61 protein-coding genes and 1 tRNA gene (1 of these 62 running past the window's edge) are annotated in these 54,479 nt (G+C 63.5%); 21 read left to right on the top strand and 41 right to left on the bottom strand.

From position 1 onward, the window contains the following. Positions 1-748, bottom strand: the start of a protein-coding gene (gene htpG, locus KDW55_RS26835; RefSeq protein WP_040144761.1) for a molecular chaperone HtpG. 1,151 nt of this gene lie to the left of the window's left edge; 748 of the gene's 1,899 nt are visible here — the first part of the coding sequence; the start codon lies at positions 746-748; its stop codon lies off the left edge, out of view. A 157-nt stretch (positions 749-905) separates the two neighbouring features. Next, positions 906-2,366, bottom strand: a complete 1,461-nt coding sequence (locus tag KDW55_RS26830) for a PLP-dependent aminotransferase family protein (protein ID WP_209821742.1) — start codon at positions 2,364-2,366, stop codon at positions 906-908. A gap of 239 nt (positions 2,367-2,605) precedes the next feature. Between KDW55_RS26830 and KDW55_RS26825 the strand changes: the two genes are divergently transcribed. The 7 genes from KDW55_RS26825 to KDW55_RS26795 all read left to right on the top strand — a co-directional run bounded on the left by KDW55_RS26825 (position 2,606) and on the right by KDW55_RS26795 (position 10,945). Continuing rightward, on the top strand, positions 2,606-3,298 hold the full coding sequence (locus KDW55_RS26825) for a VOC family protein (protein WP_069241610.1): 693 nt from the start codon (positions 2,606-2,608) through the stop codon (positions 3,296-3,298). A 53-nt stretch (positions 3,299-3,351) separates the two neighbouring features. Beyond that, entirely contained in the window at positions 3,352-4,260 is a 909-nt protein-coding gene (locus KDW55_RS26820; protein WP_059546344.1) for a DMT family transporter, read from the top strand. Positions 4,261-4,412: 152 nt separating this feature from the next. Then, positions 4,413-5,594: a PLP-dependent aminotransferase family protein gene (locus tag KDW55_RS26815; RefSeq protein ID WP_212161763.1), complete on the top strand. Its 1,182-nt coding sequence runs from the start codon at positions 4,413-4,415 to the stop codon at positions 5,592-5,594. Positions 5,595-5,636: 42 nt separating this feature from the next. Continuing rightward, positions 5,637-6,095 carry a RidA family protein gene (locus KDW55_RS26810; RefSeq protein WP_039319604.1) on the top strand — a complete coding sequence of 153 codons (459 nt, stop codon included), beginning with the start codon at positions 5,637-5,639 and terminating at the stop codon, positions 6,093-6,095. A gap of 8 nt (positions 6,096-6,103) precedes the next feature. Then, positions 6,104-6,985: a PhzF family phenazine biosynthesis protein gene (locus tag KDW55_RS26805; RefSeq protein WP_040141317.1), complete on the top strand. Its 882-nt coding sequence runs from the start codon at positions 6,104-6,106 to the stop codon at positions 6,983-6,985. A 214-nt stretch (positions 6,986-7,199) separates the two neighbouring features. Next, positions 7,200-9,539: an EAL domain-containing protein gene (locus KDW55_RS26800; protein WP_040141318.1), complete on the top strand. Its 2,340-nt coding sequence runs from the start codon at positions 7,200-7,202 to the stop codon at positions 9,537-9,539. Between the two features lie 197 nt (positions 9,540-9,736). Further along, positions 9,737-10,945 (top strand): chromate transporter, encoded by a 1,209-nt coding sequence (locus tag KDW55_RS26795; protein WP_040141320.1) that lies wholly within the window; start codon positions 9,737-9,739, stop codon positions 10,943-10,945. Between the two features lie 76 nt (positions 10,946-11,021). Here the strand turns inward: KDW55_RS26795 and KDW55_RS26790 are convergent, their stop codons facing one another. After that, positions 11,022-11,468 carry a multidrug/biocide efflux PACE transporter gene (locus KDW55_RS26790; RefSeq protein WP_040141322.1) on the bottom strand — a complete coding sequence of 149 codons (447 nt, stop codon included), beginning with the start codon at positions 11,466-11,468 and terminating at the stop codon, positions 11,022-11,024. A 126-nt stretch (positions 11,469-11,594) separates the two neighbouring features. On the opposite strand from KDW55_RS26790, the gene KDW55_RS26785 reads away from it, so the two are divergent. Further along, positions 11,595-12,479, top strand: a complete 885-nt coding sequence (locus KDW55_RS26785) for a LysR family transcriptional regulator (protein WP_069241613.1) — start codon at positions 11,595-11,597, stop codon at positions 12,477-12,479. Positions 12,480-12,543: 64 nt separating this feature from the next. Here the strand turns inward: KDW55_RS26785 and KDW55_RS26780 are convergent, their stop codons facing one another. The 5 genes from KDW55_RS26780 to KDW55_RS26760 all read right to left on the bottom strand — a co-directional run bounded on the left by KDW55_RS26780 (position 12,544) and on the right by KDW55_RS26760 (position 20,498). After that, positions 12,544-13,002 carry a CopD family protein gene (locus KDW55_RS26780; RefSeq protein ID WP_069241614.1) on the bottom strand — a complete coding sequence of 153 codons (459 nt, stop codon included), beginning with the start codon at positions 13,000-13,002 and terminating at the stop codon, positions 12,544-12,546. Positions 13,003-13,244: 242 nt separating this feature from the next. Then, positions 13,245-15,566, bottom strand: a complete 2,322-nt coding sequence (gene parC / locus KDW55_RS26775; protein ID WP_069241615.1) for a DNA topoisomerase IV subunit A — start codon at positions 15,564-15,566, stop codon at positions 13,245-13,247. Between the two features lie 69 nt (positions 15,567-15,635). Next, entirely contained in the window at positions 15,636-17,618 is a 1,983-nt protein-coding gene (parE, locus tag KDW55_RS26770; RefSeq protein ID WP_209820833.1) for a DNA topoisomerase IV subunit B, read from the bottom strand. 285 nt (positions 17,619-17,903) lie between these two features. Continuing rightward, complete coding sequence (locus KDW55_RS26765) at positions 17,904-19,889, bottom strand: ATP-binding cassette domain-containing protein (RefSeq protein WP_200884720.1); 1,986 nt, start codon at positions 19,887-19,889, stop codon at positions 17,904-17,906. A gap of 204 nt (positions 19,890-20,093) precedes the next feature. Continuing rightward, positions 20,094-20,498, bottom strand: a complete 405-nt coding sequence (locus KDW55_RS26760; protein ID WP_212161762.1) for a DUF4399 domain-containing protein — start codon at positions 20,496-20,498, stop codon at positions 20,094-20,096. Positions 20,499-20,697: 199 nt separating this feature from the next. Between KDW55_RS26760 and KDW55_RS26755 the strand changes: the two genes are divergently transcribed. From KDW55_RS26755 to KDW55_RS26745, 3 genes are all read left to right on the top strand, one after another. After that, positions 20,698-20,880, top strand: coding sequence for a rubredoxin (locus KDW55_RS26755; protein ID WP_006478164.1), 183 nt, complete (start codon positions 20,698-20,700; stop codon positions 20,878-20,880). Positions 20,881-21,027: 147 nt separating this feature from the next. Then, positions 21,028-21,102, top strand: a tRNA-Arg gene (locus KDW55_RS26750). Positions 21,103-21,269: 167 nt separating this feature from the next. Continuing rightward, positions 21,270-22,499 (top strand): integrase arm-type DNA-binding domain-containing protein, encoded by a 1,230-nt coding sequence (locus KDW55_RS26745; RefSeq protein ID WP_212198107.1) that lies wholly within the window; start codon positions 21,270-21,272, stop codon positions 22,497-22,499. A 156-nt stretch (positions 22,500-22,655) separates the two neighbouring features. Here KDW55_RS26745 and KDW55_RS26740 read toward each other — a convergent pair whose 3' ends face one another. From KDW55_RS26740 to KDW55_RS26725, 4 genes are all read right to left on the bottom strand, one after another. After that, positions 22,656-23,009 carry a HEPN domain-containing protein gene (locus KDW55_RS26740; RefSeq protein ID WP_212198106.1) on the bottom strand — a complete coding sequence of 118 codons (354 nt, stop codon included), beginning with the start codon at positions 23,007-23,009 and terminating at the stop codon, positions 22,656-22,658. Between the two features lies 1 nt (position 23,010). Then, a complete protein-coding gene (locus KDW55_RS26735; protein ID WP_212198105.1) occupies positions 23,011-23,313 on the bottom strand; it encodes a hypothetical protein in 303 nt (100 codons plus the stop codon). Between the two features lie 197 nt (positions 23,314-23,510). After that, complete coding sequence (locus KDW55_RS26730; protein WP_212198104.1) at positions 23,511-24,356, bottom strand: TIGR04255 family protein; 846 nt, start codon at positions 24,354-24,356, stop codon at positions 23,511-23,513. A gap of 324 nt (positions 24,357-24,680) precedes the next feature. Beyond that, a complete protein-coding gene (locus KDW55_RS26725; protein WP_212198103.1) occupies positions 24,681-25,595 on the bottom strand; it encodes an integrase domain-containing protein in 915 nt (304 codons plus the stop codon). A gap of 1,003 nt (positions 25,596-26,598) precedes the next feature. Here KDW55_RS26725 and KDW55_RS26720 point away from each other — a divergent pair. Continuing rightward, positions 26,599-26,946, top strand: a complete 348-nt coding sequence (locus tag KDW55_RS26720; RefSeq protein ID WP_212198102.1) for a hypothetical protein — start codon at positions 26,599-26,601, stop codon at positions 26,944-26,946. A gap of 331 nt (positions 26,947-27,277) precedes the next feature. Here the strand turns inward: KDW55_RS26720 and KDW55_RS26715 are convergent, their stop codons facing one another. The 17 genes from KDW55_RS26715 to KDW55_RS26635 form a co-directional block, all read right to left on the bottom strand. Continuing rightward, positions 27,278-29,818 carry a transglycosylase SLT domain-containing protein gene (locus tag KDW55_RS26715; protein ID WP_212198101.1) on the bottom strand — a complete coding sequence of 847 codons (2,541 nt, stop codon included), beginning with the start codon at positions 29,816-29,818 and terminating at the stop codon, positions 27,278-27,280. Beyond that, positions 29,788-31,500 carry a hypothetical protein gene (locus KDW55_RS26710; RefSeq protein WP_212198100.1) on the bottom strand — a complete coding sequence of 571 codons (1,713 nt, stop codon included), beginning with the start codon at positions 31,498-31,500 and terminating at the stop codon, positions 29,788-29,790. The genes KDW55_RS26715 and KDW55_RS26710 overlap by 31 nt, the downstream gene beginning before the upstream one ends. Positions 31,501-31,513: 13 nt before the next feature. After that, complete coding sequence (locus tag KDW55_RS26705) at positions 31,514-31,813, bottom strand: hypothetical protein (protein WP_212149492.1); 300 nt, start codon at positions 31,811-31,813, stop codon at positions 31,514-31,516. Between the two features lie 575 nt (positions 31,814-32,388). Continuing rightward, the gene (locus KDW55_RS26700) at positions 32,389-33,219 is read right to left on the bottom strand and encodes a phosphoadenosine phosphosulfate reductase family protein (RefSeq protein ID WP_212198099.1); all 831 of its coding nucleotides are present in this window, start codon (positions 33,217-33,219) and stop codon (positions 32,389-32,391) included. 32 nt (positions 33,220-33,251) lie between these two features. Further along, positions 33,252-34,277, bottom strand: coding sequence for a tail fiber domain-containing protein (locus KDW55_RS26695; RefSeq protein ID WP_212198098.1), 1,026 nt, complete (start codon positions 34,275-34,277; stop codon positions 33,252-33,254). 16 nt (positions 34,278-34,293) lie between these two features. Then, positions 34,294-34,608, bottom strand: a complete 315-nt coding sequence (locus KDW55_RS26690; RefSeq protein WP_212198097.1) for a hypothetical protein — start codon at positions 34,606-34,608, stop codon at positions 34,294-34,296. Then, a complete protein-coding gene (locus KDW55_RS26685) occupies positions 34,608-34,862 on the bottom strand; it encodes a hypothetical protein (protein WP_212198096.1) in 255 nt (84 codons plus the stop codon). Before KDW55_RS26685 ends, KDW55_RS26690 begins: the two co-directional genes overlap by 1 nt. 5 nt (positions 34,863-34,867) lie before the next feature. Further along, the gene (locus tag KDW55_RS26680) at positions 34,868-35,185 is read right to left on the bottom strand and encodes a hypothetical protein (protein WP_212198095.1); all 318 of its coding nucleotides are present in this window, start codon (positions 35,183-35,185) and stop codon (positions 34,868-34,870) included. Beyond that, the gene (locus KDW55_RS26675) at positions 35,154-35,585 is read right to left on the bottom strand and encodes a DUF5681 domain-containing protein (RefSeq protein ID WP_059576526.1); all 432 of its coding nucleotides are present in this window, start codon (positions 35,583-35,585) and stop codon (positions 35,154-35,156) included. Before KDW55_RS26675 ends, KDW55_RS26680 begins: the two co-directional genes overlap by 32 nt. A 24-nt stretch (positions 35,586-35,609) precedes the next feature. Next, entirely contained in the window at positions 35,610-35,861 is a 252-nt protein-coding gene (locus tag KDW55_RS26670; protein WP_212198094.1) for a hypothetical protein, read from the bottom strand. Beyond that, positions 35,858-36,823, bottom strand: a complete 966-nt coding sequence (locus tag KDW55_RS26665; protein WP_212198093.1) for a DnaB-like helicase C-terminal domain-containing protein — start codon at positions 36,821-36,823, stop codon at positions 35,858-35,860. Before KDW55_RS26665 ends, KDW55_RS26670 begins: the two co-directional genes overlap by 4 nt. Further along, the gene (locus KDW55_RS26660; protein WP_249181348.1) at positions 36,823-37,332 is read right to left on the bottom strand and encodes a histidine ammonia-lyase; all 510 of its coding nucleotides are present in this window, start codon (positions 37,330-37,332) and stop codon (positions 36,823-36,825) included. Before KDW55_RS26660 ends, KDW55_RS26665 begins: the two co-directional genes overlap by 1 nt. A gap of 5 nt (positions 37,333-37,337) precedes the next feature. Then, complete coding sequence (locus KDW55_RS26655) at positions 37,338-38,144, bottom strand: hypothetical protein (protein WP_212198112.1); 807 nt, start codon at positions 38,142-38,144, stop codon at positions 37,338-37,340. A gap of 261 nt (positions 38,145-38,405) precedes the next feature. Further along, positions 38,406-38,648, bottom strand: coding sequence for a transcriptional regulator (locus KDW55_RS26650; RefSeq protein ID WP_212198091.1), 243 nt, complete (start codon positions 38,646-38,648; stop codon positions 38,406-38,408). A gap of 83 nt (positions 38,649-38,731) precedes the next feature. Continuing rightward, the gene (locus KDW55_RS26645) at positions 38,732-39,433 is read right to left on the bottom strand and encodes a hypothetical protein (protein ID WP_212198090.1); all 702 of its coding nucleotides are present in this window, start codon (positions 39,431-39,433) and stop codon (positions 38,732-38,734) included. Between the two features lie 234 nt (positions 39,434-39,667). Further along, a complete protein-coding gene (locus KDW55_RS26640; RefSeq protein WP_212198089.1) occupies positions 39,668-39,985 on the bottom strand; it encodes a hypothetical protein in 318 nt (105 codons plus the stop codon). 10 nt (positions 39,986-39,995) lie between these two features. Further along, complete coding sequence (locus tag KDW55_RS26635; protein WP_212198088.1) at positions 39,996-40,463, bottom strand: hypothetical protein; 468 nt, start codon at positions 40,461-40,463, stop codon at positions 39,996-39,998. Positions 40,464-40,564: 101 nt separating this feature from the next. Between KDW55_RS26635 and KDW55_RS26630 the strand changes: the two genes are divergently transcribed. Beyond that, complete coding sequence (locus tag KDW55_RS26630; protein ID WP_204496483.1) at positions 40,565-40,831, top strand: Arc family DNA-binding protein; 267 nt, start codon at positions 40,565-40,567, stop codon at positions 40,829-40,831. 64 nt (positions 40,832-40,895) lie between these two features. Here the strand turns inward: KDW55_RS26630 and KDW55_RS26625 are convergent, their stop codons facing one another. After that, a complete protein-coding gene (locus KDW55_RS26625; RefSeq protein WP_212198087.1) occupies positions 40,896-41,321 on the bottom strand; it encodes a Rap1a/Tai family immunity protein in 426 nt (141 codons plus the stop codon). A gap of 123 nt (positions 41,322-41,444) precedes the next feature. Next, a complete protein-coding gene (locus KDW55_RS26620) occupies positions 41,445-41,702 on the bottom strand; it encodes a hypothetical protein (RefSeq protein WP_212198086.1) in 258 nt (85 codons plus the stop codon). A 277-nt stretch (positions 41,703-41,979) separates the two neighbouring features. Between KDW55_RS26620 and KDW55_RS26615 the strand changes: the two genes are divergently transcribed. Together KDW55_RS26615 and KDW55_RS26610 are read left to right on the top strand one after the other, a co-directional pair. Next, a complete protein-coding gene (locus tag KDW55_RS26615) occupies positions 41,980-42,282 on the top strand; it encodes a hypothetical protein (RefSeq protein WP_249181347.1) in 303 nt (100 codons plus the stop codon). A 72-nt stretch (positions 42,283-42,354) separates the two neighbouring features. Continuing rightward, positions 42,355-42,552, top strand: a complete 198-nt coding sequence (locus KDW55_RS26610) for a hypothetical protein (RefSeq protein WP_059696412.1) — start codon at positions 42,355-42,357, stop codon at positions 42,550-42,552. Positions 42,553-42,613: 61 nt separating this feature from the next. Here the strand turns inward: KDW55_RS26610 and KDW55_RS26605 are convergent, their stop codons facing one another. The 3 genes from KDW55_RS26605 to KDW55_RS26595 all read right to left on the bottom strand — a co-directional run bounded on the left by KDW55_RS26605 (position 42,614) and on the right by KDW55_RS26595 (position 44,473). Next, positions 42,614-42,829, bottom strand: a complete 216-nt coding sequence (locus KDW55_RS26605; protein ID WP_212198085.1) for a hypothetical protein — start codon at positions 42,827-42,829, stop codon at positions 42,614-42,616. An 82-nt stretch (positions 42,830-42,911) separates the two neighbouring features. Further along, positions 42,912-43,751 (bottom strand): hypothetical protein, encoded by an 840-nt coding sequence (locus KDW55_RS26600; protein WP_150123369.1) that lies wholly within the window; start codon positions 43,749-43,751, stop codon positions 42,912-42,914. Beyond that, complete coding sequence (locus KDW55_RS26595) at positions 43,748-44,473, bottom strand: hypothetical protein (protein ID WP_212198084.1); 726 nt, start codon at positions 44,471-44,473, stop codon at positions 43,748-43,750. Before KDW55_RS26595 ends, KDW55_RS26600 begins: the two co-directional genes overlap by 4 nt. Before the next feature lie 621 nt (positions 44,474-45,094). On the opposite strand from KDW55_RS26595, the gene KDW55_RS26590 reads away from it, so the two are divergent. After that, a complete protein-coding gene (locus tag KDW55_RS26590) occupies positions 45,095-45,334 on the top strand; it encodes a hypothetical protein (protein ID WP_040141342.1) in 240 nt (79 codons plus the stop codon). A gap of 30 nt (positions 45,335-45,364) precedes the next feature. On the opposite strand, the gene KDW55_RS26585 is transcribed toward KDW55_RS26590, so the two are convergent. Both KDW55_RS26585 and eco read right to left on the bottom strand, forming a co-directional pair. Beyond that, complete coding sequence (locus KDW55_RS26585; RefSeq protein WP_209820795.1) at positions 45,365-46,135, bottom strand: SDR family oxidoreductase; 771 nt, start codon at positions 46,133-46,135, stop codon at positions 45,365-45,367. Positions 46,136-46,496: 361 nt separating this feature from the next. After that, entirely contained in the window at positions 46,497-46,997 is a 501-nt protein-coding gene (eco, locus tag KDW55_RS26580; protein WP_040141347.1) for a serine protease inhibitor ecotin, read from the bottom strand. Between the two features lie 144 nt (positions 46,998-47,141). On the opposite strand from eco, the gene KDW55_RS26575 reads away from it, so the two are divergent. After that, positions 47,142-47,510, top strand: coding sequence for a hypothetical protein (locus tag KDW55_RS26575; protein WP_059546314.1), 369 nt, complete (start codon positions 47,142-47,144; stop codon positions 47,508-47,510). 177 nt (positions 47,511-47,687) lie between these two features. On the opposite strand, the gene KDW55_RS26570 is transcribed toward KDW55_RS26575, so the two are convergent. After that, positions 47,688-48,053, bottom strand: coding sequence for a hypothetical protein (locus KDW55_RS26570; protein ID WP_040144766.1), 366 nt, complete (start codon positions 48,051-48,053; stop codon positions 47,688-47,690). A 156-nt stretch (positions 48,054-48,209) separates the two neighbouring features. On the opposite strand from KDW55_RS26570, the gene KDW55_RS26565 reads away from it, so the two are divergent. Continuing rightward, on the top strand, positions 48,210-48,590 hold the full coding sequence (locus tag KDW55_RS26565; protein WP_040144767.1) for a DUF5594 family protein: 381 nt from the start codon (positions 48,210-48,212) through the stop codon (positions 48,588-48,590). 185 nt (positions 48,591-48,775) lie between these two features. Then, positions 48,776-50,143 (top strand): MFS transporter, encoded by a 1,368-nt coding sequence (locus KDW55_RS26560; RefSeq protein WP_059546313.1) that lies wholly within the window; start codon positions 48,776-48,778, stop codon positions 50,141-50,143. A 62-nt stretch (positions 50,144-50,205) separates the two neighbouring features. Here KDW55_RS26560 and KDW55_RS26555 read toward each other — a convergent pair whose 3' ends face one another. The 3 genes from KDW55_RS26555 to KDW55_RS26545 all read right to left on the bottom strand — a co-directional run bounded on the left by KDW55_RS26555 (position 50,206) and on the right by KDW55_RS26545 (position 52,548). Next, positions 50,206-50,787 (bottom strand): AAA family ATPase, encoded by a 582-nt coding sequence (locus KDW55_RS26555; RefSeq protein WP_059546312.1) that lies wholly within the window; start codon positions 50,785-50,787, stop codon positions 50,206-50,208. Beyond that, positions 50,780-52,201 carry an alpha,alpha-trehalose-phosphate synthase (UDP-forming) gene (gene otsA / locus KDW55_RS26550; protein ID WP_069241623.1) on the bottom strand — a complete coding sequence of 474 codons (1,422 nt, stop codon included), beginning with the start codon at positions 52,199-52,201 and terminating at the stop codon, positions 50,780-50,782. Before otsA ends, KDW55_RS26555 begins: the two co-directional genes overlap by 8 nt. Before the next feature lie 149 nt (positions 52,202-52,350). Then, positions 52,351-52,548 (bottom strand): hypothetical protein, encoded by a 198-nt coding sequence (locus KDW55_RS26545; RefSeq protein WP_040141355.1) that lies wholly within the window; start codon positions 52,546-52,548, stop codon positions 52,351-52,353. A gap of 288 nt (positions 52,549-52,836) precedes the next feature. On the opposite strand from KDW55_RS26545, the gene KDW55_RS26540 reads away from it, so the two are divergent. After that, the gene (locus KDW55_RS26540; protein ID WP_040141356.1) at positions 52,837-53,388 is read left to right on the top strand and encodes a hypothetical protein; all 552 of its coding nucleotides are present in this window, start codon (positions 52,837-52,839) and stop codon (positions 53,386-53,388) included. Beyond that, complete coding sequence (locus tag KDW55_RS26535) at positions 53,385-53,879, top strand: hypothetical protein (protein ID WP_069241624.1); 495 nt, start codon at positions 53,385-53,387, stop codon at positions 53,877-53,879. The genes KDW55_RS26540 and KDW55_RS26535 overlap by 4 nt, the downstream gene beginning before the upstream one ends. An 88-nt stretch (positions 53,880-53,967) precedes the next feature. Here the strand turns inward: KDW55_RS26535 and KDW55_RS26530 are convergent. Continuing rightward, on the bottom strand, positions 53,968-54,479 hold a 512-nt coding region (locus tag KDW55_RS26530), incomplete at its 5' end, for an AAA-associated domain-containing protein (protein ID WP_185722960.1).

Raw genomic sequence — 54,479 nt, 5'->3', positions numbered from 1 at the left:
TGTACTGCTCGTCGGTGATGTCGCTCTTCGCACGCGTCCACAGCGCGCTCGCCTGGTTGACGGTCTCGTCCTCGTCCTTCAGGACCATCTCGCCCTTTTCCTGATCCCATTCTTCCTTGCGCATCAGGATCGGCAGAGCGATGTGATCGGAGTACTTCTGGATGATCGACTTCAGGCGATGCGACGACAGCAGTTCATCCTCGCCGTCGCGCAGGTGCAGCGTGATCGTCGTGCCGCGCTGCGCGCGCTCGATCGCATCGATCGTGAAGTCGCCCTCGCCCGCGCTTTCCCAGCGCACGGCCTCGTTCGCCGGCAGGCCGGCGCGGCGCGTCTCGACGGTGATCTTGTCGGCGACGATGAAGCCCGAGTAGAAGCCGACGCCGAACTGGCCGATCAGCGCCGCGTCCTTCTGCTGGTCGCCGGACAGCTTCGTGAAGAATTCCTTGGTACCCGAACGCGCAATCGTGCCGAGGTTCGCGATCGCTTCGTCGCGGCTCATGCCGATGCCGTTGTCCTCGATCGTGATCGTGCGCGCGGCCTTGTCGAAGCCGATGCGGATGCGCAGGTTCGGATCGTTCTCGTACAGCGCGTTGTCCGCGAGCGCTTCGAAACGCAGCTTGTCGGCCGCGTCGGACGCGTTCGACACCAGTTCGCGCAGGAAGATTTCCTTGTTGCTGTAGAGCGAATGAATCATCAGGTGGAGGAGCTGCTTGACCTCTGCCTGAAAGCTCATCGTTTCGTGTGCCATGGATGCTGTTTCCTCTTACTTGAACTTGAATGGTGTGGCGCAGGCGGCCGGCGCGCGATGCCGGCGCCCGTCAAGGACAACCGCCTGGCGCAAGCGGTTTGCGCCGGCATATGGGGACGGGCGACGCGATTTCAAGTGGCGGCCGTGCCGCCCGCCGTCACGACGCGCGCCGCGCCGCCGACTCGATATAGCGCGCGAGAAATGGCGCCAGCGCCGGATCGCCGCAGTTCGCGACGTTGAAGCGCGTCCACGTCGACGGCGACTGCTGCGGCGAAAACAGGCTCCCCGGCGTGAGCAAGAATCCCTCCTCGTGCGCGGCGGCCGCGAGCGCGTCCGAATCGACGCCGGTGTCGGCCCACAGGAACATCCCGGCCGCCGGCATCGTGAAAAGCCGCAGCCCGGTGCGCTCGAGCATCCGCGCAGTCTTGTCGCGCACGCCGTCGAGCCGCGCACGCAGCCGCTCGACGTGGCGCCGGTAGTGCCCTTCGGTCAGGATCTTGTAAAGCACGCGCTCGTTGAGCTCCGGCGTGGTCATTCCGACCAGCATCTTCTGGTCGGTGATCGCCTTCGCGATCTCCGGCGCGCACGCGACATAGCCGACCCGCAGGTTCGCCGCGAGCGTCTTCGAATAGCTGCCGAGGTAGATCACGCGCTTCAACTGGTCGAGGCTTGCGAGGCGTGTGGCCGGATAGCTCGGCGGGCACAGGTCGCCGTACACGTCGTCCTCGACGACGAGGAAGTCGTACGCCTCCGCGAGCTTCAGGATCCGGAACGCCTGCGCGGCCGACAGCGACGTGCCGGTCGGGTTCTGCAGCACGGAATTGATCACCAGCATCTTCGGCCGCCACATCTGCACGAGTGTTTCCAGCGCGTCGAGATCGGGGCCGTCCGGCGTATAAGGCATGCCGACGAGCTGCGCGCCCTGCGCGGCGAAGCGGCCGAACATCTGGAACCACGCGGGATCGCCGACGATCACCGCGTCGCCCGGCCGCACGTAGATCCGCGAGATCAGGTCGATCGCCTGCGTGATCCCCGACACCAGCACGAGCTGCTCCGGCTTTGCGCCGATCTCGACTTCCGCGAGCCGCGTCTGCAGTTGCTGACGCAGCGGCAGGAAGCCCTGCGCGGTGCCGAAACCGAGCATCTGCGCGCCCGCCTGGCGCCCGAGCGCCCGCAGCGCGCCGGTGATCAGTTCGCCGTCGAGCCAGCGGCCCGGCAGGTAGCCGAGACCCGGCCCTTTTTCGGGGCTGACGGTGTGCAGCATGTTGCGCAGCAGCCACACGACGTCGATCGTGTTGTGTACCGGCGCAGCCTCGCCCACGCGCGCCACGCTGTCGGCCGGCTGCGGGCCCGCGGCCGTACGCTCGCGCACGTAGAAGCCCGAGCCGCGCCGCGAATCCAGATACCCCAGCGCGACGAGCCGCTCGTACGCCTCGACGACGGTGAAGCGCGATACGCTCTTGTCGAGCGCGAGCTTGCGGATCGACGGCATCCGCATGCCGGGGCGGAACACGCGTTCGTCGATCCGGCGCCGCGCCCACTGAACGAGCTGGTCGACGAGCGTGAGCGTGGCCGTATCGTGCGGCACGGGGATCTGCGCGAGAGGAACGGTGGACATGGTCGACATGGGCGGCGGCTCCAACTGTACCGAAGGCTATCGCGGCGATTGTACCGTTACTGTGCCGGTAACGACGATTACAGTTGACCGCAATGGCGATCGTGCGGCCGCCGGTCCGGCCTTGCCGCATGAGGCGCGGGCCCTTTCGGCACAGGTCCGCGGCCGAGGTCCCGGCCGGCCGGGCAGCCGCCGCGCGTATCGCACGCCACCATGACACTTTCGCTTCCCGACCGACGTTCATGCCATCCCGCTTCCTGACCCTCGACCATCTCGTGATCGCAGCCCGCACGCTCGACGAAGGCGTGCGCCATGTCGCCGACGCGCTCGGCATCGAACCGGCCGGCGGCGGCAGTCATCCGTTGATGCGCACGCACAACGCGCTGTTCGGCGCGTGGGGCGGGCTATACCTCGAAGTGATTGCGGTCGATCCCGACGCACCGGCCGCGAACGATGACGCGCCCGCGCCCCGCGCGCGGCTGTTCGGCCTCGACGACCCGGCAATTCACGCGCGGCTCGCCGACGGGCCGTTCCTCGCGCACTGGGTCGCCCGCGTCGACCGCCCGCGCCAGCTCGCGCGGTGGCAGCGCCAGTACCCGGCCCGCATCGCGCCGGTCGTCGCGATGCGGCGCGGCGATCTGAGCTGGGGGCTGACCGTGCCCGACGACGGCGCGTTTCCCGCGTGGCAAGGCGCCGGCGACGGCCTCTTGCCGTCGCTGATCCAGTGGGACAGCGCACGCCATCCGGCCGATTCGCTGCCGGACAACGGCGTCGCGCTAAAGTCGTTCAAGGGCAGCCATCCGCGCGCAGACGTGATCCGCGAGCAGCTCGACTGGCTCGGCGCCGGCCATCTGCTCGACGTCGAGACCGGCGACGCCGCACCGGCGCTCGTCGCCGAATTCGACACGCCGCAAGGCGCGCGTACGCTGCGCTGAACGCGCGGCCGCCTCTCGATTACCCGAACCCGGCAACACGGAGACACCCATACATGAACTCGCGCGAAACCCGGGGCATGCTGCTCGGCCTCATCGGCGTGATGATTTTCAGCCTGACGCTGCCGATGACGCGCATCGTCGTCTCCGAACTCAATCCGCTGCTCAACGGCCTCGGCCGTGCGCTCGCCGCGGCCGTGCCGGCCGGCCTGCTGCTGTGGTGGCGCCGTGAACGCCTGCCCACCCGCGCGCAGCTGAAAAGTCTCGCCGTCGTGTCGGCGGGCGTGATCGTCGCGTACCCGGTGTTTTCGGCGTGGGCGATGAAGACGGTGCCGGCGTCGCACGGTGCGGTCGTCAACGGGCTGCAGCCGCTGTTCGTCGCGCTGTACGCGGCGTGGCTGTCGCACGAGCGGCCGTCGAGAGCATTCTGGGCGAGCGCGCTCGCTGGCAGCGCGCTCGTGATCGCGTTCGCGCTGCGCGACGGCGGCGGCACCGTGCAGGCCGGCGACGCGCTGATGCTCATCGCGGTCGGCATCGGCGCACTCGGCTATGCGGAAGGTGCGCGCCTCGCACGCCAGATCGGGGGCTGGCAGGTGATCTGCTGGGCGCTCGTCGTGTCCGCGCCGTTTCTCGTGCTGCCGGTCGGCTGGCTCGCATGGATGCAGCACGCCGCGCATCCTGCGCCGCTCGCGCTGCGCACGTGGCTCGCGTTCGGCTACGTGACCCTTTTTTCGCAATTCATCGGCTTTTTCGCGTGGTATGCGGGGCTCGCGATGGGCGGCACAGCACGCGTCGGCCAGGTGCAATTGCTGCAGATCTTCTTCACGATCGCGTTTTCGGCGCTGCTGTTCGGCGAGACGGTCACGCCGTCCACATGGCTGTTCGCGGCTGCCGTGATCGCGACCGTGATGCTGGGCCGACGCTCGGCGGTGGCCGCCGGCCCGCATCCCGCTCGCGCCGGCTGATGAGGTGCGCCATAATGTCCGTTTTGCCTGAACGGTTTTGCCCACCCGGCCGCGATGGCCCGATCGCACTCCCGTACGCCCACCCGGCCGCGGCGACGCAATCGGCCTGATCGACCTTTCTTGACTCACCACGATATCCGAACGAGGAGACTATGAATCCGAGCGACCTGCATCCGCCGCACTGGCAGCTTTCCGAACGCGCCCGCAAGCTGACGAGCTCTGCGATCCGCGAGATCCTGAAGGTCACGGAACGCCCCGAGGTCATCTCGTTCGCAGGCGGCCTGCCCGCACCGGCGACCTTCCCGGCCGAACGCATGCGCGACGCTGCCGACCGCGTGCTGCGCGATGCGCCCGCCGCCGCCCTTCAGTACAGCGCGACCGAAGGCTACCTGCCGCTGCGCGAATGGATCGCCGAGCGCTACCGCGTGCGCGTGTCGCAGGTGCTGATCACGACCGGCTCGCAGCAGGCGCTCGACCTGCTCGGCAAGGCGCTGATCGATCCGACGAGCCCGATCCTCGTCGAAACGCCGACCTATCTCGGCGCGCTGCAATCGTTCTCGCTGTACGAGCCGCGCTACGTGCAGGTGCCGACCGACGAACAGGGCCTGCTGCCCGAAGGCCTCACGCCCGAGCTCACGCAAGGCGCGCGGCTGCTGTACGCACAGCCGAACTTCCAGAACCCGACCGGCCGCCGCCTCCCCGTCGAGCGCCGCCGCGCGCTCGCCGCGTTCGCGCAGTCGAGCCCGTTCCCGGTGCTGGAAGACGATCCGTACGGCGCGCTGAACTACCAGGGCGAGCCGCTGCCGACGATGCTGTCGATGGCGCCCGACCACGTCGTGCACCTCGGCACGTTCTCGAAGGTGCTCGCGCCGGGCCTGCGGATCGGCTACATCATCGCGCCCGAGGAACTGCACTTCAAGCTGGTGCAGGCCAAGCAGGCTACCGACCTGCACACGCCGACGCTCACGCAGCGTATCGCGCACGAGGTGATCAAGGACGGTTTCCTCGACGAACACATTCCGACGATCCGCCAGCTGTACGGCGCGCAATGCGACGCGATGCTCGCGTCGCTCGCACGCCACATGCCGGAAGGCGTCACGTGGAATCGTCCCGAGGGCGGCATGTTCATCTGGGTGAAGCTGCCCGCGCAGATCGACAGCATGAAGCTGCTCGAAGCCGCGGTCGCGAATCATGTCGCCTTCGTGCCGGGCGCGCCGTTCTTCGCAAACGACCCGCAACAGAACACGCTGCGCCTGTCGTTCGTGACGGTGCCGCCGGAGAAGATCGAGGAAGGCGTCGCGCGCCTCGGCAAGCTGCTGCGCGAACGTCTGTGAGCCCCTTTTTCCTGTCACGACTCTCAACGAGGAATCGAACGCATGGCTAACGTCTACGACAAACTCAAGTCGCTCGGCATCGAGCTCCCGACCGCCGGCGCACCGGCCGCCGCCTACGTCATGAGCGCGCAGAGCGGCAACACGGTGTACCTGTCGGGCCACATCGCGAAGAAGGACGGCAAGGTCTGGGCCGGCAAACTCGGCGCCGACCTGCAGACGGAAGACGGCAAGGCCGCCGCGCGCGCGATCGCGATCGACCTGCTCGCGACGCTGCACGCGCACACCGGCGACCTGAACAAGGTCACGCGCATCGTGAAGCTGATGAGCCTCGTGAACTCGACGCTCGACTTCACCGAACAGCACATCGTCACGAACGGCGCATCGGAACTGATCGCGGAAGTGTTCGGCGACGCGGGCAAGCACGCGCGTTCGGCGTTCGGCGTCGCGCAGATTCCGCTCGGCGCGTGCGTCGAGATCGAACTGATCGCCGAAGTCGCGTAACGCGCCCGATGACCGGCCGCCGCGTCCGTTTCAAGCAGGTCGACGTGTTCACGTCGGTCCCGTTCAAGGGCAACCCGCTTGCCGTGGTATTCGACGCCGACGCGCTCGGCGACGACGACATGCTCGCAATCGCCCGCTGGACGAACCTGTCGGAAACCACGTTCCTGTGCACACCGAGCGATCCGGACGCCGACTACCGCGTCCGGATCTTCACGCCGGGCGGCGAACTCCCGTTCGCCGGCCACCCGACGCTCGGCACCGCGCATGCGTTCGTCGAAAGCGGCGCGCGGCCGCGCACGCCGGGCCGGTTGATCCAGCAGTGCGGGGTCGGCCGGGTCGAACTGCGCGAACAAGCCGAAGGCTGGGCGTTCGCCGCGCCGCCGGCCCGGTTCACCCCGCTCGACCGTTCGGACTACCCGGCACTCGCAGCCGCGTTGCGTAGCGACGCATTCGATCCGGATGCCGAACCGTGCGCGGTCGACAACGGCGCACCGTGGCTCGTCGTGCGGCTCACCTCGGCCGACGCCTGCGTCGGGCTCGCGCCCGATCCGGCCGCGCTCGACGCGCTCACGCACCGCTACGGCACGCATGGCCTTGCGGTGTACGCGCCCCACCCCGACGGCGGCCCCGCGACGTTCGAAATCCGCTGCCTGATGACGGGCGGCGGCTTCGGCACGGGCGAGGACCCCGTGACCGGCAGCGCGAACGCCGCGCTGGCCGGACTGCTGAGCCGCCAGCAGCGGCGTCCCGGCCCGTCGTACACCGTCCGCCAGGGCACGGCGATCGGCCGCGACGGCCGCATTGCCGTCCGCTATGACGACGACGGCACGATCTGGATCGGCGGCCACGTCGTGACGGTCGTCGACGGCACGTTCCAGGCGCCCGCCTGACGTCGGGGCGGCGTACGCGCCGGCCCGGCCGGCGCCCTACGATTCCCCCGGCTATCGCAAAAACGTTCCAGCCAGTAATATCGGGCCTAATCCGTCGCTTCGGCGGGTCTGTCCTTGGTTGCGCATCCCGCGAACGAACAGACGCCGGTGCGACCCCAACCACAGCCGATCCCCGACAGGGGAAGGCGCACGCGAGCAGGACCCGCCCTCTTCGATGAGTTCCGCCCGGTCAAACCACACGCCGCCGACCCGGCCGCTGCGCGCGCCACGCAAGTCGCGCCGGCGCGCGCTGTTCGCGATCCCGCTGCTCGGGATGCTGGCGCTTGCGCTGCTGTGGGCGGTGATCATCGCGCGGCTGTCGGTCGAAAAGGACAGCGCGTACAAGGAAGCGGCGGCGTCTGCGGCAATCCTGTCGTCGGCGCTCGAGCAGCACACGGTCAAGGCGATCCATCAGGTCGATCAGATCACGCGCTTCGTCAAGTTCGAATTCGAGAAGTCGCCCGCGCACTTCAACCTCGCCAGCGCGGTCGAGAAAGGCGTCGTGCCGAGCGACACGCTGATTCAGGTTTCGCTCGTCAACGCGAAAGGCATCCTGTTCGCGAACACGGCCGAGCTCCATCCGCAGCCGATCAACCTGTCCGACCGCGAGCACTTCAAAGTCCACCTCGCGCACAACGACGACCGCCTGTACATCAGCAAGCCCGTGCTCGGCCGCGTATCGAGCCACTGGACGTTGCAGATGACGCGCCGGCTGAACAACCCCGACGGCAGCTTCGCAGGCGTCGTCGTCGTGTCCGAAGACCCGAGTTACTTCACGAACGACTTCTACAACAACGCGGCGATCGGCAAGGAAGGCGTGATCGCCGTGGTGTCCGACACGGGCGCCGTGCTCGCGCGGCGCACCGGATCGGTCAGCAACGCGCCGGGCGCGTTCTCCGCGTCGGGCGTCTACCCGATCGCCGAGCGTGTGACGGGCACGATCACCGATCCGATCGACGGCGTCACGCGCATCGTGTCGTACCGCCACCTCGACGGCTACCCGCTCGCGGTGATGGTCGGCCTGTCGCAGTCCGAGGAATTCGCGGACTACTACCACACGCGCAACGTCTACCTGCTGATGACGAGCTTCATCACGCTCGCGATGCTCGCGTTCTTCGGCGTCGCGACGGGGCTGATCGGCAAGCTGCTCGGCCGCGAGCGCGAAATGACGCAGCTCGCCGAATACGACCTGCTGACCGGCCTCGCAAACCGCTACGCGACGCTGCGCGGGTTGCGCAACGACGTGTCGATGCCGACGAGCCTGTCGCGGCTCGGCCTGTTGTTCATCGACCTCGACAACTTCAAGACCGTCAACGACACGCTCGGCCACAACGCCGGCGACATCGTGCTGCAGATGACCGCGTCGCGCCTGTCGGATGCCGTCGGCGACGAAGGTTCGCTCGCGCGGATCGGCGGCGACGAATTCGTGGTCGTGATGAAGGGCGACGACGTCGAACGGCGCGCGGTGCGGCTCGCGGAAGCGATCATCCGGATGTTCGGCGAACCGTTCGACGTGCGCGGCAGTTCGTTCGTGCTGCATGCGAGCATCGGCATTGCGCTGCATACCGTCGCAAACGAAAGCGAAATCGACCTGCTGAAGAAGGCCGACCTGGCGATGTACAGCGCGAAGGATGCGGGCAAGAACTGCTATCAGTTCTACGCGCCGCACCTGTCGCACCGAGCGGATCACCTGATGCGCTGGGAACAGCAATTGCGCGTCGCGCTCGCCGAAGGGCAGCTGTTCCTCGCATACCAGCCGAAAATCGATCTCGCGCACCGCACGATTACCGGCTTCGAGGCGCTGGCGCGCTGGGACCACCCGGAGCACGGCATCATCTCCGCGAACGAATTCATTTCGATCGCCGAATCGACGGGCCTGATCGTGCCGATCGGCGACTTCGTGATCCGCACCGCGTGCGAGCAGATCGCGCGCTGGCGCGACGAAGGTCACGACACGCTGACGCTCGCGGTCAACATCTCGCCGGTGCAGTTCTGGCGCGGCGACCTGATCGAGACGATTTCGCAGGCATTGCTGGACACCGGCATCGACGCGAACCGACTCGAGATCGAGATCACCGAGACCGCGATGATGGAGTATCCGGAGCTCGTGTCCGAAAAGATCGTCGCGCTGAAGAAACTCGGCATCCGGATCGCACTCGACGATTTCGGGACCGGCTACTCGTCGCTGTCGTACCTGCACCGGTTCTCCGTCGATACGCTGAAGGTCGACCGCTCGTTCGTGCAGGCGATCCCGAACGATCGCAGCGTGTGCGTAATGGTGTCGTCGATCGTGCATCTCGCCCGCTCGCTCGGGCTGACCGTCGTCGTCGAAGGCACCGAAACCGAGGAGCAGATTGCGTGGCTGTCCGCGCTCGGCGAGATCGAGGCGCAAGGCTTCCTGTTCTCGCGCCCCGTGCCGGCCGACGCGATCCCCGCGCTGATCGAGCGCTTCGGCGTGCGCGGCGACCGGCCGAACGTCCTCCCGCACCGCGCGACCGGCAGCACGGGCGACTGAGCGCGCCGCCCTCGCCGGCCCATGTTGCGTAGCTCACCGATTGTTTCGGGTTCCACGCCGATCGTTTAGTTCATTAACTAGCGTTTTCGCGCATGGCAGTGTCACGATGCGCGGCGGACAATCGGGAGGGCCATCGTGTCGGCGGACCGCCGCCACGTTCCTATGCGCGAGACCGGCCCTGCGCCAACTGCACCATCATGACAACCGTCGAAGTTCAAGCGGCCGAACGTGTCGAACACACGCAGGCTTCCCTGTGGGCCTTGTTCAAGGCCGTCGCCGGCATCTCCGCGATGTCGTGGGGCGGGCTGTCGATGATGGCGCAGCTCGAACGCCACTACGTCGACCGGTTGCAACGCATCGAGCCGCACGTATTCGCCGATTTCGTCGCACTCGCGTGGCTCGTGCCCGGCCCGGTCGGCTGCAACGTCGCGGTGCAGGTCGGCCAGGCGCTGCACGGCCGCATCGGCGCATGGGTCGCCGGCATTGCGAGCGTGCTGCCGTTCTTCGTGCTGATGACGCTGTTCGCGATGTTCTATCGCACGCCGATCGTGCGCTCCCTCGCCGCGCCGATACTGATCAACCATTTCGGGATGGTGCTGGCCGCGCTGATCGGCGTCACGTGGATCAAGCAGCTGCGCACGCTCGCCAGCACGCGGCTCGAACAGGTGATCGCCGCGTTGTCGACGATTCTGCTCGCTTTCGCACATAGTCCGGCCGCTTTCGTCGGGATTCTGTTCGCCGCGTTTGCAGCGGGCTGGCTCACCGGCCCACCGCAATACGATGCGGTGGACGTGAGGCTGGCGAAGCGCGACCGCAGGCTGCTCGTGCTGCTGGCGATCTTCGTTGCGCTGTTCGCGCTGCCGCTGCCCGGCAACTATCAGATGACGCTGCTATGGCCACGGCTCGCCGGCGCCGGCATGACCTTGTTCGGCGGCGGCTTCTCGGCGCTGCCCGTGCTCAAGGCGTTGTTCGTGTCGCCGGCAACCGGGATCTCGGATCACGACTTCACGCTCGCGTTCGCGCTGTCGCCGGTGTCGCCCGGCCCGCTGCTGAACGTCGTGCCGTTTCTCGGCTACCTGACCGACGGCTGGATCGGCGCGCTGCTCGCAACCGCTGCGCTGTTCATTCCGTCGGGGTGCCTCGTCGTGTTCGCGCAGCACCATCTGTTCCGGCTCAAGCGCCATTCGCGCTTCGAGCACGGGATGCGGCTGTTGCGCGCGGCGACGACCGGCTTCCTCGTCGTCGCCGTGGTGAAGATCCTGCACCGCGAGCCGGCCGATCCGGTTTATTGGCTCACGGGCGCGTTCGCGACGCTGTGTTTCGCGCGCTTCAGGCTGCCCGTGTATGCGGTCTACGGCGCGGTCGCAATCGCGTGCGGCGCGTGGCTGTGGGCGGTCGCGCACTGAGGCCGGTCGCAGGCGCACGCAGCGGCACAGCCGCGCACGCCGTCACAGGCCCGCGTTGACCGCGGCCGCATGCTCCTTAGCCAGCTTGCACCGCGATGCGGCGCGCGATCCACCGGGCGCGCAGCGCGTCGTACGCGAGGTTGAAGCAGAACGTGTAAGGCAGGAAGAACAGCACGATGCCCAGGTCGAGCAGCAGCGCTTCGACGAGACTCACGTTCAGCCACCACGCGGCGAGCGGCACCACCATCGCGACGAGGCCGAGCTCGAATACGACCGCGTGCGCGATCCGCATGCCGAGCGTGCGCGTGAGGCCCGCGCGCCGTTCAAAGCGATCGAACAGCGTGTTGAACGTCATGTTCCACGCCATCGCGATCAGCGACACCATCACCGTCAGCACGCCGACGTGCGACACCGGCATGTCGAGCAGCCACGCGCCGATCGGCGCGCACAGCGCGATCGCAAGCAGCTCGAACGTCAGCGCATGGACGAGGCGTTCTGTCACCGTTTTGTTCGCATGTTTCATCGTTCCCTCCGATTCATGTGCAGTTCGCGCTTGACACGAACGATGCCGTCATTCTGATCGGTGTAACTGCGCGCATCCAGTTTGTTATCATCGGTTTTACCGATATAACGCGATGAGGCTCACCCTATGCGCCATGCTCCGGAAGCGCTGGTTGCATTCGCCGAAGCCGCGCTGCTCGGCTCGTTCACGGCCGCCGCACGCAAGCTGGGCAAGCGCCAGTCGACGGTGTCCGAGGCGATCGCGAATCTCGAGATCGATCTCGGCGTCCAGTTGTTCGACCGGTCGACGCGCACGCCGACGCTCACAGATGCCGGCCGCGCGCTGCTGCCGCAGGTGCAGCGCGCGCTCGAGGCCGGCGCCGCGATCGACCGCACGGCCGCACGGCTCGCGCAGGGCGAGGAAGCGCGGCTGACGCTGGTGGTGTCCGATACGTACCAGTCGAAGCGTTACGAGGAAACGTTGATGGCGCTCGAGCAGCGCTTTCCGGCGCTCGAGCTCGAATGCCAGATCGCCGAGCACGAAGACGTGCTCGACCTGATCCAGCAGGGCCGCGCGCAACTCGGGCTGATGGCCGCGCGCGCGGCCTACCCGCCCGATATCGGTGCGGCAACGGTCGCGGAGGAATCGGAGATCGGCCTGTTCGTGGGCCGCACGCACGCGCTCGCCGAATACGGCGACGCCGAAGTGCCGCATGCGGCGCTGCGCGATGCACGCGAGTTGCGTCTGATTACGTACGTGAAACCGGAGGACCAGACCGCCGACGACCGGATCGTAGTCGGCACGCAGCGCTGGCTCGCGCCGAGCTATCTGATGCTGCTGGAGATGGCAGTGCTCGGGTTCGGGTGGGCCGAGTTGCCGCGCTGGATGGTCGAGCACTTCGCGCGCGATCGCCTGAGCGAGCTGCGCGCGCGAGGCTGGCCGCGCCGCGTGCGCGTGGACGCGGTGTGGTCGCGCAACCGGCCGCTCGGCCCGGCCGGCGCGTGGCTGCTCGACGCGATGCTGGCCGCGTAGCGGCGCGCGACATCGCGCGGGCCGCGGGCGCCGATCGGCGCCGGGCCCCGGAACGAACCGGCACTCAGAAGCCGCGCGACAGCACGGCCGCGCCGATCGTCACGACGCCGAGCACGAGATTGACGACCACCAGCAGGCGCACCGTATTCACGGCGCGCGCGCCGTCCGGCCAGTTCTGCGCCTGCACCGCACGGCGGATCCGCGGGAACAGCGCGAAGCGGATATGACCGAAGATCAGCATCATCACGACACCGAGCCCGGCCATCGCATGCAGCGACCACGTTGCATGCGCGCCGCCGAACGCGGTGAGCAGGAACCCGCCGGACAGCAGGATCACGATCACCGCGCCCGACACCCAGTTGAAGAAGCGGCCGAACACGCCCTCGATCAGCGGCAGCCGAAGCTGTGGCGTCAGGTCCGACAACGCCGGCCGCAGGCAGAAGTTCGCGAAGACCATCCCGCCCACCCACACGGCGACGGCCAGCAGATGAAGAAACAGCGCGACGGCAACAGCGTGGGACATGGCGGCAATCCTGTTATGGGTTGAAGGCAACGATCGGCCGCGTCGTGCGCGGTCTCGAGCGACGTTCGACCGACCCGCTGCCGCTCGGTTCAGGGACCTGGCGGCATTTCACAATATTTTGCAAGTTCCGTACGACGGCGCCACCGTCGCTCGCCGCAATACGTCGCGAGAAAGACGAAGGCCGCACGCCGCCGAAGCGGACGCGCGGCCTTCGATGCCGGCAGCAGCGGCCGGACGCGGCGTCAGCCGAGGAGCGGACGCAGCTCGTTGACGACCTTCAGCTTCGTTTCCGGCGCACGCCCCTTGCGTGCACGCTTGCCGATGTGCGGCGCGAGCCCCGCATACGACAGCGTTTCGTCCTGCACCTTGCCGCCGCGGCCCGTGCCGATCAGCACGACGCCGGCCGGGTCGATCGCGAGCGCCTGCACGAGCGTTTCCTTGTCGTCGAGCGCCATCAGGATCACGCCGCGGCCGCCGCCGGACAGCGTCTTCATCTCGTCCATCCCGAACACCAGCAGGCGGCCGCCGCTCGACAGACACGCGACCTGCGTCGCATTCGGCAGCACCGGCATCGGCGCAAGCGGCACCGCACCCGCATCGATCGTCATGAACGACTTGCCGGCCTTCACACGGCTCACCATGTCGCCGACCTTGGCGAGGAACCCGAAGCCGTTGCTCGACGCGAGCAGCAGCTGCTGATCGGCCGGCGCTGCGTAGTAATGCATCAGGTGCGAGCCCGATTCGAGCTCGATCAGCGACGTGACCGGCACGCCGTCGCCGCGGCCGCCCGGCAGCACCGACACGTCGACCGAATACACGCGCCCGCTGCTGCCCCACGCGATCAGGCGATCGGGCGTGCGGCACTGGAATGCCGCGTACAGGCTGTCGCCGGCCTTGAACGAGAAGCCGGCCGGATCAAGGCCGTGGCCCTTCAGCGCGCGCACCCAGCCCTTCTGCGACACGACCACCGTAACCGGCTCGTCGACGACCTTCGCCTCGAAGGTCGCGCGCTTTTCCTGCTGGATCAGCGTGCGGCGATCGTCGCCGTACTGTTTCGCGTCGGCCTCGATCTCCTTGATCATCAGCCGCTTCATCGCGCTTTCGTTCGCGAGCAGCTCTTCGAGCTTCGCCTTCTCGTCGCGCAGCGCCTCGAGCTCCTTCTCGATCTTGATCTTCTCGAGCCGCGCGAGCTGGCGCAAACGGATTTCGAGGATGTCTTCCGCCTGGCGGTCGGTGAGGCCGAACGCGCCGATCAGCGCGGCTTTCGGCTCGTCGGACTCGCGGATGATGCGGATCACCTCGTCGATGTTCAGGAAGACGATCATCCGCCCTTCGAGGATATGGATCCGATCGTCGACCTTCGCGAGACGATGGCGGCAGCGGCGCGTCATCGTCAGCTGGCGGTACTTCACCCACTCGTCGAGAATCGTCAGCAGCCCCTTCTGGCCCGGCCGGCCGTCGGCGCCGATCATCACGAGGTTCAGCGTCGCGTTCGATTCGAGGCTCGTGTACGCGAGCAGCGTGTTCACGAATTCCGTCTGGTCGATCGTGCGCGACTTCGGCTCGAACACGAGCCGCACCGCCGCTTCCTTGCCCGACTCGTCGCGCACCGCGTCGAGCAGGTCGAGCATCGCCTTCTTCGTGTTCAGCTGCTCGGGCGTCAGCGTCTTCTTGCCGAGCTTGAGCTTCGGGTTGGTCAGTTCCTCGATTTCCTCGAGCACCTTCTGGCCCGACGTGTTCGGCGGCAGCTCGGTGACGACCAGCTGCCACTGACCGCGCGCGAGATCCTCGATCTTCCAGCGCGCGCGCACCTTCAGGCTGCCGCGGCCGGTTTCATAAGCCGCCGCGATTTCAGCGTCGCTCGAGATGATCTGGCCGCCGCCCGGGAAGTCCGGGCCGGGGATCAGGTTCATCAGCTCCGCGTGCGTGAGCTTCGGATTGCGGATCAACGCGACTGCCGCCGCCGCGACCTCGCGCAGATTGTGCGACGGGATTTCGGTGGCAAGGCCGACCGCGATGCCCGACGCGCCGTTCAGCAGCACAAACGGCATGCGGCTCGGCAGCGTCTTCGGCTCCTCGAACGAGCCGTCGTAGTTCGGCATGAAGTCGACCGTGCCCTGGTCGATCTCGTCGAGCAGCAGCTTCGAGATCGGCGTGAGCCGGGCTTCCGTATACCGCATCGCCGCCGCGCCGTCGCCGTCGCGCGAGCCGAAGTTGCCCTGCCCGTCGATCAGCGGGTAGCGCAGCGAGAAGTCCTGCGCGAGACGCACGAGCGCGTCGTACGCCGACTGGTCGCCGTGCGGGTGGTATTTACCGAGCACGTCGCCGACCACGCGCGCCGACTTCACCGGCTTCGCGTCGGGGCCGAGGCCCATTTCGTTCATCGCGAACAGGATCCGGCGCTGCACCGGCTTCTGGCCGTCGCACACGTCGGGCAGCGCGCGGCTCTTCACGACGCTGACCGCGTAGCTGAGGTACGCCTGCTCCGCGTAGTTGCCGAGCGTCAGCGCATCGGTGTCCGGTGCGTCGGAGCCGGCGAAGAGATCGGAAGTATTGTCGTCCATCTGTATTCCGTATTCGTAACTGACATGAGGCCGGGCCGGGCGCGATGCCCGGCCGCGCGGATTCCCGGCTTAGATATCCGCTTCGACGTCGTTGCCCTTTTCCTCGAGCCAGCCGCGCCGCGCGGCTGCCTCGCCCTTGCCCATCAGCATCGTCATCCGCGCGACCGTCGCCTCGTAGTCGAGCTCGCCGAGCTTGACCGGCATCAGGCGGCGCGTGTCGGGGTTCATCGTCGTGTCCCACAGCTGCTCCGCGCTCATTTCGCCGAGCCCCTTGAAGCGGCTGATGCTCCACTGCGTTTCACGCACGCCGTCCTTGCGCAGCTTGTCGAGCGTCGCCTCGAGTTCGCCTTCGTCGAGCGCGTAGAGCTTCTGCGCGGGCTTCTTGCCGCGCGCGGGCGCGTCGACGCGGAACAGCGGCGGGCGCGCGACGTACACGTGGCCGCGTTCGATCAGCTGCGGAAAATGCTTGAAGAACAACGTGAGCAGCAGCACCTGGATGTGCGAGCCGTCGACGTCCGCGTCCGACAGGATGCAGATCTTGCCGTAGCGGAGGTTCGACAGGTCGACGGTGTCGTCCGGGCTGTGCGGATCGACGCCAATTGCGACCGAAATGTCGTGCACCTCGTTGTTTGCGAACAGGCGATCGCGCTCGGTTTCCCACGTGTTCAACACCTTGCCGCGCAGCGGCAGGATCGCCTGATATTCCTTGTCGCGGCCCATCTTCGCGGAGCCGCCCGCCGAGTCGCCCTCGACGAGGAACAGTTCGTTGCGCGCGATATCTTCCGTCTCGCAGTCGGTCAGCTTGCCGGGCAGCACCGCGACGCCCGAGCTCTTGCGCTTCTCGACCTTCTGGCCCGCGCGCGTGCGCGCCTGAGCCTGCTTGATCACGAGTTCCGCGAGCTTCTTGCCGTGCTCGACGTGCTGGTTCAGCCACAGTTCGAGCGCCGGACGCGAGAACGACGACACCAGCTTCACCGCGTCGCGGCTGTTCAGGCGTTCCTTGATCTGCCCCTGGAACTGCGGATCGAGCACCTTCGCGGACAGCACGAACGACACGCGCGCGAACACGTCTTCCGCGAGCAGCTTCACCCCCTTCGGCTGCAGGTTGTGCAGTTCGACGAAGCTCTTCACCGCCTGGTAGAGACCGTCGCGCAGGCCCGACTCGTGCGTGCCGCCCGCCGGAGTCGGGATCAGGTTCACGTACGACTCGCGCACGAGCGAGCCTTCCTCGCTCCACGCGACGACCCACGACGCGCCCTCGCCTTCGGCGAAGGTTTCGTCGGCCGATCGTGCATCGGCAAAGCGCTCGCCTTCGAACAGCGGAATCAGCAGCTCGCTGCCGTTCATCTCGTCGAGCAGATAACCGCGCAGGCCGTCGTCGTATTTCCACGTCTGGCGCTCGCCGGTCTTCTCGTTGACGAGCACGACTTCCACGCCCGGCAGCAGCACGGCCTTCGAGCGCAGCAGCCGTTGCAGTTCGCCAAGCGGCAGGTTCGGCGAGTCGAAGTATTTCGGATTCGGCCACACCTGCACGCGCGTGCCGGATTTCTTCTCGCCGCGGCCCGCGGCCTGCGTCACCAGCGGCTTTACGACGTCACCGTCGGCGAAGCCGAGTTCGGCGATCTTGCCGTCGCGCCAGACCGTCACGTCAAGGCGCGTCGCCAGCGCATTGGTGACCGACACGCCGACGCCATGCAGGCCGCCCGAGAACGTATACGCGCCGCCGGCCGCCTTGTCGAACTTGCCGCCCGCGTGCAGGCGCGTGAATACGATCTCGACGACGGGCACCCCTTCCTCCGGGTGCATCCCGAACGGAATGCCGCGGCCGTCGTCCTCGACCGACACCGACTGATCGGCGTGCAGCGTGACCGTGATCTGCTTGCCGTAGCCGCCGAGCGCCTCGTCCGACGCGTTGTCGATGACTTCCTGAATGATGTGCAGCGGGTTTTCGGTACGGGTGTACATGCCGGGCCGCTGCTTGACCGGCTCGAGACCCTTGAGCACCTTGATCGATGCTTCGCTATAGGCCGCGCTGGGCTTCTTCGTTGACATAGGCGCTGAATTTCGTCATTCATCGGGACGTTTTCCACATCTCGTGTGGATAACGTCGTGGACAAAACGTTGAGTTCCGTAAAAAAGCGAATCGAAACAACGGTGTGCGTGGACTGCTCCGAAAGCGGGCGCGCAGCGTGCGCAGCGCGGCCCGGGACGCGCGGTATTTTACTGGTTCCGCGTGGCGTGCCATCGCAACATCGCCGAATCGTCGAGATCGTCGAACGCCGCCCGCCGAGCGGGGCGGCCGAACGGCGCGCCGGCGTGCGCGGCCGGCGCCGGGCGTCAGACCGGCTTGCGCTTCGCCTCGAGCGTTTCCCACCGCTCGAGCGCGGCGAGCAATTCGTCGTCGATTGCCGCGAACCGCTCGGTCAGGCGCGTGCCTTCTTGCGGATCCTTCGCGAAGATCGAGCCGTCCTCGAGTTGCGCGTTGATCGTTTTCTGTTCTTCCTCGAGCGCGGCAATCTTTTCCGGCAGCGCGTCGAGTTCGCGCTGCTCGTTGAACGACAGCTTCACCGTGCGCTGTGCATTGCGGCCGGCTGCGCTTTTCGCCGCGTCTTCCTTGACCGGCGCCGCTTCCTTGACTGCGCGCTTCGCCGCTTCCTGCTGCGCGATCTGCTGCGAACGCTCGCTCTGGATCTGCCAGTCGGTGAAGCCGCCGACGTATTCGCGCCACTTGCCGTCGCCCTCGGCCGCGATCACCGACGTGACGACGTTGTCGAGGAACGCGCGATCGTGGCTGACGAGCAGCACCGTGCCGTCGTAGTCGGCCAGCAGCTCTTCGAGCAGTTCGAGCGTCGGGATGTCGAGGTCGTTGGTCGGTTCGTCGAGCACCAGCACGTTGGCCGGGCGCGCGAACAGGCGCGCGAGCAGCAGCCGGTTGCGTTCGCCCCCCGACAGCGACTTCACCGGCGAGCGCGCGCGTTCCGGCGCGAACAGGAAGTCGCCGAGATAGCTCATCACGTGCTTGCGCACGCCGCCGATCTCGACCCATTCGCTGCCGGGGCTGATCGTATCGGCGAGGCTCTTTTCCTGGTCGAGCTGCGCGCGCATCTGGTCGAAATACGCAACCTGCAGGTTCGTGCCCGTGCGCACCGTGCCGGCATCGGGCTTCAGCTCGCCGAGGATCAGCTTGAGCAGCGTGGTCTTGCCGGCGCCGTTCGGGCCGACGAATCCGATCTTGTCGCCACGCATGACCGTCGTCGAGAACGTATCCACGACCGTGCGGTCGCCATAGCGCTTCGTCACGTCAGTCAGCTCCGCGACGATCTTGCCTGACTTCTCGCCCTGCGCGACGTCGAGCTTCACGTTGCCTTGCGCGTTGCGGCGCTCCGCGCGCTCGTTGCGCATTTGCACGAGCCGCGCGATGCGGCCCACGCTGCGCGTGCGGCGCGCCTCGACGCCTTTGCGGATCCACACTTCCTCCTGCGCGAGCAGCTTGTCGAACTTCTCGTTTTCCACGCGTTCGATTTCGAGCTGCTGCGCCTTGCGCGTCTGGTACGCGGAGAAATTGCCCGGGTACGACAGCAGCCGGCCACGATCGAGTTCGACGATGCGCGTCGCGACGCGATCGAGGAATGCGCGATCGTGGGTGATGAACAGCAGGCCCGCGCGCTGCGCGACGAGCAGTTCTTCCAGCCAGCGGATACCGTCGAAGTCGAGGTGGTTGGTCGGTTCGTCGAGCAGCAGCACATCCGGCTGCAGCACCAGCGCGCGCGCCAGCGCGACGCGCTTCTGCATCCCGCCCGACAGCGCGTCGACTTGCGCGTCGCCGTCCGTCAGGCCGATCTGCGCGAGCGTCATCGACACGCGCGTGCGCCAGTTCCACGCATCGTGCGCGTCGAGCGTCGATTGCAGCGCGTTCATCCGCGCGAGCAGCGCGTCGTGCTCGGCGCCTTCCGGCGTTTCCGCGAGGCGGTGCGCGATCGAATCGTACTCTTCGAGCACCTCGCGCGTATGCGCGAGCCCAGACGCCACCGCGTCGAACACCGTCGCGCCTGGTTCGAATTCGGGCTCCTGCGGCACGTAGACGGTCACGAGCTCCTGTTGACGCGTAATCAGCCCGTCATCCGGCTTCGCAAGCCCGGCGACGATCTTCAGCAGCGACGACTTGCCCGCACCGTTGCGGCCGATCAGGCCGACGCGCTCGCCGGCCTCCAGCGAGAAGTCCGCGTGATCGAGCAACGCGACGTGACCGAACGCGAGTTGCGCGCCGGTAATGGAATAAAGCGACATGGGGAGACGGCGAAGAGAGAAATCGGAAGCGCCCATTGTACCGGTGGCGGACGCCTGCGCCGGGTTGGCCGGATGGGCTAGGCCAGTATGCGCTTCCATTCGTGCCGAGTTGGTGCCCGGCGGGGGCGGCTGCGCGCATGCTGCGGATGGTGTCGGCGCCGCGCGCGGCGGTGTGGCGCGGTGTCGTGCACGGGCGTCCGGCCGCTGCTTCCGGCTGGGCGCCCGCAGCTGCAGTGGTGCTTACTTCACGTTGACCGTGATCGTCGAACTCAGCTCGGGGCCGTACGAGCGGTGTGCGCCGTCGCCGAGCTGCAGCGTCAGCGTGTGCTGGCCCGGAGGCAGCTTCACGTCCGTTTCGGTTTGACCCTTGCCGAAGTGCAGCGAGTGTTCGGTGGCGGGGATCACGTCGCCCTTCGGCACCGGCTTGCCGTCGATCAGCAGATGATGGTGGCCGGTGTCCGGCGCCATGTCGCCGGACGGCTTCAGCGCCATCCCTTCGAGGCCGAATTTCACGTGAACGGGGCTCGAGACCGTCGCGCCGTCCTGCGGCTCGACGAAGAACACGCGCGCCTCCGCACGCGCGAGCGTCGACACGGCCAGCGCCGCGACACACACCGCACCCGCGATCCACTTCTTGTTGAGCATCGTTTTTTCTCCTTCAGATTGAAAGGCCCACGAAGCATACACTGCATGCCCTGCGCGCGCGATGGCGGCTGTTGTTCGCGATGCGTACGTTTAAAACGACGTTGCGCAGACGTTGCGCGAAATTCCGGTAACATTGCGCCTTTCGTCCGGCGGTCACGCGGCGGACGGCATCACCGACTTTCATCATCCCGAGCGCCACATGAGCGAAGTAACCGAATACCAGAGCTGGGTCTGCCTGATTTGCGGGTGGGTCTACAACGAGGCAGAAGGCCTGCCCGACGAAGGCATCCCCGCCGGCACCCGTTTCGCCGACATTCCCGCCGACTGGCGCTGCCCGCTGTGCGACGTGGGCAAGGAAGATTTCGTCGTCGTCGATTTCTGATCTTGTATTTCTGACGACGGCTGCGCGCCGGGCCGTGCATCGGCGCGCATTCCGTCCGCCGATGCGCCGCGCGTTTGCTATACTCTGCGCGCTGTCCACATTGCCGTCCCGTTCGCGTCTTTTGCATGCCGAATCGCGGACATGGCCCTCCCCGTAGTTCAATGGATAGAACAAGCGCCTCCTAAGCGCTAGATACAGGTTCGATTCCTGTCGGGGGGACCATCTAAGTTCCCAACACTTCCCAAGTTTGCCCAAAAAGTCGCGCACATCCTTGTGTCGCCTGGACTTTTGCTGCCATCATTGCCCAAGGTTGCCCAGTACAAGCAACCTAACTTGGGGGCATCTTTTGGGATATGCCTCCGTGCCCCCAAACTCGATGCCCCCACGCCATGCCGAAGCGCGCTACCCCGCTGACCGAGATGCAGATCCGCAAGGCCAAGCCGGCAGAGAAACCCTATCGCCTGGCAGACGGCAAGGGGCTGTACCTGGAGGTCATGCCGAACGGGTCACGCTACTGGCGGATGAAGTACCGCTTCGAGGGCAAAGAGAAGCGCGCCGCCTTCGGCGTCTACCCAGAGGTGACACTGGCCGAGGCTCGGCAAGCCTGCCTCAATGCGCGGAAGCAACTCGCCGCCGGCACCGACCCGACCGAACAGAAGCGGGAAGTCAAACGCACTCGGGCGATCGAAGCAGCGTCGACGTTTGAGGCTGTCGCGCGCGAATGGTTTGCGGCCCAGAAGGATGGCTGGACCGAAGTGTATGCGGGCAAAGTGATCAGCTCGCTCGAAGTCGATGCGTTTCCCCGAATCGGCCATCGTCCGATCCGAGACATCGAGGCGCCCGACATGCTCGAGATACTGAGGGCTGTCGAATCCCGCGGCGTGCGAGAGACAGCAAAGCGCATCCTCCAGCGCTCAAGGGCCGTGTTCCAGTACGGAATCATGACCGGGCGATGCCCGCGCAATCCCGCTGCAGATATCGACGCCGAGACAGTTCTCAAGAAAAGGGTCGGCGTCCGACACATGGCACGTGTCAAGCCGGTCGAAATCCCGCAGCTCATGAGAGACATCACCGCGTACCAAGGTGATTTCGTCACGCGGCTGGCGCTCCGCTTCATGGCTCTGACGTTCACTCGGACAACCGAGATGATCAATGCTGAATGGGATGAATTCGACGAACGCGCCGCCGAATGGCGGATTCCGCCCGAGCGCATGAAGATGCGCGATCCGCACGTCGTGCCCCTATCGCGGCAAGCGCTCGACGTGCTCGCCCAGCTTCGCGCGCTCAATAGCCAGCATCGATTCGTGTTCCACAGCGTGCAAGGCCGGAGCCACATCTCGAACAACACAATGCTCTATGCGCTGTACCGGATGGGCTACAAATCGCGAATGACAGGCCACGGATTCCGCGGGCTGGCCGCTACCGTGTTGCGAGAGCTTGGGTACAGCCGGGACGTGGTCGACCGGCAACTTGCCCACGCAGAGCGCAATCAAGTCACCGCTGCATATGTGCACGCCGAGTTCCTACCCGAGCGTCGCAAGATGATGCAACACTGGGCGGATCACCTCGATGCACTGGAGGCTGGCGCAGCGGTGATCCCGATCAACGCCGCGCAATAAGCGTTCACATTACAGAACGCAGAAACGTCTACTGACCCCATATTTGAAGGCCTCGCCTAATTGGCAGGACCTTTGTGTATCGAAGTGTATCTAAAACGCTCGGTCTCAGGGTCTACTGAGACCAGCGCAGTTAACGACTTTGGACGTGGTATCAGCTCAAGCCTGCAGTTTCTCGATGTGCTCGATTACTCGCTGCGCGATGTCGATAGCATGATTGGATTTGATCTTGTTGAACGACAGCGCCATTTCATAATCCGCATCGTTTCTGCTGACCCGCAGAGAATCCAGCCTCAACGCAACTTTGGCTTCGCCAATTTTTGAGTAATGCTGTCGGGTGAGTGCATGCACTGTGCTAGACAAATCCGCAATGCACGCAGCGTCGCGCGCATATAGGAATGCCGCGTAATAAGCGCGACTGATGGCAGATCGCAGCTTTGCCTCTTCAGTGTTCTGCGCGCCCTGATGCAATTCGCGCGCAACCGCAAGAAATTCGCGGGGCTCGCATGCCATGTCAGCGAATCCTTACGATTACTTCATCAAGTGCGCTCGCCATCCGGCTGTCCGCGCATATTTCGTCCAAGAACGAATCTTCGAGTTCCAAAAAGTGCTCTTGCGAAGCTAGCGTTGTTTCGACGTTTATAAGCACCTTCTCCCAACCTTCCTCTGGATCAGAATACATCGTGAGTTGTAGGTGCGCGCCGGCGAAATGCCTTGCTGCCACGTTCCGGATGAGGTCGACGCCAGCAAGCGTTTCGAACTTGGCGCCGGCGAGATAACGTCGTGCAGCCGAACTCTCTGTCATAGTTGCGCCCACGTTTCTCCTTTCTCGCGATCTCGGATCCGTTGATGGTGTCATCGAAACGAACTCCCTAAGCCCTAGCATGTTTGGACCGAGACTGGACGTAGATTGACGTGCCTTACGCACCTGCAGTGCGATACGCGGGTCACTTTGCGGGCGCCAGCCAGTCTGCAACCAGCCAGGCGAATATGAAGTGGTTGTGGCCGTCGACGTCATTGATCCTCCAGCCCAATGGCAATCAATTGTTCGCGACTCAACACATTGCGCATGAGTACTTTATTGTTTGGCTGCAGCAGTCCCTTGAAAGCAACCTGCAAGAACTCCTCATTCTCTTCATCCGACGCAGACGAAAGTGCCTTAGGCAGATTGTCCTTGAACGTCACTTGGGCTAAGTGATCGATCGAAGCGGTGAGACGACCGTCGATATTCGCGCTCGAGAGGTTTAGGACGTTCAGCAATTGGCGATTGGCGAATTGCGCTTCCGCAGCAGGCCCCTCGCCATCATTCATGGTTAGCACGAACCAACCTTGATAAACATGCCAAAGCGGCCCAACCGCCAACGTATTGGCTGGCAAAAACTGAGAATCAGGATTGAAAACATCACCAATCAGGTAGGGCTCCGGGTCCGTTTCGTAGATGAACTTGTCGATGACTTGCAGAGTAATCTGACTGAGCGGGTTTGTCTCCGAGGCGATCTGTCTCACGACTTCAGTCATGAAGCGCTTCGCCTGCGGCCATACTTTTTGCCATGAGTCGTAGTCGAGGCAGTTCACGACAACGTTCTGATCGGTAGCCCGAACAACCCAAGCCGGCGTGCCGTCTTCCTTGAAACGTTGGAGCAGCACCCCGCTCGGAGTCGCTTGTTGCGTGATGTTAGGCATTCCAATATGGAATGCTATGCCCTGCGTTGTCTCAAAGCGTGGCAGATCTGAGCGCAACGTCTCGCGCAGCGTAGCCAAGCGCGTCACTTCGGCGGCATCAAATGCTCGCGAGAAGGTCAGAACAAAGGCCATAGCCTCGATAGCATTGTGCTGACGGATCGGTTTTGCGATTGCCATTTCTAAATGGAACAGGTCGATCGGGTGCCTAGGCGCGTAAATCGATGGGAGTATAGCCGATCCTGTATATCGGCCGATTGTCACGAACCCTTAGGCACACCATCCGCGCGATGGGATACGATCGACGCTCGAAAGTTGACCGGATCGTCTAGGTACGCATGGATCTCCGCGTTCTTCCACACAGTACACCGCGACGACAGTCGAATTGGCGCTGGAGCGCGGCCGGCCAGACAAAGCTGGCGCCACGTCTCCCTCGAGACACTAACGAACGGGGCGATCTGCGACCAGCGTGAGTGCCCCACGACCGGCAGCGTGTCGACGTGCTTACGCATGCGTCACCTCCGCATCGACCAGCACCTCCCGCCCATAGACGCGCTCCACCCACGTCCCGCGTCCGTCCCCGTGGCCGAGCCATGTCGATACGCCTGCAGCCGCCTCCCGACGCGATACGCCGGCAGCCTTCTGCCGCTCAAGGTGCTCGGTCGCGTATGCGTATCGAAGGCTGTGCGGTGCGCGCTCATCGGTCATACCGACCATGCGCACCACGTAGTGGTAGCGCTCCATCGCTCGTCTCAGATCTGGCTTGCGCACCAGCTTCCCGCCGTACGCGTTCGACAGCCCGATCGCCCTTTCCACCAGCTCAGTGGCGCGCCGCGTGTCCAACGGTGGGCTCCGACGCGTCTTGCCTCCCTTCGTCCCGTGGATGATGGTCACGAAGCCGTCCCCGATCGAGCTCGACAGCGCGCGCCGCCAGTCAACCAGCGATTTGATGCTTTCTACCGCCTCCCGGGCGCGAAGTCCGAACTCCAGCTGCAGCTCGAGCACAACTGCAATGCCCGGATCGATCGCAGCAACTGCAACACGATACGTTTCCAGCTCATCGCGCATCATCGGCCGTTTCGTGCCGGCCCGGCTTGCCCCCGACAGCCCGAGCGCCGCATTGCTCATCTTGTCGGCAAACGGCCGGCGACCGATCCCTTCGAGCGCCGTTCGAATGTGCGTCATGTTGTTGATCGCCGTCCGCTTCGAACGCCCTCGCGCCATCATGTCGTTCGACCACGCGATCAGATGCTTCTCTTTGAGCTGACCGGTCGTATGAACCTGAAAGCCCATAGCCCACAGAAACCGAGCGAAACGCGCGAGCGACTTCTCCCGACCTTTCGAGGTCGAGTTTGCCTGTTTGCCGCGCGCCCCGCGCGCAGCACGGCACAGGTCGGCCGTGAGAGATTTGTGCGACATGCGTACCCCGCGTCCATGACGTGAGGCTCGACCCCAGTTGCCTCCCTGTCCGCTGGACGGAGCCGCGAATCCGCGGCTGGGAGACAACAAACGGGGGCACGAGCCTCGGCCTGGTGAGATTGGGAGCGTTCTACGCCAGCAAGCTGGCGCAGCCCGGCGCGCATCAACCCGATGAGGTTCGACGCGTGGCGGGAAGACGCTTCCCCCGTTTGATCCGTGTTTTGGCTTTGCGACCGATCGAGGGCGCCAATGCCCCGACCGCGCGAATTGATGCGTGCCGAGCGAGTCGACACGAGATTCCAGACACCGAGGCCAAGCGCGCCGCCAGTCGTCACGGGGACGATTGAGACGGACGCGACAAGACACGGCGTTAGCGCTGGGGAGCGCACGTCACGGATTGATTGCCGCGGGAGCGGCATACGGGGATTGCACAGCGCGCCTTTCGCAAGAAGCAAAAGGCGGTGGGGGGCTTCACCTAGCGGCGAAGCAGTCACGAGCCCATCATGAAACGATGGACGGATTTTGGGCCGGGGCCCTACTCAGTTCATTCGGTGATTGAGTCACCGTGCCCGCAGAGCGGGCTTACATATGGCTGTTCAACAGCCAGGTCCTGCAGTCGATGCCCTTTAACCCGGGCTAGGTATGCAGCAAGATTAGCGATGGCCGGACGGCTTGGCAACAGATTTTCGCGACCTCGGTCCGGCGACGAAAAATGGCAGTCGCGTCTACAGAGTGACGCATGCAATAGTTCGCGATGCCATTGACGGTGCAACCGCTTTTACAGAGTGATGCGCCTGAATATGACCGCCACGAAACCTCATGCCGGAAACCACATGTTGTAGAGGCGATACAGCCTGCATCGCCCCAACGTTCACTTTCGGACATACCCGGGAGCATATGACAGAACATCTGCCGTTCTTTTGACCGAACTTGTCGCAGCGGTGGCAACCCCCTATCCTCATTGGACACGGCTCCTAGAAGCCCACACTCGGGGAATATCGCCATGAAGATCGCCGCTTTGATTCTCATCGTTGCTTCGAACACTGCCGTCGCCGCCTGCTTTGGCACTGCAGCATTTCAGACTTGTAACGACAACAACGGAAACTCCTATTCTGTAAGCCGCATGGGCAATGCGACGACAGTCAGCGGCTACAACGCCAATACGGGGAGCAATTGGAACGAGAGCGCCCGGACGATCGGCAACTCCACCTATATCAACGGGACCGCGGCCAATGGCAACACGTGGAACGAGACCATCACCACATATGGCAACGGCAATCGGTCCATGTATGGAACCAGTTCAGAAGGAAGCTCGTTCAGTCGGTATTGCACCGCCTGGGGCTGCAACTAAAACGAAGGCAGAATTCGATGAGTCTAGCCCCCGCGATCGCCGGGACGATTGCCGCAACGAATACTTCTGGCATCACGCTTGCCGATCACGTTTTCATCTATATCGGCGCAGCGGTTCTGTTTGGGTTGATCGGGCTAGTCCCGCTCTTGGCCGAAAAACCCGAGTCGAAGCCTACGCCTGGAGCGTGGGACGTGGTTGACGACGCATCCGAGGATTCGCCGCCTCGAATCGCGGAGCAACCGATGACGATCGACGGCGAGATAACGGAGGTACGCAAAGTACCAAAGCTGACCCGCCGGGGGCCGCGATTGGGGCGATAGATCGGCGGTCTTTACGGACTCCCCTGCGGACCGGCAAGCTGCGGGACTGCCAGAGCAGGTGCGTACCGAAGACGACGCGCCAACGCTTGCGCCATCATTTGCGATCGGGATGTCACTGGACCGGCAGTATAGGCATCAAGGTATGGGAGAAATCCCTGCGGATTCAGTAGCAGATCGGCCAGATGTTCATTCAGCCGGCTCCCGATACGCGATCCGTTCAGCAAACTTCCGACGCCACTGCCTAGCGCGGAGCCTACTCCTGCACCTGCAGGCCCGAAGAGAGCCGCGCCGCCCGCCGCGCCAGCAGCTTGCGTCGCAGTACCTAAAACGCGCCCCACTGCGCCCCCTTGAAAGTTCCGCCCATACAGCTGGCGCGCAAGCCAGCCATTAGCCGCAAGGTTGTACGCCGTATCGCTCCCCGGCGTGCGGACCGAGTTCGATATCGTCGCGCGCTGAAGATCCTGTCCAATGCGCTGGAGCGTGCCGAGGGCGTTGGCATCAATTCCGTACGCCGCCGCGTCACCGCTGTTCATTGCCTTTGCGAGCGCGGCTCGATACGGCATCATCTGAATTTCCGGTACTCCGCCCGCATTCATAACGCGCGTGCCCAAGCCGTTGGCGATCTGTTGGCCCACGTCCATTGTATTCACCGGCACGCTACCAGCGGCGTATGCCGCGCGCGCCTGCTGAACGCCGGGGATATAGCGTGTCATCCAATTGTCGACATTGGTCTTCAGTGCGGCTAGCGATCCTGCACGCGTGGTGGCGCCAGTGCGTTGCGCCTCACCAATCATGTCTCCCAAAGCTCGAGAGGTATAGTCGAGCGCCGCGCCATTGATTGCCAGACTACCGCCTTGCTGGGGCCAAATTGGGGCAATGCCACGCCCCACTGCGGCATCCAGCGAGGCAATCTGGTTGGCACGTTGCATTGCCTCTTGCATCTCCGGGATTTGGGCATAGCGCATGAAAGCAGGACCGACATTAGCTGTCGCCTGATGCGCCTGTTGATATAGCGGTGATGCAGCAGCTTCGCGGGCGGCCTGTGCCGCCTGCATATCGGCCGGTGTGCCCGCGACTCCCATGAGCGCCTGCCAGCGCGCATTATTGTTATCGATAGCACGCTGCATCAATGCATTGCGGAAATCCGGATTTGCGTTTGCTGCAGCCTTCTCTGTCGCCACCAATACAGGACTAGCACCGGCCTGCGCCGTAGTCGGGGTGGAACCCGGCACGAAAGTAGACGCGCCGCGTATATTTCTCGCAGCCTGTGCGGCATCGTTGCCCACCGCGTTAGCGAGTTGCTGCCCCACATATCCACGCGGATCAAGAATAGGACGAACAGCGTTGTAGAGGCTTCGGCCCGCTCCCGCAACGGCGCCAATGGCTGCAGGTATAGCCGCGCCAACGCCTGCGCCGACCAGCGCATTGTTTCCAACTTGCGCCCAGTAGGATTGACTCGGATCGATCGATGCGCCTGCAGACAGTGCGGCGCCGGTGGCCGCATTGCCAAGGCCGGCGCCAACCATACGCCCGACCGTGCCGCCCATCATGGGAAGCGAAGTGACACCAGCTCGAACAGCATTGCCAGCCTTCAAGACGCCTCCTACCGGAAGGATCATCGGGGCAACAATGCTCGCAGCATGCGCGCCAGGAGATGCCGTTTTCCGGAATTGTTGATCAGATGCAGACTGCGCGGCGACATCACTGTTCGCAGTATTGGCAAGCCAGTTGCCGATCGCGGATCCACGCACCCCTGGAATAGCGTTTGCACCCGCGGCGATGCCCTTTTCGACGACGTTCGCCGCATTGCTCGCAAGGCTGCTTACCCCGTGCCACGCGCCCGCGCCGATCTGCTGAAGATCATTCCAGGTGCCGGAAGACGCACCGCCTGCCGCTAGGTCATTCGCCAGATCGTTCGACGACCACGGAACTGTCCTTGTCGGTTGTTGCGCCACTTGATCGCCGAATTGCTGTCCCGACGCACGCGCCGCCAACATCACGTCGATTGGATCCGCCGCACCGTGCCCCGACGGGGCCGATGGTTGCATGCCAATTTGCTGCCCTCGCGCTCGCTGCTCGAGCAGCGCATCGATGTCATCAGGCGTCGACGATTGTCCAACCGACTGTTGTGAGGCCGGCGCGTAGCCACCGCTCTGTTTGATTGCTGCGTATTTCGCCGCAACATTTCCCACGTAGGCATTCGTCTTCGGCCCCCAGAGCTTCTGGTCCGGTCCGGCGAAGTGCGCCGCGACTGCCTGTTCGACGTTCCCACCAAACCGCTGCATGTTTTCGGCAAACATCGCTGCCGCCGCTGGAACAGCTTGCGTCGGATCGAGAGGATTAATCCCATATGCCTTTGCCGTAGCCGGCGTAAAGCCCATCAACCCGGCCGCGCCGCTCGCTGGATTGACCGCATTCGGCCGGAACGACGATTCCTGCGCTGCGATCGCCTTGAGGATCGACGGGTCGACGTTGTATTGCTGGCCCGCGAGCTGGAAAATCGAATCGAAATCGGAAGCGCTCATTGCAGCAACCCATTCTGTTTGAACCAAGCGCGCCGCTGCATCAACTGCTGCGCCTGCTGTGGCGACAAGCTATTGAGCAATTGCTGTCGTTGCTGCGGTGAATAGGTTTGCAGTTGGAACACCTTAGGGTCGAAGTTGTTGCGCCACGTCTGGTCCGCTTGATCGAGATTCGCCACACCGCCGTTATTCTGTTTGAACTGCTGGTAGAAATTCGCACGCGCCGTACCTGCCAATTCGCCGGCCTTCGCCCATGCAGCCATCGTCTGCAATGCCTGAGGGAACATCGTATCGTTCGGATTTGCGTGCATCGCCGCCTCCATCTGCGAGTCAGTACCGGTACCTCCCGCTGCTTGCCATGCACGCAGACCGTTCTGGTTGAGATACTTCTTGAGCTCCTGATATTCGCCGACGCTACCTTGCCAGTTCGGGAACATTTTTCCGAGCACTGGCGAATTCGCAATCACGCCTTTGACATTGTTTTGCCAATCCGAGCCGGGACCGGTTTGCACACCGGACTGAGAAAGCTGGATGATGTTGTCGAGTACGTTCTGCCGAGTGGGGCTGTCGACGCCGAACTGGACAGCCTGGTTATAACGATCGGCATTCGCTCCCGCCACTTTCTCCGCTGCCCCTGCGACACCCGGCGCAAGCCCTGGCACTGTGGGACCTCCATTTGGCGCCTGATAGTTACCGAAGCGCCCAGCGTTGATGCGGGCGCCCCCGAGCGCGCCGCCACCCGGCTGGCCCGGAGATGACAAGCCATTCGCGATGTTGAAATCGGTATTCCACACCGGACGTCCATCCGGGCCGAACGCAGGACGCACGTTAAATTGCGCCTGTCCTGCTGCCTTCGCACCCGACTCCTGCTGCAATGCTTCCGCGCCGCCAGGGATCGGGTTATATGCCCACGTCTTTCCCCCATTCGGCGTCGTCAGTTGTGCACCCGCAATCTGTGTCGGAACAACAGTCGGCGCGAAGCCACCGCGACCGTCCGGTGTCGCATAACCCCATCGCCCAGTCAGCGATGCATTCTTCGTCGCCTCGTTCTGATAGTTCGCCGATGCCTGCTCGGGAGATACCCCCATCCAGCGGTTGTTCTTGATCTGGTCCGTCGGTGCCAGCGCTGCCGCTTGATCCTTCCAGTACCCCCCAGGATCAGAGAAAAAACGCATCGCCGCCATCTGAATCGGCCACCCGGCTGGATTCAGGGAGCCGCCCGGCGCGAGCGCACCTTGCTGAGCCGTCGATTGACCTTGCAGTTGCGGCAGCGCTCCCGTTGGTGAACCAATCATTCCACCAAGTAGCCCTGCAGCCCCATCAGACTGGTCATTGACGGTTGCTGGTTGAGCCCCGGCAGTCCCGTTTCCGACGGGTTGCTCTGCCAGGGCAGATTGCTGTGGGGACTGCGCTCCAAACATGGGCGATCCGCCCATTGCCCAATTCATTTGCGCCTGACCCAGACCATTCAATCCCTGACTTACCTGGTTTCCGAGTTTTGCCGCAAGATATGCCTGCCCCAACTGGGAAAGAGGCGCGAGCGGCGACGTGCGCGCCTGCACTTGGTATGGGCCGACCGCAGCGCCTGCAGGCGTCTGCTGCGACGTCATCGCGCCTCGCATCAGTGCTTCCGCAAGCATTTGCTGTCGCTGAATGTCGTACAGGTTTCCCTGATATTGCGGCAGCACAAACGGACCATTGTTTCCAGCCATGATCAACCTCCGCTCAGTGCTTGACCGCGACGAGATCGGCCGGTTCGGGAATACCGCGCGCGATGATTTCCTCGACACCCTCGGTCGATGCAAGCGGTGTGTCGGACATTGCTTCGGTCAGCTGGTCCTGCAACCAATCGTGAGTCGACGAAATGTCAGCACCTACAATCCGGAGATCGGCTTCGACTTGGAATCCTTGGGCAGCGCGCTGAGACGCCTGCAGGATGGCCGCAAACATCGACCGAAGTCGTGCACCGGCCATGTTGATTGCGTTTAACAGCTGGTCCTGTCGGGCCTGCTCGGTGGGGGACATGTTGAACTCCTTCAGATGGACGAATTCAGTCTATGAGGAATCCCCGTCTCGAACTGGGTAGAAAAATCGGCGTGGATTTTCTGCCCGGTTCGCGGCATTACGTAACAGCGTTCGCAGCTCGTTTCCGCAATAACACTCGTCCAGCCTTCGCTTGATTCGCGAACTTCCGGGCGATCTGCTCAAGACGAGCCGCAGGGGCAGATATACCGCTCGTTTCGGCTAGCACAAACACCATCGTTCTAACACGGCTATACGCGCTATTGCGTACGCGGCCGAGTGGGCGAAGCGGTACACCGTTCCGATGCAGCCACTGATCGATCGTGCCGCCTTCTGCCGCGGCAATCGCCCATCCGATTTGCCGATCTGCCAAATCGCTGACCGGGGGACGACCAAGCCGAGCCTGAGGCTGAATTGCCGGCCTCCCGGGCACCGTAAGAAGTGCCTTTGCCAACGAAGACGATTTCTCGTAGGCAGCTAGCTTCCTCTCGAGGACACGAATGCGCGCGGCTAGCTCGCGTACTGGAATATCCTGGAGCGGATCAACATCGCACGACTCGCGAATACTGCATTCGACTTCAGTCACCATTACCCTCGCCGTTCGCCGCCTCAACTTCTCCGAGAGCGATTTTCACCAGCTGGCCGTGCCACTCCTGCTCACTTTGAATCAGGCGCAGACGCCGCTCGTACTCTACGGCGACGTCGGGATGGAAGTCGCGCAGATAACGAAGCTTGCCGCCTGCTTCTGCAAGGTGAGCCGTGCAATGAAGGCAGTCGAGCGAGCCCATGCCGTAAGCGTATTGCCGCGGAATCTCGACACCCTCGGCCTGTAGATACGAAAACACGTCATCTTTCGACCATCCACGTATCGGGATCAACTGGGTGCCGCCGTTCTGTGGGTCGACCATTCCATTTGTAATCGGTGGCCGATACGCCTCGCTCTCGCGCTCTCCGCGTATTACCAAATCAGCTCCCAGCTCCCTGATTTTGTTCTGCATCGGAGCCCAGACGTTCGCGGCGCAACACTCGAGCGTCGAGTGCAATTTAAAGCTAGGCGCATTCGGGCTGCAGAGGCGCCCGATAGCCGTCGCGGTCCAAGGCACCATATCCGCCGGAAACGTCTGCTCCACTGCGTGGCCGCGAATGTATCCTGGTCCTGGGACTTCCACGAAGTTCGAAACAAGCTCACGGATGCGTTGCATCTGCTCGACTGTTTCAGGGTAAGGATCTCCAGAGTTGGCCCATAGAACTGTTACGCGATTCCACCACGGACGGAGCAAATACAGACAAGCAAGCGAGTCCTTACCGCCCGAGAATTTCAGCACGGGCCGCTGATGCGTTGACATCGCTTCGGCAATTTCGCGCTGCGCGGCCTGGCTCAGCGCCGGATCGAAAACATGATCGGTCATTGTGCAACCTCCCGTAGCCGTTTTGCTCAGCGTCAGAATGCAATCATCGCGGCGCCGCCGAGCATTCCCAGAGTGCCCATCGTCGAATTCGCGCTCGATACGTCGGCGTTGTGGCCGGCCAGTTGCGCCTGATACGCGTTGTTCATATACCCCGCAATATCCGCGGGTGCCGCCGCAGCTTGCCCGGTACCGGAATATCCGGGGATCATCTGCGCGATCGTCTGCAGGTTCGAATACGGCGCCTGGCCAATGCCAACCTGCTGTCCATACAGCCCCGCTTGCTGGCCGAGGTTCTGGCCCATCATCCCCAACAGACCCGACTGCGACTGCAGGTTAGCAAGCTGATTCTGGAAGTTCTGCGTGCCGATTTGCGAGCCGGTCAGAATCGACTGATTGGCTGCATCGCTATAGGCGCGTTGGCGCTGTAGAGCGAAGTTGTTCTGAGCGTTGTTGTACGCCTCAGAGCCTTGTGTCAGTCCTTGGTTTGCGAGTTGAGCTTCGAGTGCGGTTTTCTGCTGCGCGAACTGCGGGTCGAGGTATTGGGTCTGTGCGGCGTACGCGGCGTTTTGACCTTGCTGTTGAGCCTGCTGCGCGGCCTGCGGATTCATGGACGAACCGAGCGCGGAGATTTGCTGGTTGAGACCTTGGTACAGCCCAGCCAAACCGTTCAGGCCGTTCATCGCGTTCTGGTTAATCGAACCGCTCTGCCCGACCTGCCCCAGAAGACCGGTGAGCATGCCCTGAAGCTGGGGGCTCGCAGAAATTGTCGTCCCATAGATCGGCGCGCCCGTGTTGGGATCCTTGCCAATCTGCGTGGAAGTTTGTGAACCGAATGGATTTGAATAATTGTTGAGGTTCAGCGCCTTGTTATAGGCGGCAGACTGTTGGTTCGTGAACGTCGTTGCCGCAGCGGTTTGCCACGGATCCGGCGCCGATGGTGCATCGCCGCCTTTTCCGCCGCCCTCGAGTGTTGCCGGCCGAGCTTGCCAAGGCAGCCGCCGGAAGGCGTTGAGCGGCAAGTCCGGGGTATCAGACGTAAGCAGTGTAGTGGTGCGCATATCGTGCCTCGATCGTTTAATGAAACAGTTTGGGTTCGACGGATTGACCCAGCTCTTTGGCTTCTTCCCCCGACTCAGGCGGCCCTATGAAATCGGGTTGCTTCGGAAGCCTCGGGAATTCGGCGCCGGCGTAGTCGTGCAACGTCCGTAGATGGATGACGATGTTTTCAACATCGGAGGCAATCGGCGTATCGCAGGGCAAGTTGTCGCGAACCATGCTGAGCATCCCCAGCACCAACCGGATCTGCGATGACAGGCGACGCATGAATGCGACTTGGCGTTCGTCGATTTCGGCCGACGGATCACGCTCATTGGAAGCGGTCGAGGTCATCACTCGTCCTCCCATGGCTCAGCGCGCCTCACCACGATCAGCTTTCGCGTCCTATGGGGATTGATTTCTCGAATCGCGTTCTTCTCAATTTCATCGAGGGATTCGCCGGTAGGGCATGGGTAAAAAACACCTTCCACAAAGACACCGTGCCCCTCTTCGAACTCGCCAAAATGGCGGAGTACCACGGTCATGGGGTCAGTTCCGCCAAACTGTTGCTCCAAGCGTGCCAACCGGACCTTCAGATTGCTTGTCATAGCCTTCACTCCGATTTGCCAGTGCAGTGCCGCTGCGCCCATTGGTTGACCGACAACTCGGCCTGCGCAATGACTAGCTGTCTCGTTTGCTTGACGACGAAAACTCCCGCTTGCCGTCGGCGCTTGATATCGGCAATCGTCCATTCCTCTAATTCCGCCGCTGTCTGGCCTTCTGCACAGGGTGTGAAGGTGCCATTTGTCATCACGCCATTGAAGCCGTCCGGGGGCTCAGAGTGACGGTGCAGTCGCACAATCAGGGGTTCGGCGCCCCCAGTCTTCGATTCAAGGCGCTCAATGCGTGCTCTGAGATTGCCGGTTGCCATCGCTCTTTCCCTCCAAAGCTGCGATCCGTTTTTCAAGTTCGTCGGCCTCGATGATCCTCACCTGGGCCGTAATCACCTGCATTACCGCGTTGGCTTCATCCGGCGTAATCTGACCGAGCGCCATCGCGCGCATAACTGCTTCGCCCTGCTCCGCGGGCGTGCCCGTCAGCTCAGGCAGGTCGACAGGAGCATCCTTTGCCTTGACCACGGGAATACACCGGTCAATGCAAATCCGGAGCGCCGTCGTATCGCCAGCCTTGGCAAGTTCGACAGCCTTTTTCACGAGCTCCGCGGCGTGCGGCTGCAGCAATTCACGTAGCTCCGTCCGCTTGTCGCGCGCGCCCTTGGGCTTTCCCGCCGGATTGCCGCTCTGCCCTTTTTTGAACTGCCCATTGCTCATCTCGCTGAAATTCCCCTGAAAAATTCACGGTCGACGTTCGACAGGACCGTCGTCTTCGCCGTACATGGCAATTCGGTCCCGGAAGTGGTGCAGATCAGGGAGCAGGCAGAACGCTGGCTGACGATCAACCACGTACATCGCCTGATCGAGTCGCTCCCCGCTCCATTGCTCGCGTTGAGCCAGTCGCACTACAAGCCGCGCAAGCGCTTGTCGGCGCATGTCATTCACGTCGCCGCGCGCAACTGTTTCCAGAAATGCCAAGGACGATCGGTTCATCGTTTCCACTCCTGCTTCCACATGCCGGAGGTCAGATCGAGGTATCGCAACCCACCGCCTCTCGAGTCCCGGAACTGCAGGCTTTCTGCATCGAACCAGAGGCGGACGTTTCCCTCCCACGTGTGGTGCCGCTGCTTTGCGCAAATCAGTACGGTGTCGGCTTGCAGTTCGGCTTCTTCGCGCTTCTCGTCGGAAAGTGTTTCTTTGCGAAGCAGCGCCTCCTTAGACTTGTTGCGATGGACGATTAGGACGTTGTCCACCAGGTCCGTGATCTCGCCTGCGCCTTTCATGTCGAATTTGTCCGGCACGGCGGATTCCCGCTCGCCTTTGCGCGCGTGATGTACCAGATGGATATGCACTCCGGTGTCGCGCGCCAGCGAGCAAAGCGCATCGACGAAGTTCTTCTGACCGGCGTAGTCGTCCGGCGCGATGCCGCATTTGAGCAGGCTGTCGATCACGACGTGGTGCACGCCAAGCTCCTTTCGGCAGTACCTCGCGACGGCGAGCATCCGCGTTCGCTCGACGGTACCAACGTGGGCGTACAGCCATAGGCGCTCATCGGTCCACCGTCCGAAGCCACGAATGAAATCTGGTGCCGGCACCGCAGCGGCTGCAGCTTGGCGTGTCAGGCGCTCCATGGTCGCGATCGGCCGCATTTCCATCGATGCGATGCATGCACGATCGCCGGTCGACATGGCGTGCAGCATCACCTCGCCAAGGACGGCGGACTTGCCGTGACCATTCACGCCACCCCAAAGCGTCACCTCGCCCTCACGGAAGCGGAGCGAATCGCCAACGCTGACCCAAGGCGATGCAGTGCCGATCGCGACGCTCTTTGGGCTGTGCACGTGCTCGACCAAGTCCTCAATGAATTCGCTGGCGCGGCGCACGTCCGCGCAACCGTCATCCGTGTCCTTGACGTAGGCGTTCCAGTCGATCGAATCAGGCAGAGTTCGGGCCATTAGGCGACCTCCTTGGCACTCTCGTAAGCTTCGGCGACCGCCTGCATTGCGAGATTGCACGCGTCGTCGTATGGATTCGGAATCGTGTCGCCCAGCACGTCAAACAGACGTCGAGCTAGTACGTGCGAGGCTGGCCAACTGATCGGCGCGATAGCCATGGGAAACCAGTCAAACAGCGCGAAGTCCTGTCCGGGGACAACATGCGCTTCGCCGCAATGCACGCGAGGGCCTTCTCGGAACGTCAACACGAGCGTGTCGGGAACCGCGGCTGCGATATCCGACAGCGTGCGCAATAGGTCGCCCCACGGCACGTCTGTCGACGCGAACACCTCGACGTCAAGTGCGGTGAGCAGCCGCCAGTCGTAACGCTCGCCAGGCGTTGCGCTGAGCGTCACATTCGCCCACGACAACTGGCCGGCAAGCGCGACCAATACCGGCAGCTCCGGCACATTGCCGCTCTTGCGCATGGCGATCAGCGCGGCCGAATTACGGGGGAACCGTGGCTTCATGGCTATCATCCGAAGATCCCTTCGGCCTGATGGCCATTAACGCGTCCGGACGACTCGGCCAACCACGATGCGTTGAAGCCGCCCCATCCGCGAATCACGCAGGTGCGCACTGCTTCCGCCATCGAGATCCCCGCTTTGTCTGCCTCGGCTTTGGCATCATCGAAAGCCGTCACAGTCGGCGCTAGACGCTTGGTTTTGCGAACAGCAAGCCAGTCCTTGGCGATCTCAGGCGGAACGCCGAAAGACTCGAGATGTGCCTGCGCATCGAAGCGCGGAGCGCGTTGTTTTTGTTTGTTTGAAGACGAAGAAGAAGATGAAGATGAAGAGCCGTCACCTAACGGGGGCTTTGGTGAAGCTTTGGTGCTATCACCCAAGGTGGGCTTTGGTGCCGCCTTAAGTGCATCATCGCCATCGATTTGGAAGCGCGACGATTCACCGCGGACCGAACGCACGTGCTCGTCCTTGACCATCCTCGACGAGTACCAGATCGGCCCTTCCTGCTCCGCGATGAGCGTTACCGGATCACCGTCACGTCGACCGGACCTCGGAACGTAGACGAACGCAGCGCACGTCTGCCCTTTGTCGGCTCCCTTCAGCACGCCCTTGGTGATGATGGATCTGAGCATCGAGAGCGGAGCGCCGATAGCCTGCGCAATTTCTTTGAGCGGCCAGCGCAGAACGCCGTATTCCTCGGAATCGTGCAGGAGGCACATCACGTCGATCCAGACGCCCTTCTCAGCGTGGGTACAGCGCCGCAGATTGCTGTTCGCCTGCCAGTCGCCTGGATAGAACTGAAACGAAGGGCGCGTCATGATTGCCACCCCGTCAAAATTCCGGCTGGCATGCGATCCAGTTCAGCTTCGCGCAGGCGCTCAAGGACGCGTTGAACTGCCGCGGGCGTCATATCGTGGAGATATGCCCAGCACCGGCCGTCATTCCAAACGATCGCCGGCCAGGTCAGGTCCTTGCAGACTATCCAAGCACCGCGGACGACGCGGAAATCAACCGGCGCCCTGCCTGGACCACCGAAGCGAACTCGGCTGCAGTTAATTTTTCCAGCCATGGCAAGCCCCTTACGCTGCGATCGATGGGGCTTGATAGGCCGCGGGATCTTTCATCCAGCGGTGGACTTCCTCATTGCTGTAGACGGTGCAGCGCTCGGTCCAGCGTTGTGGTTGCGGTGCTCGCCCGGTTTTGACGAGCTTTCGCCACGTCTCCCGGCTGACGGGGATGAAATACTGGAGTTGGCTCCAACGGGAAAAGCCAACGCACGGAAGTGTTTCAGGGACTTTGGCCGATTCGGCATTTGCACGCATGCTTTGTCGCTCCTAGGCGTCGTTTGCATGCTGTACATTCCACCTCAACCCTAATCTGGTTAAAATTTGCAATCTTTCGGAAACTAGGCCCTTGATTGCAAACCCGCTCCCTTCGATATTCTGTTCAGTAGATTTCGAACATCCGACTCGACGTAATCTGTCCCATAAATGGCGTTGGCGGCAGTCGCAATCACCGCGTTGAGCACCTCTCCCTCGTAAGCCCGTTTGTTTCGCTCGGCCAGATCTCGAATAAAGCGGATAGCCAAAGCATTCGAGCCTTGTTTAGCCGGCTTAACCTGTTCGACCTGATCGATGCAGCGCCCGATCATATTGGCCATCAACTCCGATGCCGGCATAAGCTGATCTCCGGCGCCACGGATGCGCGCTCGATTCGCATCCCCGAAGTCCTCGAACACATAGAGGCCGTTGAACGTTTTGCCATTGAGCTGAACAATATGAAAGTCGAGGTCGTAAACGTCGAGCAACCTCCCCATTTCGTTCCGGAGGCTCCTGAGGCGATCAGCTAAGTCCTTTCGGTCAGCGGTTGACGCAGTTTGATAGCGTGGCGGACTCGAGGCAGCCGTCACTGCTGCCAAGAACGCGGCGACCCAAAGTCCGTCGTCGGATTGAGCATTCGCTAGTGCTGAAGAACGCCGTTCGAGAGTCTTCCACATAAGCACAGCGGCCTCATCTCGCATGAGGCTATCGAGAAGATTCACCTTATGCGTATCGCCGGTGCAGGCAAGCCGCTGTCGCTCCAAAAGGACAGCTTTCGGGAAATCCATATCAGCGCCCCCTCGGCGCAACCCTAAGCGGGAGCCGCGCCAACGGAGTAGGGAACTCCGCTTTCGCCCCGTCGAGCTAGGCGCGGCTGTCTGGTTGTGGGCCGCCTATTGACAAATAGCGCGGCACAAAATGTTCGCGAACGTATCGACTCCAGTGATGGCAAGCGTGGTGCAATGGCTCAGTCTGCGGTCGATCTGACGGTGCCGCTGGAGCCCGCTCCAGACGCTGTTGGATCAATGCGTAGTCGCCAACGTCCCATTGTCGGTGATTTCCATTAATCCGCTTGCCAGCTTCTCGAGCTCTTCACGAAGGTCAACAAGAGTGCAATGCACTGGGAGGTCACCCGGCTTGTCTTCCGGAAGCGCCTCTACCATGAAGGAGAGCACGTTATAGATCTTCCATGCTTCCGCTGATTTGGTGATCAACAGATCTCTGACATGCCTCACCGCGGCGTTGTCGCCCGCTCTCCACTGCCGTACTCGGATGGCGTCGTTGTCGTCAGATACCGTTGCGCCCGAAGATGCCGGAGACGACTCCTGATTGATTTTCATGGTGTTCCCCTTAGTACGCCGGATCGTTGGCGGCGTGTTGAGATGAAAAGCGCTTAAGCTGCCAGTCCCGAATCTGAACGAGCGCAGCGGCCCATTCAGCCGGTGACAGCCGGCGCCAGCGTTTTTCCGGTTTCGGCCACACGCGCCGCACGCGAAATTCTTCAATATCGTGCCAAGCAGGGCTAGCCGGGTTCGCTCTGGACGCCGGGCTGTACAGTGCGACAAAGGCAGGGAGACCCGCCATGCGCGCAAGCTGATGGATCACCCCGCTCGCCTTGTCCTGCCCGATGTCGCGCGCGACTTCCACCAGCGCCAACGGCAGTTTGTTCGAGCAACCGAACTCGACAAAAAGCACACTGTCCAGATCCGCCATAGTCAACGTCCTGGCCTCACGCGTGCCGATAAACCGACTGATCGAACGCGTCCGGTGCCACACACCGTATGCGCGATCGCGGATAAGGAATTGTTCTTCTTGCATGGTCGTCTGAAGCGCCGAACCGCCTCTGTTGAATCGCCTTGATTCAAATGTAGCACGGTGCTTTATTGATTTCAAGCACGGTGCTACATTACAATGCATGCATGGCCCGAGACGACCCGCAAATCAATCTCCGCATCCCGCTCGAACTGAAAGAGCGGTTGGATGCCGCGTCAGTGCAGAAAAGACGTTCGTTGACAGCAGAAGTGGTTGCCCGATTGGAAGCGAGTTTTTTGACTGGCGGCGAAGATGGCGGGGTTCACATTGATGATCGAACTCTTGATCTGTTCGCAGAACACATCGCAGAAAAGGTCGTAGGGGCGTTAGACAAGCGCGAGCAGCCGAAGCGCCAGCCTCGGAGACAAGGCTGAGACGCCACTGAACAAGGCCCGCGGAACGCGGGCTTTATTATTTCCCGGGCGCGCGGTCACAGATCTAGTCACAAGGGTAAGCTTCCGCGACGGCCTTACGAATGACGATGACTGCGGGCTGAGTACCGAGTTCTTGATCTCGCTGGAGCGCCATGCCCACAATCTGTCGTAGCCTGGTCGCGTTTGCTTTGCCAGCAGCGCACATATGCACAACGTTTGATCGCTCGGTGAGCCCCTGAATCTCACTGGCCTGCAGCACCGCGTCGTCATCTACGACTCCCATGACGTACATACTGGCCGCCAAGTGAAGAGCGCCATCGTTCGAGTTAATCCAACCCTCGAGTTGCCGCCCCGTCATTGTTGCAGCTTCGGCTGAAGGAGACCGCACCAGCAGGTTGCCAGCAATTGATACCAACACGACCACTGCGATGGAAGTCCCGATCAATCCCTGTGATCGTCTTTTTGTGCGATATGCATCGGCAGCGTGCATGGGCTGCTCCTTTATCGTGACAGCCGGCCGTCGGCGTATCCGGCCACATATTATCGGGCGCCGGCTCGTCTGCCTGATATAGCAATAGCATCACCCTCCACGCCGGCTCCCTCGAGCGCCCTCTCAGATTCCCAGAGTACCTTCTGGAAACATCGCATTCAGTCGCTCCTGGTCAACGACGTATCGATCAGCCTCACCGATCTTCAGCGCAGTCCGATATGCAAGTGTCGACCACAGAACGAGCGCGCCGTGCGCAAGATCTCGAAGCTTCCATTCCGCATTCTGATCAGCCGCAACCGCGGATCGTGCAAGCAGCGCGGTGATGACTTGCTCAGTCTCGGCCGTGAGTTCGCCGTAGCTCAGGCCTTCGTCGATGGGCATTACACGGTCTCAGGAGTTGTTGCGGGTTCCGCCAGCATATCGTCAGCCGGATACAACTGCAGCATCGAACGCGCAGCCTATCATCGCGGACGAAATAAACCAGCTGCCTGACAAGCGATGCGCGTATGATGAATTGATCCGAGCACCCAATTTTAGATTGACCGCTCGCCCCTCCCCAAGTCGGTGTCGCGCGCTGCCTGCGCACCACATTTGCCCCCTCTCCCCTCGTCGCACCACGCGGCGGCAGTACGGTTCAAGCTCGGCTCGCGCGTTGTCTTTGAGTGAACTCAAAGGCTCCCGAGGTTCAACAAGTCACGATAAAAATCATCAGAAGGCGGCAACCATGAGTTGGTACTGCGAAGCGGAACGCGAATTGGTGCATATCAGGCGAGCGATCGGGCTACTTGAGCAAGCGCAACATGCCTTCGTCAACAAGTCGTCGGTGAACGACCCGGCGTATTGGAGAGACAAGCTCAACAAGCTCCGCGCGCAACCCGTGCGACACAGGGTCCTCGAAATCCAGGTGGACGAGCTTTTAGGCCGCCTCGCACTGATCCACGATCCGCGCTACCGGAAGTAGGACGCGCTCCGTCTCCTTTTCCGAGCGTACGGCCTCGATCACCTATGCTTTGATTATCGCCGGGAGCAAACCATGACCCCACACGACGTAATCACGATCTTCGAGCGGCTGAATGCCGAAGGACGCGCAGCGGTCGATCTGGACCACGCTTGTGCCGGGTTCGCTGGTTGGCTGGCGGGCGCCTGGGACACTTTGGGAGAAGAAGACATTGCGCTTCTGACATCGATCGGCGCAACACTATATCGCGAGGGCTACGGGCGGCGATACTAGGCGATTTTACCGGCGCCCTCGATATGAGACGCGCCAGGATGCGGCAGGGCGTGACCGGCGGTCAATGCTCGACGAACTGACGCCACCGCGGATGCTGCTCGAAGAAACGCTCGTCGACGAACGCGAGAAACGGCAACACGGACGAGGCTGTCTCCGAGATCTCACGATCAGCGATCGTGGGGCTGGCATCGACGTGTGCCGACGCCGACCATCCGTTGACCTCGTTGACGAAGTCATAGACGTCGAAGAGCGGGATGCGAAACGAGGTGACTGGCATAAGGCCTCCTCTCGGTCTGGCACCGTCGCATCATCGCTCGTTTCGTCTGATGTGATAAGCCCCGCTCGAGGCGGGGCTACACTCATGCGTGCTCCAGGACTTTCTCAGCTCCGGCTTGCGCAGTGGATACCGCGAAGAAACGCATACGATATGTATCCGCTTCTTGTTCGATCTCCTTGAGATTTCTATTCATCGCATCAATTTGTCGATCCGACAGGGTGGGATCGTCTTGGTTAGGCACACCAAATATAAGTCCGGCGAACGGAATCTGAGCCATTTCCTGAGCCCGAGTGAGTTCCCAGAGACGAGCTCGCGCATCTCGCAATCCTGCTGGCTGACGAACTGGAGACAAGACACCGAAATGCAATATCGAGCGCGGGCTGACATAACCAAATCGTGTTTGCTGACCGCCTTCTATGAGAGTTGCCGTGCGACCAAAATAAATTGAGAGATCCGGCCTTAGCCTCAGTACCCTCTCGCGCACGTCGGTCGTGAATCTTCGATTTCCTTCTTCCTGACTTGGCGCATCCGCCTCATCAGGGTCATCCAATTTATCGAGATTGGACAAGCTGGAATAGAGAAGTGCCGCCGTTCTCAGCGCATCATTGATGCTGGTGGCATGGGTGTTGCGGAGAGGACCCGCCTCCAGTCCATAGAGTTGAGGGATCTTTTCCTCCCTCATAGCTCCGTGCTCACTTATCGCACAGATAGCTTGTAGGCCGGCATCTATCAGCTCTTTGACGCCAGACGATGACTTTCCATACAAGCAGTCCAAGATATCGTCACGGATGAGCCGATGCCACGAGAAGCCACCATCCATCTCGACAATAGAGCCAACCATCAGGCGCTCTCCAGTACCCGACACAGGTTCCCAGAAGATTGGTCGCCAGTATGCATTGGGACAAATCGTATCGGCGCTCATTGCCTATTTGCTCCGGAAAGTAGATCTTTGGGCTCGGGAAAGCGCGCGAGCACACGCCGGGCCAATCCCTGCAATTGTCCCGCAACGAACGTGGCATATGCGGAAAAGTCCACACCGTCCGGACCCGAGATCTTCGTTTGCGCTTTCGGATCAAGTACTAGAGCGGCGGCCACACCAGACCGTTGGATCTCTTCAGCACGTCCTGCCAACTGCGCTAGGATGGCAATGATGTTGCGCTCATGGGGCCACAGCCCGAGTGTACGCTCATGGTCAATGTACGAATGGTTGGCGCCGTCCCACAAAAAATTCCCCAGATTTCTATCGGCGTTCGCTATAGCTTCGTCTGCGGCCATCGCCTTCGCGATATCGTCCCAACTGCACACAATGCGCGCGCACATCGTCTCGAGAATTTGCCTCTGTCCTGAAGCAAGCGTATCAGGCCAGCCCATCCTCTTCTTGAGATTGGGGTAACCGACGTCTAGGCTCGCGAAGAGAATGTCGTCTCCACTCTGCAGAAGGATCGGCTCTGGAGTCGGTAGTTCCCAGAGTCGAAAAAGCAGCCCACAGAAACACTCGGCGAGGACAGCCTCAATCGGGATGCGCTTGACAATCGCAGCGTATGATTTCCCGTCAACGCGAATGATCGCTCGTACCGCACTGTTCACTCCTTCCCCTACCGGAGTCTCGGTATTGGGGACCAGGTCACCGATTCGCAATTTCATCTGGCCACCCCGCTTGCACCCGAGGCCCGCGGATGCAAGTTGCTGATAGTTATCATGATTTGGTCTCTCATATAGCCGCTAATCGTATCCCAACCGAATCGAGTACAGTCCGTACCCCGTGGTGCTCGTAGCGAGTCACTCACGATACCGAATTGGCTGCAATTGGCAAGATCGCTGCGGCCTCAGTTACTTCGCACCCGCTTGGGAATTCTCCTTTGGAATTCTTGGCCGCCATTCTTAGGGGCATTTATGGGGGCATAAATTACATCATTCAACATCAAAACATTGTCACATATAGATATATGAATTCTGTCGGGGGACCAGCCACAAATCTAACCGCCCCTCTTCCGATTCCCCCACAGCGAATTCCATCCCGCCGCGCCCCACGCTTGGCACGCCATTGCACACCCTCGCGTTCGATCGAACCGTCAAGCGCCACATCTCGCACCACCTCGCGGCAGAAAACAACCATTTGCACGACGACTTCCTCCGCACCTGCCAGGGAACGAAGGATGCTATCTCCATCCGGGGCCGATCCGCACGCGCTGCGCCGGCGCCACGATTGCCGGCCGGCTAATAACCGCCATCCTCCCCGCGTCAACATCCCAACGGAGATAACCCATGACACGCCCGACCCCGGCCGACCAAGCCGACCCCGCCAACAAGAACCCGCCACAAACCACCGACGAGGTGAGCATCGACCGCAAAGGCAACGTCCGGCAGAAAGGTCACGGCAGCATGGACGACACGATGATTCCGCAGAAGCCGGAACCCGACAAAGGCCCGTACGAACCGCCGCCCGGCCATCTCGACAATCCGAACGACGTCGAACCGCGCAGCGGCGACGACCCGGCCGCCTGACGCGGCCGCGCACGGCGCATCAGCACCCGCTCACGCGCCGCCCCATTGCATCGTCAGGCCGCCATCGATCGTCCATGTCTGCCCGGTGACGTAATCGCCGTCCTCCGATGCAAGAAACAGCGCGACGCGCGCAATTTCCTCCGGCTGCCCGGGCCGGTGCCACGGAACCACCGACATCGACTTGTCCCGCGCGTGCGGGTCGTCGAGGCGATCGCGCGTCATCGGCGTATCAATGAGCCCCGGTGCGATGTTGTTGACGTTGATCTTGTCCTCTGCCACCTCGCGGGACAGGCTGCGGGTAAGCGAGCCGAGGCCCGCCTTCGCCATCCCGTACGGCGCGCTTTCCGGGGTCGGCAGATGTTGCGCGACCGACGAGATATTGACGATGCGCCCGCCGCCGCCAGCCGCACGGCGTTGCCGCACGAACGCGCGACAACAATATAACGGGCCGAGCAAATCGGTCCGCAGTACGGTATCGATCTGCGTATCCTCGAGATCGGCGACCGCCGCACCGGGCGCGCCGACACCTGCGTCGTTTACCAACACTTCAAGCCCGCCGAGCGTGGTTGTCGCGTCGCGAAAGAAAGCGGCAACCGATTGCGGATCCGATACGTCGCCCTGTATCGCACATGCGCGCCGACCGAGTGCCTCGATACGCTGCACGGTTTCCTGCGCGCCATCGTGGTCCGTGTGATAGACGATCGCGACGTCCGCGCCTTCCTGCGCAAACAACGTTGCGATCGCCTGACCGATTCCGGAGTCCGCGCCCGTGACGAGCGCGCGAATGCCTTGCAGTTTCATGTACCTGTCCCTCCGCTTGAGGCAGTTCAGAGTAACGGCGCGCGCCCGCGCGCCGATATCCCGAAGCGACGCATTCCGCGTTCCCTCACCGGGGCGCGCGATGTTGCACAAGCGGAAACATGCAGACAGATAACCGATCACGGACCCATTTGAAGAAGCACGACAAATGGCGGAGCGGGAACTCGCGTCGCGCGACATGCGCGACATGCGCGAGCCGTGCGTGCATCGTCGCGATGCGCACCACGCTGCGCCACCTGATCGTGCCTGCGACGCAGCGGACAACAGCGCTTCCGGAACGAAGCGCGAGAAGCAAATGCGCGGTCGTGCGGCGGCAGGTGCCGCGCACGATCACGTCGGTACGTTACTGCATGACGGCGTGCTGCACGTCCTTCGACGCATGCCACACGCGGTAGCGCACCTCGAATCCGTCCGGCACGTAGACGACGAGCGGCAGGCGACTGTTGTAACGCAGCAGCTGGCCGTCACCGCGCACCTGCACGAAGCGCTGCTGCGGCGCCTGGCCCGGGCACGCCATCAGCGTCGATGCCGGCCCCTTCACGTCGGTCAGCCGATAATACGTATAGCCCCAGCCCTTCACGTCCTCTGCGGTGAGCTCGCCGCCGAACCATTGCTGGTTGCAGTCGGTCTGCAGCGTCTTGCCGATCATCAGCTCGACGCGCGCGTCGCCTTCGTTCTCGAGCGCGGGCAGCGAAATCACCGCGCGCTGCTGACCGGCCTCAGGCTGCGGAAACATCTTGATCGACTCGGCAGGCACGACAGGCGCCGACGCGGGTGCCGCCGCGCTGGCGGCTGCGGCCGTGACACAGAAAGCGGCCAGCGCGGCCCGGATCGCGAATTTCATCGATGTGCTCCCGATAAACAAAACAGGCCTCGGATGCTAACACTTTCGTCGCAAACCCTTACGACGCTGTAATTTGGCGACACAATTGCAAACAGCCGGCAATCCCCGTGCGCGGTACTTATACGGAAACCAACGGAGATCATCATGCTGAAGCTCATTGCTGTCGCCGGCGTCACCGCCCTGCTGGCCGGCTGCGTCGTCGGGCCGGACGCCGGATACGGCTACGGGCCGACCTACTATTCCGATCCGGGCTATGCGTACGGCCCGGCCTACGCGCCTTCGCCCGTGTACGGCACGGTCAACATCTGGGGCGGCGGCGGACGCGACTGGGACCGCGACCGCCGCGGCTGGGATCGCGGACGCGACGGTTGGAATCGCGACCGCGGCGGTTGGGACCGCGATCGCGGCGAGCGCGCGCGTCATGGCGGCTGGGGCCGCGGCGACGGACGCCGCGCCGACTGGAATGACGGCGGCGGAAACGGCCAAGGCAACGGCGGCGGCCATCGCCACTGACGCAATTTGCAACCGTTTGTATCCGCACACGCATCACACGAGACAGATACGAACCGATCGACGACCGCCAAAAGACGAAGGCCTTCGCATCACTGCGAGGGCCTTTTGTCGTCCGCCCGCCCTGAGTCACGCAACGCCGGCAGAACCGAACCGGCTCAGTCTCAGACGCGTGCCGGCTTACCACCCCGCCGGCGGCGCATAGCCGCGCGCCACGGGCGCGCCGCATACGTACGCCCGCTGATAGCGGTCGTAGCAATAGCCTGCGCCGTCGTCGTCCTGATACTGCGCCTGCTGATAGGCCGGGTAGGCCGGTTGCTGGTAGGCCGGCGCCTGATAGTACGTCGGCGGCTGATAGGCTGGCGCCTGATACGCGGGCGCCTGATAGGCAACGGGCGGATTCATCGCCGACGTCACGATCGCGCCGAGCACCGCGCCGCCGATCAGCGCGCCAAGCACGGCGCCCCCGTCGCGGCCATGCGCGGACGCCGGGCCGGCCGCCGCCAACGAAGCGGCAACGACACATACTGCGGCAATCTTCTTCATGATGGACTCCCACGCGAAGTGGTACTGGATGCGATGCATTGTGGCTGCGCGCGCCCGTAATAGATGCAGCAAGTGGTAACGCGCCATTACGCATATCGCGCACACCGGAACGCGGCGCTGCCGTGCTACGATTTTCGGCACACAGGAGACGCCGTCATGCAGCCCGAAACCGCCCGCCGTTTCGATACCGAATTCGCGCCGCGCATCGCGCGGGCGATCGCCGCCTTCTTCGCCGAGCACGTTCACGCGGACGTCGTCCCGTACGGCGGGCACGGGCACCCGACGTGCGTGCAGATCCGCAGCGCGCCGCACGAACACGTGAGCGGCTTCGCGCATCCGCTGAACCTCGAACTGACGTGGGACACTGACGAAATCGAACGGCTGATGGAACCGGACGGCCCAGCCCGCTTCGAGCACTACCTGAGTGCGCTGCCGCGAAAACTGGACGCATGGCAAGGCGCGCGCGACATCGATCTCGCATCGCGCACCCAGGCCGATCCGCTCGTGCGACTGGGCGGCCTCGACTTCGAAGGCTGAATGCACGTGCCGGCCGGCGCCCGGTTGCGCAGGCGTCGCGCGATGCGTGCCGGTGATACACTCGACCGGTCCCGCGCCCGCGCGTCATTGACGGCCGGGCCGTTCATCGCCGCCTCCACCCGCGAGCATGGTTGCGCATGCAACCGCCTTGCAGGCGCGCGGCCAATCACGCTTTCGCTCCCGCCATGAACGCCGATACCGGCCTGCCGCTTCCCCAACGCTATTGGGCGATCGTCTGCGTCGCCCTGGGCATCACGCTCGCCGTGCTCGACGGCGCGATCGCCAACGTCGCGCTGCCGACGATCGCGCACGATCTGCACGCGTCCGACGCCGCATCGATCTGGATCGTCAACGCATATCAGCTCGCGGTCACGATCACGCTGCTGCCGCTTGCGTCGCTCGGCGAGCGCATCGGCTATCGACGCGTCTACATCAGCGGACTCGCGCTATTCACCGCAGCGTCGCTCGGCTGCGCGCTCGCCGGCTCGCTACCGGCGCTTGCGGTGATGCGCGTGATCCAGGGATTCGGTGCAGCCGGCATCATGAGCGTGAACGCGGCGCTGGTGCGGATGATCTACCCGTCGTCGATGCTCGGACGCGGGTTGTCGATCAACGCGATGGTGGTCGCGCTGTCGTCGGCGATCGGCCCGACCGTCGCATCGGCGATCCTGTCGTTTGCGTCGTGGCCGTGGCTGTTCGCGGTCAACGTGCCGATCGGCATCGCGGCGGTGTTCGGCAGCATGCGGGCGCTGCCGGCCAATCCGCTGCACGACGCACCGTACGACTTCCCGAGCGCACTGATGAACGCATGCGTGTTCGGCCTGCTGATCATGGCCGTCGACGGGCTCGGTCACGGCGAGCGCCATGCGTACGTCGCAGCCGAGCTGGCCGTCGCGTTCGGCGTCGGCTATTTCTTCGTGAAGCGGCAGCTGTCGCAACCGGCACCGCTGCTGCCGGTCGACCTGATGCGCATTCCGATGTTCGCGCTGTCGATCGGCACGTCGGTCGCATCGTTCACGTCGCAGATGCTCGCGTTCGTCGCGCTGCCGTTCTGGCTGCAGAATTCGCTCGGGTTCTCGCAGGTCGATACCGGCCTGTACATGACCCCGTGGCCACTCGTGATCGTGTTCGCCGCCCCGCTCGCCGGCGTGCTGTCGGACCGCTACTCGGCCGGCATCCTCGGCGGCATCGGGCTCGCGCTGTTCGCGGCCGGGCTGCTGTCGCTCGCGACGATCGGCGCGCATCCGGGCACGGTCGACATCGTGTGGCGCATGGCGCTGTGCGGCGCGGGCTTCGGGCTGTTCCAGTCACCGAACAATCGCGCGATGCTGTCGTCGGCGCCGCGCGAGCGCAGCGGCGGCGCGGGCGGGATGCTGAGCACCGCTCGGCTCACCGGGCAGACGCTCGGCGCCGCGCTCGTCGCGCTGATTTTCGGGCTCGCGCCCGATCGCGGTCCGACGATCGCCCTCTATGTCGCCACGGCGTTCGCGGCGGTCGCCGCGGTGGTCAGCATGCTGCGGATCGCTTCGCCGCGGCCCGATGCGGCGAAGTAACGCGACGCGCGCAGCCGCGGCCACCGTGGCCGTCACTGCGCTCACGCTGCAAGCATCAGGCGTCACGCGCCGTCGAGCGCGTCCGTCACGAAGCGCACACGCGCCTTCACGCTGGCTCGCGGCAGCTCGATCAGCCGATACCCGTACGCCGTATAGCAGTCGACCATCGCTTCGTACGTGCGCACGGCTTCCGCGAAATCCTGCCGGCGTTCGGTGTCTTGCGCGTAGATCTCGGGCCACGGCGGCGCGATGAACACGCGCCGGTGATAGCGAAAGCGACGCGCGGCGGCCTCCGCATGCGCAGGCACCGGCAGCCCTGTCAGCCTGAGATAGCCGATCACGTCGGGCACGCCGCGATCGAAGAACACCGGCCCGCGCGCGGCGCGTGCGAGATGGTACGAGCGCATTTCCCAATTCAGCATCAGTTCGGCGAACGCGGCGCGGTCGCGCCACGGCAGCGCCGGGCCATCGATCGCCATCTGGTCGCGGATCACGCCGCGGCCGGCCTCGTGCGAACGTGCGAAGCCGCCGCGCTCCAGCGCATCCACCAACGAGCTCTTGCCCGAGCCGGGGCCGCCCGTGACGACGAAAAAGCGCTGACACGCATCGTCCGCGCCGCTGCCGTCGCCCGCGCGCTCAGACATGTGCGGGTCGCCGGCCCGCGCGCTGCGTGACCGACGCGGCCGCCGCGACGCTGCGCAGGTCGGCGACGAACGTATCGCGCCATACCGATAGATCGTTCTTGCGCAGCTGCGCGAGGTTGTCGCGGTGCCGCGCCTGCCGCTCCGCGAGCGGCATCGACAGCGCGCGCTCGAGCGCGTCGGCCATCTGCGACAGATCGTACGGATTCACGAGCAGCGCGCCGCTCAGCTCCGCCGCCGCACCGGCGAACTCGGACAACACGAGCACGCCCGGATCGGCCGGGTCCTGCGACGCGACGTACTCCTTCGCGACGAGATTCATCCCGTCGCGCAACGGCGTCACGTAGCCGACCTGCGACATCCGGAAGAACGCCATCAGCAGGTTGCGCTCGTACTTGCGGTTGAGGTACTGGATCGGCGCCCAGTCGAGCTGCGAAAAGCGGCCATTGATGCGGCCCGCTTCGCGTTCGAGCGTTTCGCGGATGCGTTGGTAGGTCTGCACGTCCGAGCGCGTCGGCGGCGCGATCTGCACGAGCGAGACCCGGCCCTGCCAGCCCGGCGCGTTCGCAAGCATCCGCTCGAACGACTGGAAGCGCTCGACGAGCCCCTTCGAATAGTCGAGCCGGTCGACGCTCATCACGAGCTTGCGGCCATCGAGCGCATCGCGCAGCATCTTCACCGGCTTGCGCGAGCCGTACTGCACGGCCGCCTCGGCGATCGCATCGGGGTGCACGCCGATCGGATAGGCGGCGACTTTCACGACGCGGCCGTGCGCGTGCAGCATCCCGTCGTCGCTGGCCGCGCCGATTCCGCGCCGCTCGATGTAGTCGGTAAACGCCTGCTTGTCGGCGTCGGTCTGGAAACCGGCGACGTCGTACGCGCACATGAACTTCACGAGTTCCTCGTGCGGCGGCACGAGCCGCAGCACGTCCGGCGACGGAAACGGAATATGCAGGAAGAAGCCGATCGGATTTTTCACGCCGAGCTCGCGCAGGCAATGCGCGAACGGCAGCAGATGGTAGTCGTGCACCCAGATCAGGTCATCGGGGCGCAGCAGCGCGGCAAGCTGCTTCGCGAGCATCGCGTTCACGCGCAGATAGCCCGCATACTCCTGCCGGTCGAAGCGGGCGAGATCGCCGCGGTAGTGGAATACCGGCCACAACGTCGCGTTCGAGAAGCCGCGGTAGTACTGGTCGTAGTCGCGTCGGGTCAGCCCGACCGTCGCATACGTGACGTTGCCGTCCCGCTGGATCGCGGGGGCGGCATCGGGCGCACCGACGATCTCGCCGTTCCAGCCAAACCACACGCCTCCGGTGTCCTTCAGCGCGTCCATCACGCCGACCGCGAGGCCTCCGGCGCTGGGGCGCGTGTCCTCGCCGACGGCGACACGGTTCGATACCACGATCAATCTGCTCATGCGGCTTTCCCTCCTCGATTCGATTGGCTGACGCGCGGCGCGCGCCAGGGCGGCGCGGCGGTCCGGGGACGGCCGCGCGGCGATTCAGATGTGAGCGATGCAACAAAGAGCGCAATGAAATGCGGCAGCGGAATGCCGTGGCGACGGGCTCACGCGTCCTGCTCCTGACCGAGGTCGCGCTGATAATCGAGCCCTTCGGGGCGTGCGCCGCCCTGGTTGTGATCGCCGTCGGACGGCGTGTCGTCGGGCGTACCGGCAGGCAATGCCCCCGGCGCGTCGGTCTGCGGACGCGCGCGCTCGGCGTCGGCGTCGGGTCGCCGTGGAGCAAGCCGTTTCGGACGGCGCATGGCTGGGTGTCTCATATGCAGTGCGGCTCGGAGCCGTCGTTGAAACATTCCATGACAATTGAGTTTAGGGCGCTAACGCGCACTTCAAGGTAACAATTACCTTCAATTTGTAACGATTCGACCCCTGCCGCGCGGTCTGTCCGACAATAGCGCCGCGCGTACGCGCGCGAGCCGCACACTGCCGATTTGTCAAAGCTTTGCAATTTTCTTCCGACGATTGCGAAACAATGACGCGGCAAGGGGGCGCGCATGCGTCGCCGCTCACCCAGACAGGACTTGCACTCAGGGATGAACATGCGTTTCGAACCGCCGCGCCGGGCCATGCCGGCGCGCATCGCGCTGGCCGCGCTCGCCGCGGCTGCACTGCTGTCCGGCTGCAACTCGCTGTACAGCGAAGGCGCAACGGCCGGCGCCGGTATCGCGGGCGCCGCGATCGCTTCCAAGGTCACCAACAACGCAGCCGTCGCAACCGGCATCGGTCTCGGCGCCGTAGCCGGCGCGCGCGCGGGCGTCCAGTACACGCAGCGCGTCGCGCACCGCTACACGCAGGAACAGATCGCGAAGGCGGCCGGCCCGCTCGACGTCGGCGGTGTCGCGCCGTGGTCGACGCACCACTCGTTCCCGATCGAGGACGACGAGCAGGGCCGCGTGACGGTCAGCCGGATGATCAGCATCGGGCCGCTCGACTGCAAGGAAATCGTGTTTGCGGTCGACACGCCGGCGAAGGCCGACAAGGCCGCGCAATCGGCGTTCTACGTCGCGACGATCTGCCGCGACGGTCCGGTGTGGAAATGGGCGTCGGCGGAGCCCGCAACCGAGCGCTGGGGCGCGCTGCAATGAGCGGCGCGATCCGTCTCGCGGCGCTCGGCGCGCTGTGCGCGGCCAGCGTCGCGCTGTCGGGCTGCGGCTCGGTCGGCGCGGCAAGCGGCGCGCTCGCCGGCGCGGCGACGGGCCTCGTCACCGCGAACCCGGCTGTCGGCGTCGGTGTCGGCATCGCCGTGCAGGCGGCGACCGACGAGGCCGTCAACCGCACGATGAAGCAGCTCCATCAGAACCAGCAGGACGCGATCGCGCAGGCGGCGGGCGGCCTGGCTGTCGGCGAAGCGAAGCCGTGGAAGGTGAAGAACACGCTGCCGCTCGAAAACGGCGAGGGCGAAGTGCGCGTCACGCGCGCTTATTCGACGGCGCTCGCGCTATGCAAGGAATTCGCGTTCTCGGTGAAGGACGGCGACAAGGCCGACTGGTATTTCGCGAATGCGTGTCAGCAAGGCACGCACTGGAAGTGGGCATCGGCGGAACCGGCCGTCGACCGGTGGGGCAGTCTGCAATAACGACGACGGCGCGAGGCGCGGCGCCCGAATACACGCGCTGCGCAGGTGGACGATGACGTATGCCGGGCCTCGCGGCCCGGCCCGTCGATCAGGACTCGACGTCCTCGAGGCTGAAGATCTCGGTCTGGTCGTTGTAGGAGAAGATCTCGCCGTAACGGCCCCAGTCGATCACCGCGTCGAGCGTTTCCTCGGCTGCGCCGTCCGACAGGAAATCCTCCAGCTCCTGCTCGAACCGCACGCGCGGCGCGCGATGGCCCGGCCGTTCGTTCAGCACCTTCTTGATCCGCGCGGCGAGCGGCACGTGCTTCAGCAGATGATCCGCGAACATCAGCTTGCGTTCCTGCGTGCCGAATTCGGCGAATACGCGCCCCGGCGGCGTCAGGAACACGTCGCCTTCGCGTACGTCAGCAAAACCGAGGTACTGCAGCACTTCCGCGATCGGGAACAGGTCGTCCACTTCCAGATGCAGGGTACGCGCGATTTCCGGCATGTCCGCGCGGCCGTGGTACGGCGCCATTGCCAGCGTCTCGATCAGGCCGGCCATCAGGTTCGTCGACACTTGCGGCAGCCAGCTGCCGAGCTCCAGCCCCTTCTTCGTCG

It is taken from the genome of Burkholderia sp. AU19243 (genome assembly GCF_018148075.1).
Taxonomy (GTDB): Bacteria; Pseudomonadota; Gammaproteobacteria; order Burkholderiales; family Burkholderiaceae; genus Burkholderia; species Burkholderia latens_A.
The sequence above is the reverse complement of the archived record's forward strand: the minus strand, read 5'-3'. Positions and strand labels throughout refer to the sequence as shown.

Coding starts and splice junctions, on each gene's coding strand:
- KDW55_RS26830 (WP_209821742.1), bottom strand. CDS start 2,366: ATGTCCACCGTTCCTCTCGCGCAGATCCCCGTGCCGCACGATACGGCC.
- KDW55_RS26825 (WP_069241610.1), top strand. CDS start 2,606: ATGCCATCCCGCTTCCTGACCCTCGACCATCTCGTGATCGCAGCCCGC.
- KDW55_RS26820 (WP_059546344.1), top strand. CDS start 3,352: ATGAACTCGCGCGAAACCCGGGGCATGCTGCTCGGCCTCATCGGCGTG.
- KDW55_RS26815 (WP_212161763.1), top strand. CDS start 4,413: ATGAATCCGAGCGACCTGCATCCGCCGCACTGGCAGCTTTCCGAACGC.
- KDW55_RS26810 (WP_039319604.1), top strand. CDS start 5,637: ATGGCTAACGTCTACGACAAACTCAAGTCGCTCGGCATCGAGCTCCCG.
- KDW55_RS26805 (WP_040141317.1), top strand. CDS start 6,104: ATGACCGGCCGCCGCGTCCGTTTCAAGCAGGTCGACGTGTTCACGTCG.
- KDW55_RS26800 (WP_040141318.1), top strand. CDS start 7,200: ATGAGTTCCGCCCGGTCAAACCACACGCCGCCGACCCGGCCGCTGCGC.
- KDW55_RS26795 (WP_040141320.1), top strand. CDS start 9,737: ATGACAACCGTCGAAGTTCAAGCGGCCGAACGTGTCGAACACACGCAG.
- KDW55_RS26790 (WP_040141322.1), bottom strand. CDS start 11,468: ATGAAACATGCGAACAAAACGGTGACAGAACGCCTCGTCCATGCGCTG.
- KDW55_RS26785 (WP_069241613.1), top strand. CDS start 11,595: ATGCGCCATGCTCCGGAAGCGCTGGTTGCATTCGCCGAAGCCGCGCTG.
- KDW55_RS26780 (WP_069241614.1), bottom strand. CDS start 13,002: ATGTCCCACGCTGTTGCCGTCGCGCTGTTTCTTCATCTGCTGGCCGTC.
- parC (WP_069241615.1), bottom strand. CDS start 15,566: ATGGACGACAATACTTCCGATCTCTTCGCCGGCTCCGACGCACCGGAC.
- parE (WP_209820833.1), bottom strand. CDS start 17,618: ATGTCAACGAAGAAGCCCAGCGCGGCCTATAGCGAAGCATCGATCAAG.
- KDW55_RS26765 (WP_200884720.1), bottom strand. CDS start 19,889: ATGGGCGCTTCCGATTTCTCTCTTCGCCGTCTCCCCATGTCGCTTTAT.
- KDW55_RS26760 (WP_212161762.1), bottom strand. CDS start 20,498: ATGCTCAACAAGAAGTGGATCGCGGGTGCGGTGTGTGTCGCGGCGCTG.
- KDW55_RS26755 (WP_006478164.1), top strand. CDS start 20,698: ATGAGCGAAGTAACCGAATACCAGAGCTGGGTCTGCCTGATTTGCGGG.
- KDW55_RS26745 (WP_212198107.1), top strand. CDS start 21,270: ATGCCGAAGCGCGCTACCCCGCTGACCGAGATGCAGATCCGCAAGGCC.
- KDW55_RS26740 (WP_212198106.1), bottom strand. CDS start 23,009: ATGGCATGCGAGCCCCGCGAATTTCTTGCGGTTGCGCGCGAATTGCAT.
- KDW55_RS26730 (WP_212198104.1), bottom strand. CDS start 24,356: ATGGCAATCGCAAAACCGATCCGTCAGCACAATGCTATCGAGGCTATG.
- KDW55_RS26725 (WP_212198103.1), bottom strand. CDS start 25,595: ATGTCGCACAAATCTCTCACGGCCGACCTGTGCCGTGCTGCGCGCGGG.
- KDW55_RS26720 (WP_212198102.1), top strand. CDS start 26,599: ATGAAGATCGCCGCTTTGATTCTCATCGTTGCTTCGAACACTGCCGTC.
- KDW55_RS26710 (WP_212198100.1), bottom strand. CDS start 31,500: ATGGCTGGAAACAATGGTCCGTTTGTGCTGCCGCAATATCAGGGAAAC.
- KDW55_RS26705 (WP_212149492.1), bottom strand. CDS start 31,813: ATGTCCCCCACCGAGCAGGCCCGACAGGACCAGCTGTTAAACGCAATC.
- KDW55_RS26700 (WP_212198099.1), bottom strand. CDS start 33,219: ATGACCGATCATGTTTTCGATCCGGCGCTGAGCCAGGCCGCGCAGCGC.
- KDW55_RS26695 (WP_212198098.1), bottom strand. CDS start 34,277: ATGCGCACCACTACACTGCTTACGTCTGATACCCCGGACTTGCCGCTC.
- KDW55_RS26690 (WP_212198097.1), bottom strand. CDS start 34,608: ATGACCTCGACCGCTTCCAATGAGCGTGATCCGTCGGCCGAAATCGAC.
- KDW55_RS26685 (WP_212198096.1), bottom strand. CDS start 34,862: ATGACAAGCAATCTGAAGGTCCGGTTGGCACGCTTGGAGCAACAGTTT.
- KDW55_RS26680 (WP_212198095.1), bottom strand. CDS start 35,185: ATGGCAACCGGCAATCTCAGAGCACGCATTGAGCGCCTTGAATCGAAG.
- KDW55_RS26675 (WP_059576526.1), bottom strand. CDS start 35,585: ATGAGCAATGGGCAGTTCAAAAAAGGGCAGAGCGGCAATCCGGCGGGA.
- KDW55_RS26670 (WP_212198094.1), bottom strand. CDS start 35,861: ATGAACCGATCGTCCTTGGCATTTCTGGAAACAGTTGCGCGCGGCGAC.
- KDW55_RS26665 (WP_212198093.1), bottom strand. CDS start 36,823: ATGGCCCGAACTCTGCCTGATTCGATCGACTGGAACGCCTACGTCAAG.
- KDW55_RS26660 (WP_249181348.1), bottom strand. CDS start 37,332: ATGAAGCCACGGTTCCCCCGTAATTCGGCCGCGCTGATCGCCATGCGC.
- KDW55_RS26655 (WP_212198112.1), bottom strand. CDS start 38,144: ATGACGCGCCCTTCGTTTCAGTTCTATCCAGGCGACTGGCAGGCGAAC.
- KDW55_RS26650 (WP_212198091.1), bottom strand. CDS start 38,648: ATGCGTGCAAATGCCGAATCGGCCAAAGTCCCTGAAACACTTCCGTGC.
- KDW55_RS26645 (WP_212198090.1), bottom strand. CDS start 39,433: ATGGATTTCCCGAAAGCTGTCCTTTTGGAGCGACAGCGGCTTGCCTGC.
- KDW55_RS26640 (WP_212198089.1), bottom strand. CDS start 39,985: ATGAAAATCAATCAGGAGTCGTCTCCGGCATCTTCGGGCGCAACGGTA.
- KDW55_RS26635 (WP_212198088.1), bottom strand. CDS start 40,463: ATGCAAGAAGAACAATTCCTTATCCGCGATCGCGCATACGGTGTGTGG.
- KDW55_RS26630 (WP_204496483.1), top strand. CDS start 40,565: ATGGCCCGAGACGACCCGCAAATCAATCTCCGCATCCCGCTCGAACTG.
- KDW55_RS26625 (WP_212198087.1), bottom strand. CDS start 41,321: ATGCACGCTGCCGATGCATATCGCACAAAAAGACGATCACAGGGATTG.
- KDW55_RS26620 (WP_212198086.1), bottom strand. CDS start 41,702: ATGCCCATCGACGAAGGCCTGAGCTACGGCGAACTCACGGCCGAGACT.
- KDW55_RS26610 (WP_059696412.1), top strand. CDS start 42,355: ATGACCCCACACGACGTAATCACGATCTTCGAGCGGCTGAATGCCGAA.
- KDW55_RS26605 (WP_212198085.1), bottom strand. CDS start 42,829: ATGCCAGTCACCTCGTTTCGCATCCCGCTCTTCGACGTCTATGACTTC.
- KDW55_RS26600 (WP_150123369.1), bottom strand. CDS start 43,751: ATGAGCGCCGATACGATTTGTCCCAATGCATACTGGCGACCAATCTTC.
- KDW55_RS26595 (WP_212198084.1), bottom strand. CDS start 44,473: ATGAAATTGCGAATCGGTGACCTGGTCCCCAATACCGAGACTCCGGTA.
- KDW55_RS26590 (WP_040141342.1), top strand. CDS start 45,095: ATGACACGCCCGACCCCGGCCGACCAAGCCGACCCCGCCAACAAGAAC.
- KDW55_RS26585 (WP_209820795.1), bottom strand. CDS start 46,135: ATGAAACTGCAAGGCATTCGCGCGCTCGTCACGGGCGCGGACTCCGGA.
- eco (WP_040141347.1), bottom strand. CDS start 46,997: ATGAAATTCGCGATCCGGGCCGCGCTGGCCGCTTTCTGTGTCACGGCC.
- KDW55_RS26575 (WP_059546314.1), top strand. CDS start 47,142: ATGCTGAAGCTCATTGCTGTCGCCGGCGTCACCGCCCTGCTGGCCGGC.
- KDW55_RS26570 (WP_040144766.1), bottom strand. CDS start 48,053: ATGAAGAAGATTGCCGCAGTATGTGTCGTTGCCGCTTCGTTGGCGGCG.
- KDW55_RS26565 (WP_040144767.1), top strand. CDS start 48,210: ATGCAGCCCGAAACCGCCCGCCGTTTCGATACCGAATTCGCGCCGCGC.
- KDW55_RS26560 (WP_059546313.1), top strand. CDS start 48,776: ATGAACGCCGATACCGGCCTGCCGCTTCCCCAACGCTATTGGGCGATC.
- KDW55_RS26555 (WP_059546312.1), bottom strand. CDS start 50,787: ATGTCTGAGCGCGCGGGCGACGGCAGCGGCGCGGACGATGCGTGTCAG.
- otsA (WP_069241623.1), bottom strand. CDS start 52,201: ATGAGCAGATTGATCGTGGTATCGAACCGTGTCGCCGTCGGCGAGGAC.
- KDW55_RS26545 (WP_040141355.1), bottom strand. CDS start 52,548: ATGCGCCGTCCGAAACGGCTTGCTCCACGGCGACCCGACGCCGACGCC.
- KDW55_RS26540 (WP_040141356.1), top strand. CDS start 52,837: ATGAACATGCGTTTCGAACCGCCGCGCCGGGCCATGCCGGCGCGCATC.
- KDW55_RS26535 (WP_069241624.1), top strand. CDS start 53,385: ATGAGCGGCGCGATCCGTCTCGCGGCGCTCGGCGCGCTGTGCGCGGCC.